This window comes from Pantoea septica (assembly GCF_002095575.1).
Taxonomy (GTDB): domain Bacteria; phylum Pseudomonadota; class Gammaproteobacteria; order Enterobacterales; family Enterobacteriaceae; genus Pantoea; species Pantoea septica.
In genome coordinates, this window is the sequence record NZ_MLJJ01000029.1 from 1 (window position 1) to 50,382 (window position 50,382).

Annotated in this window: 47 protein-coding genes and 1 pseudogene; 20 read left to right on the plus strand and 28 right to left on the minus strand. The window is 60.8% G+C overall.

Annotated features, from left to right (window positions below):
* A pseudogene (locus HA46_RS15115) lies at positions 1-285 on the plus strand (phosphoribulokinase); the annotation flags it as partial.
* A gap of 224 nt (positions 286-509) precedes the next feature.
* Here HA46_RS15115 and HA46_RS15120 read toward each other — a convergent pair.
* Positions 510-914: an OsmC family protein gene (locus HA46_RS15120; protein WP_033792571.1), complete on the minus strand. Its 405-nt coding sequence runs from the start codon at positions 912-914 to the stop codon at positions 510-512.
* Between the two features lie 300 nt (positions 915-1,214).
* Here HA46_RS15120 and crp point away from each other — a divergent pair, with 300 nt between their 5' ends.
* Positions 1,215-1,847, plus strand: coding sequence for a cAMP-activated global transcriptional regulator CRP (gene crp / locus HA46_RS15125; RefSeq protein ID WP_000242758.1), 633 nt, complete (start codon positions 1,215-1,217; stop codon positions 1,845-1,847).
* A gap of 58 nt (positions 1,848-1,905) precedes the next feature.
* Positions 1,906-3,981, plus strand: a complete 2,076-nt coding sequence (locus HA46_RS15130) for a YccS/YhfK family putative transporter (RefSeq protein WP_084885206.1) — start codon at positions 1,906-1,908, stop codon at positions 3,979-3,981.
* Here HA46_RS15130 and argD read toward each other — a convergent pair whose 3' ends face one another.
* From argD to ppiA, 5 genes are all read right to left on the minus strand, one after another.
* On the minus strand, positions 3,982-5,202 hold the full coding sequence (gene argD, locus HA46_RS15135) for a bifunctional acetylornithine/succinyldiaminopimelate transaminase (protein WP_033792573.1): 1,221 nt from the start codon (positions 5,200-5,202) through the stop codon (positions 3,982-3,984).
* Positions 5,203-5,290: 88 nt separating this feature from the next.
* On the minus strand, positions 5,291-5,866 hold the full coding sequence (locus HA46_RS15140) for an aminodeoxychorismate synthase component II (protein ID WP_033792574.1): 576 nt from the start codon (positions 5,864-5,866) through the stop codon (positions 5,291-5,293).
* A gap of 41 nt (positions 5,867-5,907) precedes the next feature.
* On the minus strand, positions 5,908-6,504 hold the full coding sequence (locus HA46_RS15145) for a putative adenosine monophosphate-protein transferase Fic (RefSeq protein WP_033792576.1): 597 nt from the start codon (positions 6,502-6,504) through the stop codon (positions 5,908-5,910).
* Positions 6,491-6,673 (minus strand): YhfG family protein, encoded by a 183-nt coding sequence (locus HA46_RS15150; protein WP_033753059.1) that lies wholly within the window; start codon positions 6,671-6,673, stop codon positions 6,491-6,493. Before HA46_RS15150 ends, HA46_RS15145 begins: the two co-directional genes overlap by 14 nt.
* Before the next feature lie 111 nt (positions 6,674-6,784).
* Positions 6,785-7,357 (minus strand): peptidylprolyl isomerase A, encoded by a 573-nt coding sequence (gene ppiA / locus HA46_RS15155; protein WP_033792577.1) that lies wholly within the window; start codon positions 7,355-7,357, stop codon positions 6,785-6,787.
* Positions 7,358-7,619: 262 nt separating this feature from the next.
* Between ppiA and tsgA the strand changes: the two genes are divergently transcribed.
* Positions 7,620-8,798: an MFS transporter TsgA gene (gene tsgA, locus HA46_RS15160; protein ID WP_033792579.1), complete on the plus strand. Its 1,179-nt coding sequence runs from the start codon at positions 7,620-7,622 to the stop codon at positions 8,796-8,798.
* A gap of 70 nt (positions 8,799-8,868) precedes the next feature.
* On the opposite strand, the gene phoC is transcribed toward tsgA, so the two are convergent.
* On the minus strand, positions 8,869-9,621 hold the full coding sequence (gene phoC / locus HA46_RS15165; protein ID WP_084885208.1) for an acid phosphatase PhoC: 753 nt from the start codon (positions 9,619-9,621) through the stop codon (positions 8,869-8,871).
* A gap of 240 nt (positions 9,622-9,861) precedes the next feature.
* Between phoC and nirB the strand changes: the two genes are divergently transcribed.
* The 3 genes from nirB (at position 9,862) to cysG (ending at position 14,176) form a co-directional block, all read left to right on the plus strand.
* Positions 9,862-12,402 carry a nitrite reductase large subunit NirB gene (gene nirB / locus HA46_RS15170; RefSeq protein WP_084885210.1) on the plus strand — a complete coding sequence of 847 codons (2,541 nt, stop codon included), beginning with the start codon at positions 9,862-9,864 and terminating at the stop codon, positions 12,400-12,402.
* Complete coding sequence (nirD, locus tag HA46_RS15175; RefSeq protein ID WP_033792581.1) at positions 12,399-12,725, plus strand: nitrite reductase small subunit NirD; 327 nt, start codon at positions 12,399-12,401, stop codon at positions 12,723-12,725. The genes nirB and nirD overlap by 4 nt, the downstream gene beginning before the upstream one ends.
* An 86-nt stretch (positions 12,726-12,811) precedes the next feature.
* Entirely contained in the window at positions 12,812-14,176 is a 1,365-nt protein-coding gene (gene cysG / locus HA46_RS15180) for a siroheme synthase CysG (RefSeq protein WP_084885212.1), read from the plus strand.
* A 173-nt stretch (positions 14,177-14,349) separates the two neighbouring features.
* Here the strand turns inward: cysG and trpS are convergent, their stop codons facing one another.
* From trpS to pilM, 12 genes are all read right to left on the minus strand, one after another.
* The gene (trpS, locus tag HA46_RS15185; protein WP_033792583.1) at positions 14,350-15,354 is read right to left on the minus strand and encodes a tryptophan--tRNA ligase; all 1,005 of its coding nucleotides are present in this window, start codon (positions 15,352-15,354) and stop codon (positions 14,350-14,352) included.
* A gap of 13 nt (positions 15,355-15,367) precedes the next feature.
* The gene (locus HA46_RS15190; RefSeq protein ID WP_084885214.1) at positions 15,368-16,048 is read right to left on the minus strand and encodes a phosphoglycolate phosphatase; all 681 of its coding nucleotides are present in this window, start codon (positions 16,046-16,048) and stop codon (positions 15,368-15,370) included.
* Positions 16,032-16,715 (minus strand): ribulose-phosphate 3-epimerase, encoded by a 684-nt coding sequence (rpe, locus tag HA46_RS15195; RefSeq protein WP_033792586.1) that lies wholly within the window; start codon positions 16,713-16,715, stop codon positions 16,032-16,034. Before rpe ends, HA46_RS15190 begins: the two co-directional genes overlap by 17 nt.
* Positions 16,716-16,781: 66 nt before the next feature.
* Complete coding sequence (gene dam / locus HA46_RS15200; RefSeq protein WP_033792616.1) at positions 16,782-17,594, minus strand: adenine-specific DNA-methyltransferase; 813 nt, start codon at positions 17,592-17,594, stop codon at positions 16,782-16,784.
* 94 nt (positions 17,595-17,688) lie between these two features.
* Positions 17,689-18,723 carry an SPOR domain-containing protein gene (locus HA46_RS15205; RefSeq protein ID WP_084885216.1) on the minus strand — a complete coding sequence of 345 codons (1,035 nt, stop codon included), beginning with the start codon at positions 18,721-18,723 and terminating at the stop codon, positions 17,689-17,691.
* Positions 18,724-18,795: 72 nt separating this feature from the next.
* On the minus strand, positions 18,796-19,884 hold the full coding sequence (gene aroB / locus HA46_RS15210; protein ID WP_033792588.1) for a 3-dehydroquinate synthase: 1,089 nt from the start codon (positions 19,882-19,884) through the stop codon (positions 18,796-18,798).
* Positions 19,885-19,922: 38 nt separating this feature from the next.
* Positions 19,923-20,444 (minus strand): shikimate kinase AroK, encoded by a 522-nt coding sequence (gene aroK, locus HA46_RS15215; protein ID WP_033792589.1) that lies wholly within the window; start codon positions 20,442-20,444, stop codon positions 19,923-19,925.
* A gap of 361 nt (positions 20,445-20,805) precedes the next feature.
* Positions 20,806-22,089, minus strand: coding sequence for a DNA uptake porin HofQ (hofQ, locus tag HA46_RS15220; protein WP_084885218.1), 1,284 nt, complete (start codon positions 22,087-22,089; stop codon positions 20,806-20,808).
* Complete coding sequence (locus HA46_RS15225; RefSeq protein WP_033792590.1) at positions 22,028-22,414, minus strand: HofP DNA utilization family protein; 387 nt, start codon at positions 22,412-22,414, stop codon at positions 22,028-22,030. The genes hofQ and HA46_RS15225 overlap by 62 nt, the downstream gene beginning before the upstream one ends.
* Positions 22,404-22,898: a HofO family protein gene (locus tag HA46_RS15230; protein WP_084885220.1), complete on the minus strand. Its 495-nt coding sequence runs from the start codon at positions 22,896-22,898 to the stop codon at positions 22,404-22,406. The genes HA46_RS15225 and HA46_RS15230 overlap by 11 nt, the downstream gene beginning before the upstream one ends.
* Positions 22,891-23,433 carry a PilN domain-containing protein gene (locus HA46_RS15235; RefSeq protein WP_084885222.1) on the minus strand — a complete coding sequence of 181 codons (543 nt, stop codon included), beginning with the start codon at positions 23,431-23,433 and terminating at the stop codon, positions 22,891-22,893. Before HA46_RS15235 ends, HA46_RS15230 begins: the two co-directional genes overlap by 8 nt.
* Positions 23,433-24,248 carry a pilus assembly protein PilM gene (gene pilM / locus HA46_RS15240; RefSeq protein ID WP_033792594.1) on the minus strand — a complete coding sequence of 272 codons (816 nt, stop codon included), beginning with the start codon at positions 24,246-24,248 and terminating at the stop codon, positions 23,433-23,435. The genes HA46_RS15235 and pilM overlap by 1 nt, the downstream gene beginning before the upstream one ends.
* 117 nt (positions 24,249-24,365) lie before the next feature.
* On the opposite strand from pilM, the gene mrcA reads away from it, so the two are divergent.
* Entirely contained in the window at positions 24,366-26,915 is a 2,550-nt protein-coding gene (gene mrcA / locus HA46_RS15245) for a peptidoglycan glycosyltransferase/peptidoglycan DD-transpeptidase MrcA (protein WP_084885224.1), read from the plus strand.
* A gap of 152 nt (positions 26,916-27,067) precedes the next feature.
* Here mrcA and nudE read toward each other — a convergent pair whose 3' ends face one another.
* A complete protein-coding gene (nudE, locus tag HA46_RS15250; RefSeq protein WP_084885226.1) occupies positions 27,068-27,634 on the minus strand; it encodes an ADP compounds hydrolase NudE in 567 nt (188 codons plus the stop codon).
* A gap of 392 nt (positions 27,635-28,026) precedes the next feature.
* Between nudE and HA46_RS15255 the strand changes: the two genes are divergently transcribed.
* From HA46_RS15255 to HA46_RS15275, 5 genes are all read left to right on the plus strand, one after another.
* A complete protein-coding gene (locus HA46_RS15255; RefSeq protein WP_084885227.1) occupies positions 28,027-30,162 on the plus strand; it encodes an intracellular growth attenuator family protein in 2,136 nt (711 codons plus the stop codon).
* 98 nt (positions 30,163-30,260) lie between these two features.
* The gene (gene yrfG / locus HA46_RS15260; RefSeq protein WP_033792598.1) at positions 30,261-30,923 is read left to right on the plus strand and encodes a GMP/IMP nucleotidase; all 663 of its coding nucleotides are present in this window, start codon (positions 30,261-30,263) and stop codon (positions 30,921-30,923) included.
* A gap of 12 nt (positions 30,924-30,935) precedes the next feature.
* The gene (hslR, locus tag HA46_RS15265; protein ID WP_033753111.1) at positions 30,936-31,343 is read left to right on the plus strand and encodes a ribosome-associated heat shock protein Hsp15; all 408 of its coding nucleotides are present in this window, start codon (positions 30,936-30,938) and stop codon (positions 31,341-31,343) included.
* A 19-nt stretch (positions 31,344-31,362) separates the two neighbouring features.
* Entirely contained in the window at positions 31,363-32,235 is an 873-nt protein-coding gene (hslO, locus tag HA46_RS15270; protein ID WP_033792600.1) for an Hsp33 family molecular chaperone HslO, read from the plus strand.
* A 279-nt stretch (positions 32,236-32,514) separates the two neighbouring features.
* Entirely contained in the window at positions 32,515-33,651 is a 1,137-nt protein-coding gene (locus HA46_RS15275; protein WP_084885239.1) for a phosphoenolpyruvate carboxykinase (ATP), read from the plus strand.
* Positions 33,652-33,687: 36 nt separating this feature from the next.
* Here HA46_RS15275 and envZ read toward each other — a convergent pair whose 3' ends face one another.
* Complete coding sequence (gene envZ, locus HA46_RS15280) at positions 33,688-35,046, minus strand: two-component system sensor histidine kinase EnvZ (protein WP_033792602.1); 1,359 nt, start codon at positions 35,044-35,046, stop codon at positions 33,688-33,690.
* Positions 35,043-35,762: an osmolarity response regulator transcription factor OmpR gene (gene ompR / locus HA46_RS15285; protein WP_001157751.1), complete on the minus strand. Its 720-nt coding sequence runs from the start codon at positions 35,760-35,762 to the stop codon at positions 35,043-35,045. Before ompR ends, envZ begins: the two co-directional genes overlap by 4 nt.
* 531 nt (positions 35,763-36,293) lie before the next feature.
* Here ompR and yjbE point away from each other — a divergent pair.
* From yjbE to HA46_RS15305, 4 genes are all read left to right on the plus strand, one after another.
* Positions 36,294-36,533 (plus strand): exopolysaccharide production protein YjbE, encoded by a 240-nt coding sequence (gene yjbE, locus HA46_RS15290; protein WP_033753126.1) that lies wholly within the window; start codon positions 36,294-36,296, stop codon positions 36,531-36,533.
* A 155-nt stretch (positions 36,534-36,688) separates the two neighbouring features.
* Complete coding sequence (greB, locus tag HA46_RS15295) at positions 36,689-37,165, plus strand: transcription elongation factor GreB (RefSeq protein WP_084885229.1); 477 nt, start codon at positions 36,689-36,691, stop codon at positions 37,163-37,165.
* A 100-nt stretch (positions 37,166-37,265) separates the two neighbouring features.
* Entirely contained in the window at positions 37,266-39,593 is a 2,328-nt protein-coding gene (locus tag HA46_RS15300) for a Tex family protein (protein ID WP_084885231.1), read from the plus strand.
* A gap of 134 nt (positions 39,594-39,727) precedes the next feature.
* Positions 39,728-41,419 (plus strand): alpha-amylase family glycosyl hydrolase, encoded by a 1,692-nt coding sequence (locus tag HA46_RS15305; RefSeq protein ID WP_084885233.1) that lies wholly within the window; start codon positions 39,728-39,730, stop codon positions 41,417-41,419.
* Here HA46_RS15305 and HA46_RS15310 read toward each other — a convergent pair whose 3' ends face one another.
* Both HA46_RS15310 and bioH read right to left on the minus strand, forming a co-directional pair.
* Entirely contained in the window at positions 41,420-41,689 is a 270-nt protein-coding gene (locus HA46_RS15310; protein ID WP_033753138.1) for a YdgH/BhsA/McbA-like domain containing protein, read from the minus strand.
* Positions 41,690-41,859: 170 nt separating this feature from the next.
* A complete protein-coding gene (gene bioH / locus HA46_RS15315) occupies positions 41,860-42,636 on the minus strand; it encodes a pimeloyl-ACP methyl ester esterase BioH (protein ID WP_033792607.1) in 777 nt (258 codons plus the stop codon).
* A 35-nt stretch (positions 42,637-42,671) separates the two neighbouring features.
* Here bioH and gntX point away from each other — a divergent pair, with 35 nt between their 5' ends.
* Complete coding sequence (gene gntX, locus HA46_RS15320; protein WP_084885235.1) at positions 42,672-43,352, plus strand: DNA utilization protein GntX; 681 nt, start codon at positions 42,672-42,674, stop codon at positions 43,350-43,352.
* A gap of 58 nt (positions 43,353-43,410) precedes the next feature.
* Positions 43,411-43,986, plus strand: coding sequence for a Fe-S biogenesis protein NfuA (gene nfuA / locus HA46_RS15325; RefSeq protein ID WP_033792610.1), 576 nt, complete (start codon positions 43,411-43,413; stop codon positions 43,984-43,986).
* Positions 43,987-44,029: 43 nt separating this feature from the next.
* On the opposite strand, the gene malQ is transcribed toward nfuA, so the two are convergent.
* From malQ to glpE, 4 genes are all read right to left on the minus strand, one after another.
* Complete coding sequence (gene malQ, locus HA46_RS15330) at positions 44,030-46,102, minus strand: 4-alpha-glucanotransferase (protein WP_084885237.1); 2,073 nt, start codon at positions 46,100-46,102, stop codon at positions 44,030-44,032.
* 210 nt (positions 46,103-46,312) lie between these two features.
* A complete protein-coding gene (locus HA46_RS15335) occupies positions 46,313-47,071 on the minus strand; it encodes a DeoR/GlpR family transcriptional regulator (RefSeq protein WP_033753150.1) in 759 nt (252 codons plus the stop codon).
* 32 nt (positions 47,072-47,103) lie between these two features.
* Positions 47,104-47,928 (minus strand): rhomboid family intramembrane serine protease GlpG, encoded by an 825-nt coding sequence (gene glpG, locus HA46_RS15340; protein ID WP_033792619.1) that lies wholly within the window; start codon positions 47,926-47,928, stop codon positions 47,104-47,106.
* Positions 47,929-47,961: 33 nt separating this feature from the next.
* Entirely contained in the window at positions 47,962-48,288 is a 327-nt protein-coding gene (glpE, locus tag HA46_RS15345) for a thiosulfate sulfurtransferase GlpE (RefSeq protein ID WP_033792614.1), read from the minus strand.
* A gap of 227 nt (positions 48,289-48,515) precedes the next feature.
* On the opposite strand from glpE, the gene glpD reads away from it, so the two are divergent.
* Positions 48,516-50,024, plus strand: coding sequence for a glycerol-3-phosphate dehydrogenase (gene glpD, locus HA46_RS15355; protein ID WP_033792615.1), 1,509 nt, complete (start codon positions 48,516-48,518; stop codon positions 50,022-50,024).
* Positions 50,025-50,382: the final 358 nt, after the last annotated feature.

Consider the following 50,382-nt stretch of genomic DNA (forward strand, 5'->3'; position numbering starts at 1 on the left):
CCGCAGTTTTCGCGCACGCACATTAACTTCCAGCGCGTCCCCACCGTTGATACTTCTAACCCGTTCGCCGCGCGCGAAATCCCGTCGCTGGACGAGAGCTTCGTGGTGATCCACTTTCGCGGGCTGGAGAATATCGACTTCCCCTATCTGCTGGCGATGCTGCAGGGCTCATTTATTTCGCATATCAATACGCTGGTGGTGCCGGGCGGCAAGATGGGGCTGGCGATGGAGCTGATTATGGCGCCGCTGGTGCAGCGGCTGATGGAAGGCAAACAGATCGCCTGACCCGGTCTGGCGCGGTCGCGGGTAGCAAGGCCCGATCGCAAAGACGCAAAAACGGCATCCCTGCCAGCTCGGCCCGCGCGATTACGCACCTCATCCCTGAGGTGCGCCCGTTGCCGGGCCAACGCGTTGCGCTGTTCAAAAACGCTCCCGGCGCTTTTGTCCATGGCGCGGGACGCTTTGCTCTTCGGGCATTGACACCCGCTCCTTACGTACAGTGCGCTTTTTTACAGCGCGACCACTTCATAGCTATGGGTAATCTCAACGCCCTTGCCCAGCATCAGCGCCACCGAACAGTACTTCTCCGCCGAGAGATCCACCGCGCGCGCTACGGCTTTGTCGCTCAGCGCCTTGCCGGTCACCACGAAATGCAGATTGATATGGGTAAACAGGCGCGGCGCCTCTTCGCGACGCTCCGAGGTCAGTTTCACCTCGCAGTCCACCACCTCGTTGCGGCCCTTCTGCAATATGGAAACCACATCGATGGCACTACAGCCGCCCGTCGCCATCAGCACCATCTCCATCGGACTGGGCGCTTTATCGCCGGAGTTGCCGTCCATCAGGATCTGATGTCCCGACGCCGACTCGCCGAGAAAGGTTAATCCTTCGACCCACTTCACTCTAGCCTGCATGTTTCCACCTCAAGAATAGCCCGTTTGCCGCCAGAGTACGCGTTCACCCGGCAAACAGCAATCCAGAGTAATCCCCCCTTTGCTGAAGCGAGACAACAGAAGACAGTCGGCAAAAGCTGTGCTACAAACAGTGCTGAAAATAGTTCGTTCTGTTAGGGACGAAGACGGGACACATCAAGCGCCTGGCGCAAAATAAGGCCCGAATAATCTCCTTTAGGGGAAACGCTTGAAGCTTTCATCGCCTGGCAGGGACTAATCCCCCCGCGTTTTGGGCACGATTACAACAGAGGATAATAGCGAATGGTTCTCGGCAAACCGCAAACAGACCCTACACTCGAATGGTTCCTGTCCCATTGCCATATTCACAAATATCCATCCAAAAGTACGCTGATTCATCAGGGTGAGAAGGCTGAAACCCTCTACTACATCGTGAAAGGTTCCGTTGCGGTGCTGATCAAAGATGAAGAGGGCAAAGAGATGATCCTCTCTTACCTGAATCAGGGTGATTTTATCGGCGAGCTTGGCCTGTTCGAAGAAGGTCAGGAGCGCAGCGCCTGGGTACGTGCGAAAACCGCGTGCGAAGTAGCGGAAATTTCCTACAAGAAATTCCGTCAGCTTATCCAGGTGAATCCGGATATTTTAATGCGTCTCTCTTCGCAGATGGCGCGCCGTCTGCAGGTTACATCGGAAAAAGTAGGCAATTTAGCTTTCCTCGACGTGACCGGACGTATTGCACAAACCCTGCTTAACCTGGCGAAGCAGCCAGACGCCATGACGCATCCCGACGGCATGCAAATCAAAATTACTCGTCAGGAAATTGGCCAAATCGTTGGTTGCTCGCGCGAAACCGTGGGCCGCATTTTGAAAATGTTGGAAGACCAGAATCTGATTTCCGCACACGGCAAAACCATTGTCGTTTACGGCACCCGCTGATTTCCTCTCACTCACGGCGTGATGTCACCGTCACGCCGTTACCGCTTTTAGTGAAGTGATGTGGCGCCGAATCATCTATCACCCCGAAGTTAACTATGCCCTGCGGCAGACGCTGGTGCTCTGCATTCCGGTGGCGCTCGGCTGGCTGTTCGGCGATCTGCAAAAAGGCCTGCTCTTCTCTCTGGTTCCCGCCTGCTGCAACGTCGCGGGTCTGGATACGCCCCATAAGCGCTTCTTCAAACGTCTGCTCGTCGGCGGCTCGCTGTTCGCGCTCGGCAGCTTTTTGATCCAGCTGTTAACCCTGAAAGGGGTGCCGCTGCCTGCCGTGCTCTTTGCCCTGCCGCTGCTGCTGGGCGTCACCGGCGAAATCAGCCCGCTGCACGGCCGCCTGCTCTCCGGCACGCTGGTGGCGGCGATCTTTACCCTGAGCCTGATCGGCCGCATGCCGATCTATGTGCCGCCGCTGCTCTATATCGGCGGCACGCTCTGGTATGGGTTCTTCAACTGGTTCTGGTTCTGGCTGTGGAAAGAGCAGCCGATGCGCGAAACCCTGAGCCTGATCTACCGCGAACTGGCGGACTACTGCGACGCGAAATATACCCTGCTGACCCAGCTTACCGACCCGGAAAAAGCGCTGCCGCCGCTGCTGGCGCGCCAGCAAAAAGCGGTCGATCTGATCAACACCTGCTATCAGCAGATGCATATGCTCTCCGCCAGCCGCGACAACAGCCACAAGCGGCTGACGCGCGCGTTTCAGGTGGCGCTCGACCTGCAGGAGCATATCTCCGTCAGCCTGCATCAGCCGGAAGAAGTGCAGAAGCTGGTGGAGCGCAGCCATGCGGAAGCGGTGATCCGCTGGAACGCCAAAATCATCTCGGCGCGGCTGCGCGCGCTGGCCGACGCCATCCTCTACCATCAGTTGCCGAGTCGTTTCGATATGGAGAAGCCGCTCGGCGCGCTGGAGAAGATCGCCCGTCAGCATCCCGATAATCCGGTGGGCCACTTCTGTTACTACCACTTCAGCCGCATCGCGCGCGTGCTGCGCACGCAAAAACCGCTCTACCAGCGCGACCTGATGACCGATCGCCAGCGCCGTCTGCCGCTGTTGCCCGCGCTGCGCAGCTACCTGTCGCTAAAATCCGCCGCGCTGCGCACCGCGGCGCGCTTCGCCGTGATGCTGATGTTCGGCAGCGCGCTGGCGATGCTGTTCGATATTCCCAAGCCTTACTGGATCCTGATGACCATTATGTTCGTCAGTCAGAACGGCTACAGCGCCACGCGAGTGCGCATCCAGCACCGGGCGCTGGGCACCTTTGCCGGCCTGGTGATCGCCGCCGCCTCGCTGCGTTTCGCGGTGCCGGAATCGCTGGTGCTGCTGTTTATGCTGGTAGTGACGCTGGTGAGCTATCTGGTGACGCGTAAATATTACGGCTGGTCGATGATCGGCTTTACCGTAACGGCGGTCTACTCGCTGCAGCTGCTGTCGCTGAACGGGGCGCAGTTTTTACTGCCGCGCCTGATGGACACGTTAATGGGCTGCCTGATCGCCTTCGGCGGCATGCTGTGGCTGTGGCCGCAGTGGCAGAGCGGGCTGCTGCGTCAAAACGCCCACGACGCGCTGGAAACCTATCAGGATGCGCTGCGGCTGCTGCTGGGGCCGGAGCAGGAGGCGAAGAAGCTGGCCTGGCAGCGCATGCAGGTCAATCAGGCGCACAACGCGCTCTTCAACTCGCTCAATCAGGCGATGCAGGAGCCGGGCTTCAACGCCCAGTACCTGAAGGATATGCGCCTGTGGGTGACGCACAGCCAGTTTATCGTCGAGCATATCAACGCCATGACCATCCTCGCCCGCGAGCACACCATGCTGACGCCCGACCTGGCGCAGCGCTATCTGCAGTCGTGCGAAGTTGCGCTGCAGCGCTGCCAGCAGCGGCTGGAGTATGACGGACCGGGATCGCAGACTAACGTGATGGCGGGCGTAGAGAACCTGGATGAAGGGCCGACGACGATTCTGGAGCAGCATGTGAAGCGTATTCTGGAGCATCTCAACGTGATGCATACCATCTCGTCGCTGGCGTGGACCCAGCGGCCGCACCATGGCCGCTGGCTAATCAGGCATTTGCGGAAAGGATAGTCAGGCGGTCAGCGCGCGTTCTACCGCACGGGCGAAACGCGCCATGCCCTCTTCGATATCGGTGGGCTCGATCACCAGCGACGGCGCAAAACGGATCACGTCCGTGCCGGCCACCAGCACCATCAGCCCTTCCGCCGCTGCGGCGTTAAGGATGTCGCGCGCCTTACCGGCGTACTGCGGCTTCAGCGCCGCGCCGATCAGCAGCCCTTTGCCGCGGATCTCCGAGAAGAGATCCCGCTTCGCATCGAGCGCCTTCAACGCCGCGACGAACTGCTCGCGACGCGCCTGAACGCCTTCCAGCACCTCCGGCGTATTAATCACGTCCAGCGCGGCTTCCGCGACCGCGCAGGCGAGCGGATTGCCGCCGTAGGTCGTGCCGTGTACGCCCGGCGACATGGCTGAGGCGATCTCGTGAGTCGTCAGCATGGCGCTGACCGGAAAGCCGCCGCCCAGCGCTTTGGCGGTGGTGAGAATATCCGGCGTCACGCCGTAATGCTCATAGGCGAACAGCTTGCCGCTGCGTCCCATGCCGCTCTGCACCTCGTCCAGCACCAGTAGCGCCTGATGCTTATCGCACAGCGCGCGCAGCCCCTGCATAAACTCTGGCGTAGCGGGCATCACGCCGCCCTCGCCCTGAATCGGCTCGACCACGATGGCGCAGGTATGGTCGTCGATAACCGCTTTTACCGCTTCGAGATCGTTAAAGGGAACGTGCACGATATCCGCCGGTTTCGGCCCGAAGCCGTCGGAATATTTCGGCTGGCCGCCGACGGAAACGGTAAAGAGCGTGCGGCCGTGAAACGCGTTGTGGAAGGCGATGATTTTGCTTTTGAACGGGCTGTGACGGTGGCAGGCGTAGTAGCGCGCCAGCTTGAAGGCGGCCTCGTTCGCTTCCGCGCCGGAGTTGGCGAAGAAGACGCGATCGGCGAAGGTGGCGTCGATAAGCTTGCTGGCAAGGCGCAGCGCTGGCTCGTTGGTAAAGACGTTGCTCAGATGCCACAGGGTTTCGCCCTGAGTTTTTAGCGCCTCGACCAGCGCCGGATGACAGTGGCCCAGCGCCGTGACGGCGATGCCGCCGGAAAAGTCGATATACTCTTTGCCCTGCTGATCCCAGACGCGGCTGCCCTTGCCTTTGACCGGCACGAACTGCGCGGGTGCATAAACAGGCAAAATAACGTTATCGAACGTTTCCCGCGTTACCGCAATTTTCTCCGCTGCCATCGACGACCACCTTTGATTATTTATTGAGCCAAATTGAAATAATAGTCACAAAATATGCATAATAAATCAACCGAAGGCAAACATAACTTCAGGATTCAAGAAAATTACGCAGCAGCTGATGCCCCTGCTCGCTCAGAATGCTCTCCGGATGAAACTGCACCCCTTCCAGCGCCATTTCCCGATGGCGAAAACCCATGATCTCATCCGGTTCGCCCTCTCTCAGGCTCCAGGCGGTGATCTCGAACGCGTCGGGCAGCGAGTCCCACGCGACGATCAGAGAGTGGTAGCGCGTAACGGTCAGGGGATGATTGAGGTTGCGGAACACGCCGCGCTGGTTGTGGACGATAGTGGAGGTTTTGCCGTGCATCGCCTGGCGGGCGCGCACTATTTTCGCGCCGTAAGCCTGGGCGATTGCCTGATGGCCCAGGCAGACGCCGAGCACCGGAATGCGCCCGGAAAAGTGGCGGATCGCCGCCATCGAAATGCCTGACTCGTCGGGCGTACAGGGCCCTGGCGAAATCACCAGATGCGACAGCGGCAGCGCCGCCATCTCTTCCAGCGTGATGGCGTCGTTGCGCACTACGCGTACCTGCGCGCCAAGCTCGCAGAAGTACTGATAAAGATTCCAGGTAAAGGAATCATAGTTGTCGATTAGCAGCAGCATAGTCGGTCCTGACTGAGAAAACCGCCGCTATTCTACGCGTTTTACAGGCTGGCGCGACTCACGACGCGGGCAAAAACCGCCTCCAGCGGCGCCAGGTCGCCGTCCGCGCCCGCCTGACTGGCCTCGTGCCACTGCGCGGGCTCGATCTTCTGCCAGTCGAGAAAATAGCCGGCGTGCAGCGCCAGCTGTTCGAAGAAGATGCGCTGGGCGCGCCCGTTGCCTTCGCGGAACGGATGCAGCATCGCTATTTCGCAGTAGTAGTGCGCGATGCGCGCCGCGAAATCCGCCTCTTCCAGATTGCGCAGTCCCTCTTCCTCTTCCAGCGCGTCCATCAGCGTATTGCCCTCTTTTTCGATGTATTCGAAGTGGCAAAACGGCGTGTCGTCGCGCCAGATATCGATGGTGCGCAGCTCGCCCGCCCAGGCGTAAACATCCTGGAACAGCGTGCGGTGAATATGGCGCAGAAAAGGCAGGCCAATGGTGGCCGGCCCCAGCTCCAGGGTGGCGAGTCGCGCGGCGCTAAACGCCAGCTCCGCCTTGCGCAGCTGAGCGGCGTCGTGGATATCCAGACGGTTTTTCAGCACATCGTCGTTCTGCCACAGATAGGGATCGCGGGCAACGCTGCTATTCGGCACCATACTGCCTCCTCAGCGAATCGAGTCGCGCTTCGGCCGCGTCAGCCTGTTCGTAAGCGCTGGCAGGCTCCGCCAGGGTTAAGCCGTCCAGCCGACAGCTGGCCTGATAGCTGGCGACGCGTCGCTGCTGCCAGAGCGTATTTTTCTGTTTCTCGGTGAGTTTGTTTGCCATGCCGCCTCCTGCTCAGGGTTGTCCACACTCTCGAAGCTGAGTATAGGAGCAAATTTTCCCTTTGCCGGAGACGGACAAGGCGAGGCCGCCAGAGGATAGCGGCGCTGAAAGTCAGGGCAGGACTTTGGCGGAAAGGATAACTACCGGTTTTACCGGCACATTTTGATAAGGGCCGACATCCTTGGTTGGGACCTGGGCAATTTTATCCGCCACGTCCATTCCTTTCACAATTTTACCAAATACCGCGTATCCGAAGTCGCGCTGGCCGTGGTCAAGGAAGGCGTTATCGGCGACATTCAGAAAGAACTGGCTGGTGGCGCTGTCTTTATCGGCGGTGCGCGCCATAGAAATGGTGCCGCGCAGGTTGCGCAGGCCATTGTCCGCTTCGTTCTTGATCGGCGCGTTGGTCTGTTTCTGCTGCATGTCAGCGGTAAAGCCGCCGCCCTGCACCATAAAGCCCGGGATCACGCGATGAAAAATCGTGTTGTTGTAAAAACCGCTGTTAACGTAGTCAACGAAGTTTTTCACCGAAACCGGCGCTTTTTGATTGTTCAGTTCGAGTTCGATATTACCGGCGGACGTGGTGAACAGGACGTGCGTATCGCCTTTGGCAGCCAGCGCCGAGGCGGAAACGGAGGAGAGCGCAAACAGGGCGATCGCCGCTGTAAGAGTACGTTTAAGCATGAATAAGTCCTTACCTTGGAGAGCAGCTTTTAACGACATTGATTGTAAAGAGCATAAAATACAAGAGCCAGCGTTTTACCGTTATTTACGCACGGGTTGCTCAAGCCAGAAGAACCGCCCGCGCAAACGTTTTCGTGACATAAATCACATTATCAATGAAATATGAAAACTGATTTTCAGTCTTTATTTATTAAGATCACAGTTCCGTTTACACTTTCTGACAGTTTTACGCCGCCCTCTCTGTTTTCCACAGGTTCAAAACATGACAAATCGTAATCGTATCGGGCTTACCTGGATAAGCTTTTTCTCGTACGCGTTGACCGGCGCGCTGGTGATCGTCACCGGCATGGTCATGGGCGACATCGCGAAGGATTTCCAGCTGCCGATTGAAAGCATGGGAAATACCTTTACCTTCCTGAACGCCGGCATTCTGGTCTCGGTGTTCCTGAACGCCTGGCTGATGGTTATCGTGCCGCTGAAGCGCCAGCTGATTTTCGGCTTTATTCTGATGGTACTGGCGGTGCTGGGCCTGATGACCAGCCGCGATCTCTCCGTTTTCTCGCTCTGCATGTTTGTGCTGGGCGTCGTCAGCGGCATCACCATGTCGATCGGCACCTTCCTGATCACCCATCTGTATGAAGGCCGTCAGCGCGGATCGCGCCTGCTGTTCACTGACTCCTTCTTCAGCATGGCCGGTACGCTGTTTCCTGTGCTGGCCGGTATCCTGCTGGCGCGCGCGCTGCCGTGGTACTGGGTCTATGTCTGCATCGGGATTATCTACGTCGCCATTTTCGTTCTGACGCTGTGCGTCGAGTTTCCGGTGCTGCGCAAGCCGGAAAACAGCCCGACGCTGGAGAAAGAGAAATGGGGCGTCGGCGTGCTGTTTCTCGCCGTGGCCGCGCTCTGCTACATCCTCGGCCAGCTCGGCTTTATCTCCTGGGTGCCGGAGTACGCCACCAAAACCATGGGCATGGATATCGCCAGCGCGGGCCAGCTGGTCGGCAACTTCTGGACCGCCTATATGGTCGGCATGTGGGTCTTTAGCTTCCTGCTGCGCTTCTTCGATCTGCAACGCATTCTGATGGTGCTGGCCGGTCTGGCGACGCTGCTGATGTACTGGTTCGTCAGCACCACAGACGCCAGCATGCTGCGCTGGGTGATCATGATTCTGGGCTTCAGCTCCAGCGCCATCTACACCACCATCATTACGCTCGGCTCGCTGCAGACCAAAGTCTCCTCGCCGAAGCTGGTGAACTTTATTCTCACCTGCGGCACGGTCGGCACCATGCTGACCTTCGTGGTGACCAGCCCAATCGTGAAGCAAGGCGGCGTCCATGCCGCGCTGCTGACGGCGAACGGCCTCTACGCCGTGGTGTTCGTGATGTGCGTGCTGCTGGGCTTTGTCACCCGACACCGCCAGCACGGCCACGTGATGCACTAACGGCAGCGCTGCGAAGCCAGGGGCCAGTGACTTCAGGGTAACTGGCCTTTTTTTGCTCGTCGGCCCTGCTCTACGCCGCTGGCGTCCTGGCGGCAAACTCCTGTTTGGCTTTCTCCAGCTGCGCCTGAAATGCCGGGCTGGCATGCAGCGTTGCCACCACGGCCGATCCCACGACGCGAGCAGCATCCACATCGCTCTGCCAGTGATAGCCGCAGATCACACGGCTCTGTCCAAGCTGGTAGCCGCGTTCCAGAATCGCATCCTGATCGGCGGGATTAATTTCTGCCAGCACGAGCGCCGTTGCCCAGCCGATGGCGGTATGGCCAGATGGATAGGAACCGTTAGTCGACAATTTTTTCTGATCTTTGGTATTACAAGTTTCCGTGCCGTAGAAAGCAAAAGGCCGGATACGCATGTAGTGCTGTTTGGCTGAGCGGGTAGCGAGATCGCCGGCATCTTCAATCATGTTGGTCAGCAGCTTATAGAGTTCCGGCGCTTCTTTGGCAGTAATCGGGGCGCCAAAGGCCTTTGAAAAAGCTGTGGCTACGCCGCCAGCCGCCAGATCCGCATCCAGCTGCGCCTGTTTACCTCGCGCGGTGTTGCGCTGCATGCGTCCTTTCTCATACATTGCCTGGTCATTTAAAAACAGGATAGAGCCTGTTTCCGGAGGAGGGGGGAGCAGCCTCAGACTATCAATCGCCTGCTCGTTTTTCAGGTAATACAAATCGGGTTTGGTTGTCGCATCATCGCCTGGGGGAACCGCCGCCGCAGCGTAGAAAGTAAACAGAGAAAACAGACATCCTGCTATGCACTTTTGCTTCATGTTATTTCCTTATCAGTCAAAACGTTCTGGTAGCAAATCCGTTTGTAGCTTACAAAAGTGCAGAGCCTGTTTCTGTTAAGTCGTTTGAATTTTCAGGCAATTCAGAAAAATTAACAAAAAATTGCTCAGAATCAGACACATAACTCAAAATAGGTATACAGAAAGGCGCTTGATATATATCAATATGAGCTAAAAACGGCGCGCTATTGTAGCCTCAATTCCCGCAATTTTGAGGCAAGCATGAGCAAGCACAATGTCGTCGTTATCGGTAACGGCATGGTTGGGCATCGCTTTATTGAGGAGCTGATCGACAAAGCCGAACCCGGCCAGTTTGCATTAACCGTCTTCTGTGAAGAGCCCCGCGTCGCCTATGACCGCGTTCACCTTTCCGCCTACTTCTCTCACCATACCGCCGAAGAACTCTCTCTGGTTCGCGAAGGCTACTATGAAAAACATCAGGTCAATCTGCTGCTGGGCGAGCGCGCCATTACCATCAACCGCGAAGAGAAGCTGATCCACTCTAATACCGGCCGCGCGGTGCGTTACGACACGCTGATTTTCGCCACGGGCTCTTACCCCTGGATCCCGCCGATCAAAGGCGCGGAAGGCGCCGACTGCTTCGTCTATCGCACCATCGAAGATCTCAACGCCATTGAAGCCTGCGCGCGCCGCAGCAAACGCGGCGCGGTAATCGGCGGCGGCCTGCTCGGCCTGGAAGCCGCTGGCGCGCTGAAAAACCTGGGCGTGGAAACCCACGTGATCGAGTTCGCGCCGGTGCTGATGGCGGAGCAGCTCGACGTCCAGGGCGGCGAGCAGCTGCGTCGTAAAATCGAAGAGATGGGCGTGCAGGTGCACACCAGCAAAAATACCCGTCAGATCGTGCACCACGCCGCAGGCGGCAAAACGCTGGAGTTCGCCGACGGCAGCGCGCTCGACGTGGACTTTATCGTCTTCTCCACCGGCATTCGTCCGCAGGACAAGCTGGCGAAGCAGTGCGGTCTGGCGCTCGGTCAGCGTGGCGGCATCGCCGTGGACGACCGCTGCCGCACCAGCGATCCGGCGATCTACGCCATCGGCGAGTGCGCCGCCTGGCAGGACCGCGTCTTCGGCCTGGTGGCGCCGGGCTATAAGATGGCGCAGGTGGCGAGCGACGCCCTAACCGGCCGCGACAGCGCCTTTCAGGGCGCCGACATGAGCGCCAAACTCAAGCTGCTCGGCGTGGACGTCGGCGGCATCGGCGACGCGCGCGGCCGTACGCCGGGCGCGCGCAGCTACGTCTGGCTCGATGAAAGCCGTTCGGTTTACAAACGCCTGATCGTCAGCGAAGATGGCAAAACCCTGCTCGGCGCGGTGCTGGTAGGCGATACCAGCGACTACGGCAATCTGCTGCAGCTGGTGCTCAACGCCATTCCGCTGCCTGAAAATCCAGAAGCGCTGATCCTGCCCGCCGGCAGCGGCGAAAAACCGGTAATGGGGGTCGATTCGCTGCCGGATAGCGCGCAGATCTGCTCCTGCTTCGACGTCAGTAAAGGCGACATCATCAAAGCGGTTCAGGGCGGCTGCCATACCGTCGCCGCGCTGAAGAGCGAAACCCGCGCCGGCACCGGCTGCGGCGGCTGCATTCCGCTGGTGACCCAGGTGCTCAACGCCGAGCTGAGCCGTCAGGGCATCGAGGTCAACAATCATCTCTGCGCTCACTTCCCCTACTCGCGCCAGGAGCTCTATCACCTGATCCGCGTCGAGGAGATTAAAACCTTCGACGCGCTGCTGGCGAAATACGGTACCGGCTACGGCTGCGAGGTCTGCAAACCCACGGTGGCGTCGCTGCTGGCGTCGTGCTGGAACGACTTTGTGCTGGCGCCGCAGCATACGCCGCTGCAGGACAGCAACGATCTCTTCCTCGGCAATATCCAGAAAGACGGCACCTACTCCGTAATCCCGCGCTCGCCCGGCGGCGAAATCACGCCGCAGGGTCTGAAGGTGATTGGCGAGGTCGCCGAACGCTACAATCTCTACACCAAAATCACCGGCTCCCAGCGCATCGGCCTGTTCGGCGCGCAGAAAGACGATCTGCCCGCTATCTGGTCGCAGCTGATCGCCGCGGGCTTTGAAACCGGCCAGGCTTACGCCAAAGCGCTGCGCATGGCGAAAACCTGCGTCGGCAGCGCCTGGTGTCGCTACGGCGTCGGCGACAGCCTCGGCTTCGGCATCGCGCTGGAGAATCGCTACAAAGGTATCCGCACGCCGCATAAAATGAAGTTCGGCGTCTCGGGCTGCACGCGCGAATGCGCCGAGGCGCAGGGCAAAGACGTCGGCATTATCGCCACGGAAAAAGGCTGGAACCTCTATGTCTGCGGCAACGGCGGCATGAAGCCGCGCCACGCCGATCTGCTGGCGGCCGACCTCGATAGCGATACGCTGATCGCCTACCTTGACCGCTTTATGATGTTCTATATCCGCACCGCCGATCGGCTGCAGCGCACCTCGCTGTGGCTGGAGAGTCTGGAAGGCGGCATCGACTACCTGCGCAGCGTGATCGTCGACGACAAGCTGGGCATCAACAGCAAGCTGGAGGCGGAGCTGAGCGAGCTGCGCGCCCGCGTGCGCTGCGAGTGGAAAGAGACGGTGGACGATCCCGCGCAGCATGCGCGCTTCGCCCACTTTATCAACGCGCCGCTGCGCGATCCCAACGTGCAGATGGTGGCCGAACGCGGTCAGCATCGCCCCGCCCGGCCGGAAGAGCGCATCGCCGTAACCCTGATCGAGGAGAGCGAAGTATGAGCCAGTGGACGCCCGTCTGCGATTTGCAGCAAATCCTGCCCGCTACCGGCGTATGCGCGCTGGTGAATGACCAGCAGATCGCCATTTTTCGGCCGCGCGACGATAGCGAGCTATTTGCCATTAGCAATATCGATCCTTTCGCCCAGGCCAGCGTGCTGTCGCGCGGCATTATCGCCGAGCATGAAGGCTGCCTCTGGGTGGCCAGTCCGCTCAAGAAACAGCGTTTTCGCCTCAGCGACGGCTGCTGTATGGAGGATGCGTCGCGCTCTGTCGCCGCTTATCCCGTTCGCGTCAACGCGGGCAAGGTCGAGGTTTGCGCCTGATATCCTCCTCGCCCTGATGCTATGCTACGCCGCCGACGCCCCGCGCGTCGGCGGCCTGCCCACTCTTCTCGCTTTCAGGATGCGCTATGGACTACTTTCCCCTTTTTTGTCGCCTGCAGGGCAAGCGCTGTTTGCTGGTGGGCGGCGGCGACGTCGCCGAGCGCAAAGCGCGGCTGCTGCTGGCCGCCGGCGCCGATCTGCATGTCGGCGCGCCGCACTTTTCCCCTGCGTTTCAGCAGTGGGCTGACTGCGGCAGGCTGGCGCTGATTTCGGGCGCGTTCGACGACGCCTGGCTGGACGCGTGCTGGCTGGTGGTCGCCGCTACCGATGACGACGCGGTAAATCAGCAGGTGGCGCAGGCCGCCGAAGCGCGCCGCATCTTCTGTAATCTGGTGGACGCGCCGGAGCAGGCCAGCGCCATTATGCCGTCGATTATCGATCGTTCGCCGCTGATGGTGGCAGTCTCTTCCGGCGGCCGCGCGCCGGTGCTGGCCCGTTTGCTGCGTGAAAAAATCGAGGCGATGCTGCCGCAGCATCTTGGCCAGCTGGCATCGCTGGCGGGCACCTTGCGCGCGCGCGTTAAACAGCGTTTCGCCTCAATGGCGCAGCGACGCTTTTTCTGGGAGCGTTTTTTCACCAGCGACAGGCTGGCGCAGACGCTGGCCAACGGCGACGGCACGCGCGCCGCGCATCTGGTCGACGGGCTGTTCAGCGAGGCGTTGCCCGCTCAGGGCGAGGTGACGCTGGTAGGTGCCGGGCCGGGTGACGCCGGCCTGCTGACGCTGAAAGGGCTGCAGCAGATCCAGCAGGCGGACGTCATCGTCTATGACCGGCTGGTCTCCGAGGAGATCCTTAACCTGGTGCGCCGTGACGCGGAGCGCATTTTCGTCGGCAAGCGCGCCGGACACCACTGCGTGCCGCAGGAGCAGATTAATCAACTGCTGCTGGAGCAGGCGCAGCGCGGCAGGCGCGTCGTGCGGCTAAAAGGCGGCGATCCCTTTATTTTCGGCCGCGGCGGCGAGGAGCTGGAGGCGCTGGCAGAGCATCATATTCCGTTCAGCGTGGTGCCCGGCGTTACGGCGGCGTCGGGCTGCTCGGCCTATAGCGGCATTCCGCTGACGCATCGCGATCATGCCCAGAGCGTGCGGCTGGTGACCGGCCATCTGCAGCAGAAGAATACATTGGAGTGGGAGAAGCTGGCCGCCGAACAGCAAACGCTGGTGTTCTATATGGGGCTGTCGCAGGCGCCGCATATCCAACAGCAGTTGATGCGTCACGGTATGCGCGGGGATATGCCGGTGGCGCTGATTGAGAACGGCACCAGCACGCAGCAGCGCGTGGTGACGGGCACGCTGGATCGGCTCAGCGAGCTGGCGCAGCAGGTAGAGAGCCCGTCGCTGATTATTATCGGCAGCGTGGTGTCGCTGCGCGAGCGGCTGCGCTGGTTTTAGGCCGGCCGCGAAAACGAGCTTAAAAACGTCTGCGTTGACTGAAATAAGGCGCCAGCTCGTCCTGCGCCATTGCTGGCGCAGGACGATTTGCTCTTCGACCTATCCCACCCGCTTGCCCGCTTTACTGCGGCGTGAAAAGCGGGATAGCGTCCGCGTTTTACTTTTTAATCGGATTATGGCGCGGCAACAAAGCCGATCGCTTCATAGACCTTCTTCAGCGTCTCCTGCGCGCGCTCACGCGCTTTCTGCGCGCCGTCGCGCATCACCTGCTCGAGGAAAGCTTCGTCGTTGCGGTAGCGGTTGTAGCGCTCCTGCAGCTCGCTGAGCATGCCGGATACCGCATCCGCCACCGCGCCTTTCAGGTGGCCATACATCTTGCCTTCGAATTCCGCTTCCAGCTCGGCGATGGTTTTGCCGGTAACGCCGGAAAGAATGTCCAGCAGGTTCGAGACGCCCGCTTTCTCTTTGACGTCGTAGCGCACTACCGGCGGCTCTTCGGAGTCGGTCACGGCGCGTTTGATCTTCTTCACCACCGACTTCGGATCTTCCAGCAGGCCGATAACGTTATTGCGGTTATCGTCCGATTTGGACATCTTGCGCGTCGGCTCCAGCAGCGACATTACGCGCGCGCCAGATTTCGGGATAAACGGCTCAGGCACGCGGAAAATATCGCCGTAGAGCGCGTTAAAGCGCTGCGCGATATCGCGGCTCAGCTCAAGGTGCTGCTTCTGATCTTCGCCTACCGGCACCTGATTGGTCTGGTAGAGCAGAATATCTGCCGCCATCAGCACCGGATAATCGAACAGGCCCGCGTTGATGTTCTCTTCATAGCGCGCCGACTTATCTTTGAACTGCGTCATGCGGCTCAGTTCGCCGAAGTAGGCATAACAGTTCAGCACCCAGCTCAGCTGCGCGTGTTCCGGCACGTGCGACTGCACGAAGATGGTGCTCTTGCTGGGATCGATGCCGCAGGCGAGATAGAGCGCCAGCGTATCCAGCGTCGCCTTGCGCAGCGCCGCCGGATCCTGACGAACGGTGATAGCGTGCAGATCGACGATGCAGTAAATGCAGTGGAAATCGTCCTGCATCTGCACCCACTGACGCAGCGCACCCATATAGTTGCCAATGGTAAGTTCGCCGGACGGCTGTGCGCCGCTGAAAACAATGGGTTTGCTCATACTTGTGTCCTGATTAGTGCAGCCCGAGAAGGGGCAAAAGTTCATCAAAAGAGTCGAGGGTCAGGTCAGGCTTGCTGTCAGCGATCGGCTCGCCGTAGTTGTAGCCATAGGTCATGGCGACGTTCGGCACGCCAGCGGCCTGCGCCGCCTGAATATCGTTGCGTGAATCGCCGACGAACAGCAGCTGATTCGGCAGCACGCCGAAGCGGCCCAGCACCAGAAAAATCGCGGCCGGATGCGGTTTTTTTACGATAACGTCATCGCCGCCGATGATCAGCGTAAACGCCTCGGCAATGCCAAGGGAGTCCAGCAGCGGCGCGACGAACGGCGTCGGCTTATTGGTGACGATCGCCAGCGGCAGCCCTGTGGCATGCAGCGCCAGCAGCGTCTCTTTTACCCGCGGAAAAAGCGTGCTGCCCGCGTCTACCGTCGCGGCGTAATGTTTGTCGAACAGGGCGCGCGCGTCGCGCTGTTCGTCGGGCTGCGGCTCCCGGCCCAGCGCCCAGGTCAGCGCGCGCGACATCATCACGTCCGCGCCGTTGCCGATCCAGGTCGAGGCGCGCTCAACGCCCGCCGGCGGAAGCTGCAGATCCGCCAGCGCCAGGTCGATCGCCTGCGACAGACCGGGTGCGCTGTGCACCAGCGTTCCGTCGAGGTCGAACGCCAGCGCGCGAATATCAGTGAAATGAGCCATTAACCTTCTCCAGTTCGTGACGCATTTCATCAATCACTTTCTTGTAGTCGGGATGGCCGAAAATCGCCGAACCGGCGACGAACATATCGGCACCGGCGGCGGCGATCTGCGCGATATTGTCGATTTTGACGCCGCCATCCACTTCCAGGCGAATGTTGTAGCCGCCCTGATCGATGCGCCTGCGCGCTTCGCGCAGCTTATCCAGCGTGCCGGGAATAAAGGACTGGCCGCCGAAGCCCGGATTGACCGACATGATCAGGATCACGTCGAGCTTATCCATCACATAATCGAGATAGCTCAGCGGCGTCGCGGGGTTGAATACCAGGCCCGCTTTGCAGCCGTGCTCTTTGATCAGCTGCAGCGTACGGTCGACGTGCTCGCTCGCTTCGGGATGAAAAGTGATATAGCTGGCGCCTGCTTTGGCGAAGTCCGGGATCAGCGCATCGACCGGCTTAACCATCAGATGCACGTCAATCGGCGCGGTAATGCCGTAGTCGCGCAGCGCTTTTAGCACCATCGGCCCCATTGTCAGGTTGGGAACGTAGTGATTGTCCATCACGTCGAAATGCACCACGTCGCCGCCGGCGGCTAACGCTTTTGCGGTATCTTCACCCAGGCGGGCAAAGTCCGCCGACAGGATTGAAGGGGCCAGCAAATATTGTTTCATCCGATTCTCCCAATGTTGTGCGCCAGCCTTGCGGCTGACGTAATGCCTGGTCGCGGACGAAACAGACTAGCAATAAAGTGCCAGCAGTTCGTCAACCTGTGTGCGACCCGTTATGCTTCGGCTGATAGAACGCCGCGCTTTCACCACATGTAATACTGCATCCTGATACCAGAGACGCGTCAGAGCGGTATCGTGATTAGAGATCAGAACCGGTATGCGGCTCTCGAGCGCCAGCCGCGACGCCAGCTCCGCCAGATGCTGCTGCTCGCGCATGCTAAAGCTGTTGGTGTGGTAGGCCGTAAAATTGGCCGTCGCCGACAGCGGCGCGTAGGGCGGATCGCAATAGACCACTGAACCCGCCTGCGCATTGGTCAGGGTAACATCGTACGATTCGCAGACAAAGGTCGCCTTTTGCGCGCGCTCGGCGAACCACAGGAGTTCCGCTTCGGGAAAGTAGGGTTTGCGATAGCGGCCGAAGGGCACGTTGAACTCGCCGCGCAGATTATAGCGGCACAAGCCGTTGTAGCCGTGGCGGTTAAGATAGAGAAACAGCAGCGCGCGCTCGTAGGCGTCGCGGCTGGCGTTAAAGGCGGTGCGGCGCTGGTAGTAGCACTCCGACGTATTGCCTTCCGGCGAGAAAAGTCGCCGCGCATCCTCGATAAATGCCGCGCTGCGGTGCTTAACGATATTGTAGAGATTGATCAGGTCGCTGTTGATATCCGCCAGATGGTAGCGCTCATAGTCGGTGTTGAGAAACACCGAACCCGCGCCGACAAAAGGCTCAATCAGGCAGTCGCCTTGCGGCAGATGGCGACGGATATCCTCCATCAGGGGATATTTGCCTCCTGCCCATTTCAGGAAAGCGCGATTTTTCTTCATGCTGTCGTGGTTATACATCTTATTGTGGAGCTGTGGCGGACCGACAGCAGAACGGCGCTTATCAACGGGGCCGGCTTAACCGGCCCCACATAGTTTACTGGCTGGCTTCTTTCTTAACCTGACTTACGGGCTTCACCCAGGGATTCTGCGCGCGAACTTCCGCAGGCAGCGAGGCGACGGCGCGCCGGGCATCCGCCGAGGTGGCGTAAGAGCCGCTCACCAGCACGTACCACGGCTGGCCGTTGCGGGTGGTTTTATAGACATGATAGCCGCTGAGATTCTGTTTTTTCGCCCAGGCGTTCAGGCTCTCGGCGCGCGAAGCGCCGCTCAGCTGCAGCGTGTAGTTGCCGCCGGGCACCGATTTCGCTGCCGCGCCGTTGCTGGCCGCGCTGCTGGCTGCCGTGCTGCCGCCTGCCGCGCCGTTAAGAGCAGGACGCGCCGGCGTGGTATGGGTGCGGCTTTCGCTGGCCGCCGGACGGCTGGCGGTCGAAGATTTATGTGCCGGTTCGCGTGACGCATGCGTCTGCGTAGCGGGACGCTGCGTGGTCGGACGCGTCGCCGCAGGCGCGCTAATGGTGCCGTTGCCGGCGCTACCGCTGACGGTTGCCGGCGCGGTCGGCAGCGAACTGCTGCCCAGTGCGGCGCTATCGACCTGCTGCTGATTGCTCAGCGCGCTATTGAGATCGCCTGGCAGGGTAACGCGCTGCTGGCTGGCTGGCGCTTCTACCGGCGCCGCCTGGGTCGGCGTAGAGGAGACCGGCGGCATAGAGACGTCGCGCGACGTCGTGCCGTCAGCCGGCGTGCTATTCGCGGCCGCGCCTTCCGTCGGCGATGTCTGGCCGCCGCTCATCGGCGTCGAGCCGGAAAGATCGATGCTCTTTTCGCCGCCGCTGCCGGATGCCGGCGCGTTAGCCGCGTCTTTGCCTGCCGCCGGTTTGCTCTCGTCCGGGCCTTTCAGCGCCGATCCAATGCCGAGCACCAACAGCAGCAGCACCAGAATGCCGATACCCATCATCATATGCTGGCGCGAAACCGGCACTTTAGGGGCGGAAGCCGTCTTACGCGGGCGCGAGGGACGGCGGTCGCTGGCGTCAGGTTTTAACTCGTCTTCCGGTTTAAACTCATCCATTTTGCCTCCTCCGTAAAGCGGCATTCGGCCATGCGCACCCCGCGCGCCGCGTCACCACTTAACTGCTTATGTTCAGGGTTTCTGACAGTCGTTAATCGCAGCCAGCACCATATCATGCGCTACGCCACCACGCACTTCGGAGCGGCCTAACGCCAGCGGCAGCACCAGCCGCAGCTCGCCCGCCAGCACCTTTTTGTCGCGCAGCATATGCGGCAGATACTCTTCTGCTTTCATGCTTTCCGGGCCGTGCACGGGCAGACCCGCGCGCTGCAGCAGCGCGATAATCCGCTGCGTGTCGGCCTCGCTGAACTGGCCCAGACGCTGCGCCGTGCGCGCCGCCATGACCATGCCCGCCGCGACAGCTTCGCCGTGCAGCCAGTTGCCGTAGCCCATATGCGCTTCGATAGCGTGACCGAAGGTGTGGCCCAGATTCAGCAGCGCGCGCTGGCCGTGCTCATGTTCATCGGCCGCCACCACGTCCGCTTTAAGCTCGCAGCAGCGGCGAATGCACCAGGCGGTCGCCTGTTCATCCAGCGCCAGCAGCGCATCGAGATTTTGCTCAAGCCAGCTAAAGAACTCGCCGTCCAGAATAATGCCGTATTTGATTACTTCCGCCAGGCCTGAAGCGAGCTCGCGCGGCGGCAGCGTGCGCAGACAGTCGGTATCGATCACCACCGAGGCAGGCTGGTAGAAGGCGCCGATCATGTTTTTGCCTAACGGATGGTTAACGGCCGTTTTGCCGCCGACCGAAGAATCGACCTGCGACAGCAGCGTGGTGGGCACCTGAATAAAGCGCACCCCGCGCTGATAGCTGGCGGCCGCAAAGCCGGTAAGATCGCCGATCACGCCGCCGCCCAGCGCAATAAGCGTGGTGTCGCGGCCGTGCGGCTTTTGTAGCAACGCGGTAAAGACGTCATCCATCACGGCCAGCGTTTTGTACTGCTCGCCGTCGGGTAGAATCACCTGGTCCACTTTAACGCCTGCGGCCGTCAGCAACGCCGAGAGCGTATCAAGATAGAGCGGCTCCAGCGTCTGGTTGGTGACCAGCATTGCATTATCGCCCGCTTTCAGCGGCCAAAAAGAAGCCGGATCCTTGAACAGTCCGGCGGCAATGGTGATGGGATAGCTACGCTCTCCCAGTGAGACGGTGATCTTCTCCATGATGCTCGATACCTGTTACTGAGCCTTTCGGCGTTAGATCAGTTTTTTTCCAACATGTGGATAATCTGGTTGGCCACCACTTTCGCACTTTGATCGTCAGTACGAATGGTGACATCCGCGATCTCTTCATAGAGCGGGTTGCGCTCGTCCGCCAGCGCTTCAAGCACTTCACGCGGCGGCGAATCAACCTGCAGCAGCGGACGCTTTTTATCGCGTTGCGTGCGTGCCAGCTGTTTCTCAATGGTGGTTTCAAGATACACCACGACACCACGGGCGGAGAGACGATTGCGTGTTTCCCGAGATTTGACGGAACCGCCGCCGGTCGCCAGGACAATGCCCTGCTTTTCGGTCAGCTCGTTAATGATTTTTTCTTCGCGGTCACGAAATCCAGCTTCGCCCTCGACGTCAAATACCCAGCCCACATCCGCTCCGGTACGTCGCTCAATTTCCTGATCGGAATCGAAAAATTCCATATTGAGTTGCTGAGCTAACTGACGACCAATAGTGCTTTTGCCGGCACCCATCGGCCCAACCAGAAAGATATTGCGTTTCTCTGCCATTTTGTCGGTATTACTAAGAATTCGTTGATGATACCCCGCGTTCAGCGATATCGCTGGCGGGACAGGAACTGAGACCTCATGAGCGTTAGCAAGAGTCAGACGAAAAATTATCTCAACACTCAAGGGCGTTTGGCAACCGAATAAATCGCCCTCCGGCATTCCCCTTGCGGGGCCGGTATGCGATATGCGAAACGATGCGCATTAGCGCTGCGCTTTTTACGCGCCGCCTACAGAAGAGATATCTGACCCTGACGGATACGCGCCGTCGGGACGGTTACAGCGTTCTAAAAATCGCTAAACCTTGTAAGCTAATTCCTGTCCTGCGTCAACGCAGTTGGCACTGGGGAGCGCATTTTCCGGTTTATCCGGCGGTAAGCGCTGCTTCCCTGACCAATCGCGGCGTAATAAAGATAACCAGCTCGCGTTTTTTATTTTCCGCTGTCTGATGGCGAAACAGCGATCCCAGCAGCGGAATATGGCCCAGCACCGGCACGCGGCTTTCGCCCTGGCTGCGCTGCTGCTGAAAAATGCCGCCCAGCGCCAGCGTTTCACCATCTTTTAGCGTGACCTGAGTTTCTATCTCCTGCTTATCAATTGAGAGGACGTCGCCGCCGCCGCTCTGCACCGCGCGGCCCGGCACGTTCTGGCTGATGCGAATTTTCAGCTGGATGCGCCCGTTGCCCAGCACGTTGGGCGTGACCTCCATGCCGAGCACCGCCTCTTTAAATTCGATGGTGGTCGCGCCGCTGTTGCCCGCCGACACCTCATAGGGGATCTCGCTGCCCTGTTTGATCATCGCCTTCTGCTGATGCGAGGTGAAGAGACGCGGGCTGGCGATAATCTCGACCTGGTTTTCCTGCTCCAGCGCGCTGAGCTCCAGATCGAGCAGCCGACCGCCGACCCGCGCCAGCGTCACGCCTGCGGCGATCCCTGGCGAACTCGCCGCCAGCGGGATCGCCAGCCGGGGATTGCGCAGCGCGCCGGCCACCGCCTCCGCGCCGGCCGGCAGGTTCCAGCTCACGCCGAGCTCCCGCAGCCTCTCCTCGCTGATGGTGACGATATGCGCCGCCAGCTCCACCTGTTCGAGCGGCACATCAAGCGCCCGCAGCCAGCGTTCGGCATCGCTGAGCGCCGCTGGCGTATCGCGCAGCAGCAGCGCGTTAGCGCGCGCGTCGAGGGTTACGCTGCCGCGCGGCGTCATCAGCGCCTGCCGTTCGCCCTGAAAGCTGCGGTAGACCTCTGTCGCGCTGGCGTGGCGCAGCGTGACGGCGCGCAGCGCCAGCGGCTCCTGCTGCGCGCTGACAGCCTGCGCCTGCTGCTCTTTTAGCTGGCGCCAGCTGTCGGGGTAAACCAGCAGCACATTCTCCTCTTCCACCAGGGTAAGCTCCGCCAGCCGCGTCACCAGCGACAGCGCCTGCCGCCAGGGCACGTCGTCGAGACGCAGCGACAGCCGGCCCTCCACGCCTGGAGCGATTAACAGATTAACGTGCTGATAATCCGCCAGCGCCTGCAAAATGCGCTCGACCGGGGCGTCGTCGAAGTTGAGGCTGAGCCGCTGGCCGCGTTCACCGTCGCTGGGATCGTCAGTGGCCTGGACGGGCGCGAGCCAAAGGCTTGTCAGCAGTAAGAGTGTCATCCTGAACATGAGCGCTTCCTTTGAGAGAAAGAGTGACGAATTGCGGCGCACAGCCGCTGCCTGCGATGAGCGTCAGGCTGCGAGGCGCCATAGCGCTCAGTCGCCAGCCCGGCAGCGGAAGGCGATCCGCCGCCGCGATTTTAACGACGCCCCCCTGTGGCGACGTCAGCCAGGCGCGCAGGCGCGGCGCACGTCCCAGCACGCCCTGCAGCCGCCAGCCGGTTAGTGCGGCTGGCGGCTCGCACCGGCTCTCCGGCGGCGGCTGAAACGGATCGCGCGGCGCGGCATAAAGCGCGGCCGCCGCCAGCCAGAGAAGCAGCCATTTAGCGCGCATCGCCGCTCTCCAGCCAGAGTTTCGCCTGCACCTTTCCCTGTCGCGCCTCGAGCAGAAAACGCGTCGGAAAGGGAGCCGTGGTGCGCGCCAGCTCGGCGAACAGCGGCAGAAACTGCTCCCACGGCAGCAGCAGCGTCAGGGCGCGCGGCTCCGTTTCGGGCTGCCACGCCTGCAGCTGGCTGCCGCGCGCCGCCAGAACGGCGTCGATCGGCGCGACGCGGGACGACGCCTCGGATCGGCGTGCGCCCTCGGCCAGCTGCGCGCGCAGTGCCGCCTCATCAGGCAGCGCATTGAGCTGCGCCAGCTGCTGCTGGTACTTCTGCTCAAGCCGGGCGATATCGGCGCGCAGCGCCTGTTGCGCTAACTGTTGCGGCTGCAAAAACAGCAGCCAGAGCGCCAGCGTCGCCGCGGCGAAGCACGCCGCTAATATGCCGATTTGTCGGCGCAGCGGCAGATGCAGCCAGCGCTCCAGCGCGCTATTCATCCGCGATCTCCTCAAGATGCGCGCGCAGCGTAAAGCGATAGATGCCGTCCGGCTGACGCTCGATGTTGCCCTGCCGCACCGCGGCGAAGAGCGCCGCTTCGTCGAGATGGTGCCGCAGTTCGCCTATCGCCCGCATCTCCTGCGCGCGTCCCTCAATACGCAGCTGCGTCGGCATCTTCTCTACGCGCTCCAGCCAGACCCGCTGCGGCAACAGCGCCGGCAGCGCCTGCCAGAATCGGTGCCAGCGCATCAGGTCGTCGGCGTGACGCCGCGCGCGCCGCCACGCTGCCTGCTGCGCCGCCAGCTGCTGCTGCAGTTCGCGCCGCTGGCCAATCCGTTGAGCGATCGCCGTCAGCGCGTGGTGCGCCTCGCTCTGGACGCTGAGCAGATGCTGGCTGACGCGGTCGAGACGCCATAGCGCTAAGGCCGCCGTCAGCGTCAGCGCCAGCAGCAGCGTCGCCGTCAGCCCCAGCACGGCGCGCCGCTGGCGGCGCAGACGCGCATGTCGCCACGGCAGCATATTCACCGCGATCATCAGCTATCCTCAGGGCGCAGCGCCAGTCCGGCGGCAATGCAAAACGCCGCTTCCTGCTGGGGCAGCGGCGGCTGGCGGTAAGCGAACAGGCTGAACGGCGAAAAAGAGAAGAAGGCGTCGGGCAGCAGATCGGGCGACGGCGCGCAGCCGAACAGCGCGCTGGCCTGCGGGAAACAGCGCTGCCTCACTTCCTCGGGCGCGGTCTCTATGCTGGCGCTGCCGACCACGCTCTCGCTGGCGCGGCTATACCAGAGCCACTGCGCGTCGTGACCGATCAGCAGCGCGGCGTCGTCATTCAGGCCTGCGGCGCGCGCCGTCAGCGCCAGCGCATGGGTCGTGAGCTCAAAAACGGCCGGCCGCAGCGCGCTCTGCCGCAGCGGCGTCAGCCACTGGGCGATGACCTCTTGCCGGGCGGCGGTAACGTAAAGCTGGCGGGTTGCTTCGCTGGCGCGGTAGTCGAGCACCAGCGCTTCCGGCTCGACCGGAAAGAGCCGCTGCGCCGCCGCCGTCACGTAACGCCCCAGCGCAGGCTCCTGCAGACGCTGGTTCGGCAGGGCCAGCGGCCGCTGCAGCACCAGCTGCGCAGGCAGTCCGACGCGCAGCGAATAGCGCTGCGGTAGCTGTTGTCGCAGCATGCGCAGCGCCGCCTGTAATTCAGGCGAAGATTGCAGCACGCCGTTTCTTAACGTATCTTGCGGCAGCCCTTGCTGCCACCAGCGGCACAGCTGCCAGCCGCCGCGCCGGCGCTGTATAGCGAGAGCGCAGAGCTGCGTATTCTGAATATCCAGTCCGACCTGCCATGTCTGAAAAGCCATGCGCGCGATCTCCTTATCTACAGGGGTAAAAGGACATATCAAAGCGTCTGGCTTGCCTTTATACTACCGCGCGGTTGTTTATAAACTGCTCAAACGACAACAGATGGGAAACTCCAGGTGAAGTTCGTAAAGTATTTATTAATCCTTGCAGTGTGTTGCATCTTGCTGGGAGCTGGCTCGATTTATGGTTTGTACAAATATATAGAGCCGCAGCTGCCCGACGTTAACACGCTGAAAGATGTGCGCCTGCAGACGCCCATGCAGGTGTACAGCGCGGATGGCGAACTGATCGCCCAGTACGGCGAGAAGCGCCGTATTCCGCTGACGCTGCAGCAGATGCCGCCAGAGCTGATCAAAGCCTTTATCGCCACGGAAGACAGCCGCTTCTACGAGCATCACGGCGTCGATCCGGTGGGCATTTTCCGCGCCGCCAGCATCGCGCTGATGTCCGGCCATGCTTCGCAGGGCGCGAGCACCATTACGCAGCAGCTGGCGCGTAACTTCTTTCTGAGCCCTGAGCGCACGCTGATGCGCAAGATCAAGGAGGCGTTTCTCGCCATTCGCATTGAGCAGCTGCTGAATAAAGATGAGATCCTTGAGCTCTATCTGAACAAGATCTATCTCGGCTATCGCGCCTATGGCGTCGGCGCCGCCGCGCAGGTGTACTTCGGCAAGCCGGTCGACCAGCTTTCGCTGAGCGAAATGGCGATGATCGCCGGTCTGCCCAAAGCGCCCTCTACCTTTAACCCGCTCTACTCCCACAGCCGCGCGCTGGCGCGTCGCAATGTGGTGCTGTCGCGCATGCTGGATCAGGGCTACATCACTCAGCAGCAGTACGATGAAGCGCGCAGCGCGCCGCTGGAAGCGAGCTATCACGGTCCGGAAATCGCCTTCTCGTCGCCCTATCTGAGCGAAATGGCGCGCCAGGAGATGGTGAAGCGCTACGGCGACGGCGCCTATAACGACGGCTACAAGGTCTATACCACCGTGACGCGTCGTCTACAGCAGGCGGCGCAGGAGGCGGTGCGTAACAACGTGCTGGCCTACGATATGCGTCACGGCTACCGCGGGCCGACCAGCGTGCTGTGGAAAGTGGGCGAACCCGCCTGGAGCCAGGAGCAGATCCTGAAAGCGCTCAAGCCGCTGCCGGTTTACGGACCCTTGTTGCCTGCCGTTGTAACGCAGGCCAGCAGCGACGAGGCGACCGCGATGCTGAAAGATGGCACCAGCGTCTCGCTAGGCCTCGCCGGCGTGCGCTGGGCGCGCGCGTTCAAGTCGGATACCGTGCAGGGCCCAACGCCGAGAAGCGTGACGCAGGTGGTGCAGACGGGTCAGCAGATTTGGGTGCGTAAGGTCAATAATGACTGGTGGCTGGCGCAGGTGCCGGACGTTAACTCCGCGCTGGTGTCGCTCGATCCGCAAACCGGCGCGGTGCGCGCGCTGGTCGGTGGCTTCGACTTTAATCAAAGCATGTTCAACCGCGCCACCCAGGCGCTGCGTCAGGTCGGCTCCAACATTAAGCCGTTCCTCTATACCGCGGCGATGGATCGCGGTCTGACGCTGGCCTCGATCCTGAACGACGTGCCGATTTCGCGCTGGGATGCGGGCGCGGGCGCCGACTGGCGGCCGAAAAACTCGCCGCCTACCTATGACGGTCCGATTCGTCTGCGTCAGGGGTTAGGTCAGTCGAAAAACGTCGTGATGGTGCGTGCCATGCGTGCCATGGGCGTCGATTACGCGGCGGAATATCTGCAGCGCTTCGGCTTCCCGGCGCAGAATATCGTGCATACCGAATCGCTGGCGCTCGGCGCAGCGTCGTTTACGCCGATGCAGGTAGCCCGCGGCTACTCCGTGATGGCGAACGGCGGTTTCCTGGTCGACCCGTACTTCATCAGCAAGATCGAGAACGAGCAAGGCGGCGTGATTTTCGAAGCGAAACCGCGCATCGCCTGCCCGCAGTGCAATCTGCCGGTGATCTATGGCGAAACCCGCAAGGCGCTGGCGCTGAACGAGGAGAGCGTAGAAAACGTCGCGACTTCCGATCAGAACCAGAACCAGCCGGCGCCGCAGCCAGCGCTGGGGCAGGTTCCCCCTCAGCCGCAGCCGGACGGGCAGCAGTATGCGCCGCATGTCATCAACACGCCGCTGTCGTTTCTGATCAAAAGCGCGCTCAACTCCAATATCTTTGGCGAACCGGGCTGGATGGGTACCGGCTGGCGCGCGTCGCGCGATTTGAAGCGCAACGATATCGGCGGTAAAACCGGCACCACCAACAGTTCGAAAGACGCCTGGTTCTCCGGCTACGGTCCCGGCGTAGTGACCTCGGTGTGGATCGGCTTTGACGACGCGCGCCGCGCTTTAGGCCGCAGCACGCTGTCGGGCGCGATTCCAGACCAGATTTCCGGTTATGAAGGCGGCGCGAAAAGCGCACAGCCGGCGTGGGACGACTATATGAAGAGTGCGCTGGACGGCGTGCCGGAGCAGCCGCTGACGCCGCCGGAGGGCATCGTCACGGTGACTATTGACCGCAGCACCGGCAAGCTGGCCAACGGCGGCGGCAATACGCGCCAGGAGTACTTCATCAACGGTACGCAGCCGACGGAATACTCAGTACATGACGTCGGCACCACCATTATGGATAACGGCGAGAGCCACGAGCTCTTCTAAGCCCTATAGGCAGTAGTAAAACAAAAAGCCGACAGCAATGTCGGCTTTTTTATATATGCAATGTGCCAGCGCGGGTGAGATGGCACGATCGCAAGCTTTTCAGCTGCCTTTAAGACGATAACCCATGCTTCTTTCAGGCCGTGCCATACCCGTTAGTAACTCAGTCGCCCCTGCCGCACCAGCCACTCGCGCACGAGGAAAAGCGCGCTCACGTTGCGCGCCTCGCGGAAATCGGGCTCCTGCAGCAGCGCCAGCAGATCCTCCAGCGGCCAGCGATGCTCGATTAGCGGCTCCGGCTCGTCGCCCTCCAGCCGTTCAGGATAAAGCCCTTCCGCCACCACGATATTCATCTTGCTGGAGAAGTAGGAGGGCGCCATGGTCAGCTTGCTGAGAAACGTTAGCTTCTCGGCGCCGAAGCCGACCTCTTCTTTCAGTTCGCGGTTCGCCGCCTCGAAGACGGTTTCGCCGGGATCGATCAATCCCTTAGGAAAGCCCAGCTCATAGCTCTCCAGCCCCACTGCGTACTCCTGAATCAGCACGACCTGATTATCGATAATCGGGACAATCATCACCGCTTCGCGCTCGGAGGGCTTCATGCGCTCGTAAACGCGGCGCGCGCCGTTGCTAAAAGCGAGATCGACGGATTCAACGGTGAACAGCCGCGAGCGCGCCACGGTTTCCACTTTGAGGATGTCGGGTTTCTTTAACGGGTTCTTCATATCAGCCTCAGACGTTCAACGCCGCGCGGTGCGGTAAAAAAATTAGCTTACCTGACCACAGGCGTTTGTGCGACAGCGAGTTTAGCGCCGGCCCCAGAGGCCGCGCCTGGCCTGGCGTGTTCGAATGCGGCTGCGCCAGTTAACGCTTTTGCAATAAGTCAACGTCGCGCGGTAAAATTCAGAAAAGACCGATGTTTAATTCAGATTCTGCCGGTTAACATTCGGACAAGGCATGCTGCATTAACTTCTAATTAAATGATTTTGCGCGTTATTTCCTCTGGCATTTAGCTTGTCAGAATAGTTTATTCCCGCCAAAATTGTCTTAAATAACAGTTCTATCTGGGAGCATTAGTCCAAAGTGAAGGCAGGATTTTGGCTGCATTGAACAACGCATGAGCACAATCCTTATTGTATTGGTCATAGTGCTGGTCTGCTCAGGTCTGGCAGGTATCGGCTTTTGGTACGCTATGCGGCATCGTCCGCCATTGGCGAAACCGCTGCCCTTTATTAGCCCGCCCTGCCGCAAACTCACCGACGACGAACGTCGCGCGGTGGAAAAATACGTCGCCTCGCTTGCGAAGCAGTCGCGTCCCGCCGTACCCGGTGAAAAGCATCCCATTTTCGACAATCTGACGCTCACCGCGCAGAGCAACAACGTCTACCCCGTCACGCGCGCCATTACCCGCTATGGCCTGTCGACCGACGATGCCCACAAGTGGCGCTACTACCTTGACGAAGTGGAAGTGCATCTGCCGCCGCACTGGGAACAGTATATAACCGATGAGAACTATGTTGAGCTGATCCGCACCCAGACGATTCCGCTGGTGATCTCGCTTAACGGCCACTCGCTGGTCAACTACGGCACCGATCAGCCGTCGCTGCCGGCGCTGGTGCGTCCCGGCTCGACCAACGCCTCGATACGCCAGGAAGAGAGCGAAAACGTCGAGCTGCTGCAGGTGCGCAAAGAGACGCTGGAAGAGTATCAACTGACGCGGCCGGACGGCACGCGTGAGGCGGTGACCATCACCTTCGCCTTTCTGCTCTTTTTTATCAGCCTGCTGGTGCCCGCCGCGCTGATGGGCTGGCTGGCGTTGCTGGGCTGCGCCATGATCGGCGCCAGCGTCTGGTCGCTGTTTCACATTCCCGCGCAAAAGCGCATGCGCGACATACACTGCCTGCGCGGCGCCCCCAAACGCTGGGGCCTGTTCGGCGAGTCGAACCAGGAGCAGAGCAATATCACGCTGGGCATTATCGATCTCGCCTACCCGCCGCACTGGCTGCCCTATGTGGCGCACGACCTCGGCCAGACCACCGATGTTGAGATCTACCTGAACCGTCAGGTCGTGCGCCAGGGCCGCTTTTTGTCGCTGCAGGACGAGGTGCGCAACTTCCCTATCCAGCGCTGGCGCAAAAACGTCGTACTGGCCTGCGGCTCGCTGCTGGTGATGGCGCTGCTAATTAGCTGGATCCCGCTCAGCATGCCGATCAAGCTCAGCCTGGCCTGGATCAAGGGCACCGAGAGTCTTGAGGTGAACGAGGTAGACAAGCTGGCGGCGCAGTCGCTGCACGTCGGCGACATTTTAAAAGTTAACGGCACCGGCATGTGCTCCGTTCCCGATAACTATCAGAGCAACCGCAGCTACGCCTATATGCCGTTTGACTGTTCGGCCGTCTACTGGAACAACGCCTCGCCGCTGCCCCAGCCGCAGTCCGACATCATCGATAAAGCCTCGGCGCTGCTGGAGGCGACCACGCGCCAGCTGCATCCGGAAACCAATACCGATCCCAAGCTCAACCCGCAGCTCGCCTCGGCGATACAGAAATCGGGCATGATACTGCTGGACGATTTCGCCGACCTGGTGCTGAAAACGCAGGATCTCTGTAGCCAGCAGCAGGACTGCGTGCGGCTGAAGAACGCGCTGGTGAATCTCGGCAACGCCAAAGACTGGGATACGCTAGTGCGCCGCGCCGACTCTGGGCAGCTGAACGGCATGAACGTGCTGCTGCGGCCGGTCAGCGCCGAAGCGCTGGAAAACCTGGTCAATACCGCGACCTCCAGCTTCTTCTTCCGCGAGACGCGCCGCGCCGCTGAAAACCTTAACAGCCCCCCGCCGGGCGGATTCCTTATCGTCAGCGACGAAGGCCGCCAGCTGGTGAATCAGCCGCAGCCGACGATCTCGCTGTTCGATCTCGATGCGCCGTCGCAGTGGCGCGAGCTGCAGCGCCTCTCCGGCCTGCTGCTGCATACGCCGTTCAGCGCCAGCGGCATTATCACCAGCCTGTCGATAGACGCCAACGGCACGCGCCATATCGCGCTGCACAACGAGCCGGACGCAATGGCCATGTGGCGCTATCTCGGCACGACGCTGCTGCTGGCGGTTCTGCTGGCGTGCGCGCTGGTCAACGCTCTGCTGGCGCTGCGCCGCATCCATAGAAACCGTCAGCGCATGGCGAATATCCAGCAGTACTACGACAAGTGCTTCAATCATAATCTCAGCACCATGCAGAGCGTGCGCTCGATGTTCTGACGCCGCGGCGCCGCCCGGCCGGTTCCGCCGGCGCCCTGCCCTCTCCCGCTTCTTTCTGTGCTACCCTGTCGCCCGCTTTTTATCGGAGAACCTGCCTGATGACGCTGAACTGGGCGCAAATCGATACCGTGCTGCTGGATATGGACGGCACGCTGCTGGACCTGGCGTTCGACCGCCATTTTTGGCTGGAGCATGTGCCGCTAACGCTGAGCGAGACCCGCGGCATTACACTGGCAGAAGCCGAGGCGTTGATCGCCGGAAAGTACCAGGCGGTGGCGCATACGCTAAACTGGTATTGTCTGGACTACTGGGCGGCGGAGCTGGCGCTGGATATTCGCGCCATGACCTATGCGAAGCGTAGTCTGGCGGCGATGCGCGAAGATACGGTGCCCTTTTTGCAGGCGCTGCGTCGGGCGGGAAAACGCACCATTCTGCTGACCAACGCGCATCCCTATAACCTGGATATCAAACTGGCGCAGACCGGCCTTGCGCCGCACCTTGATTTATTACTTTCCACCCATACCTTTGGGTATCCGAAAGAGGACCCGCGCTTGTGGCAGGCGGTGGAGCAGCATACCGGATTTGATCGTCCGCGAACGCTGTTTATTGATGACAACGAGACCATTCTCGACGCGGCGAAAAGCTGGGGCATCGGCTGGTGTTTAGGCGTCAGCAACCCCGACTCCGGGCGTCCCGATCAGGTCTTCCAGCGTCACGCGGCGGTCCGCGACTATCGCACCCTGTGCAGCGCGCTGGCGTAAACGGGAGCAGCAATGAAAGAGAAAAGCAGCGAAGGCGTGCGCCTCGACAAATGGCTCTGGGCGGCCCGCTTCTACAAAACGCGCTCGCTGGCGCGCGACATGATTGAAGGCGGCAAAGTGCACTACAACGGCCAGCGCAGCAAGCCGAGCAAGCTGGTCGAGCTGGAGGCGGAGCTGACGCTGCGCCAGGGCAACGACGAGCGCACCGTAATCGTCACCGCGCTGAGCGATAAGCGCGGTCCGGCCGACGTGGCGCAGCAGCTCTACAGCGAAACCGCCGCCAGTATCGAAAAACGGGAAAAGGTGGCGCTGGCGCGTAAAATGAACGCCCTCACCATGCCGCATCCCGATCGCCGCCCCGATAAAAAAGAGCGCCGCGATTTGATGAAATTTAAATTAACGGGCGACGACCAGGCCTAGCCCCAACGAGAGAAAATTTATGTCTGTACAAGATCAACTGCATCGTTACCTGTTTGAGAATGTGGCCGTGCGCGGCGAGCTGGTGAATGTCAGCCACACCTGGCAGGAAATCATCAAAAACCATGACTATCCGGCCCCGGTGCAGACGCTGCTCGGCGAGCTGCTGGTCGCGACCAGCCTGCTGACCGCCACGCTGAAATTCGACGGCGATATCACGGTGCAGCTGCAGGGCGACGGCCCGCTCTCGCTGGCGGTCATCAACGGCAATAACCGCCAGGAGCTGCGCGGCGTAGCACGCGTGAAAGGCGATATTCCAGCGGACGCCACCCTGAAAAGCATGGTCGGCACCGGCTATCTGGCGATCACCATTTCGCCGGAGAAAGGCGAGCGCTATCAGGGCGTGGTAGGCCTGGAAGGCGAGACGCTGGCTGCCTGCCTGGAAGACTATTTTATGCGCTCCGAGCAGCTTCCGACCCGCCTGTTTATTCGCACCAATGAAAAAGGCGCCGCAGGCATTCTGCTGCAGGTGCTCCCGGCGCAGGATACCCAGACCGAAGATTTCAACCACCTGGCGACGCTGACCGAAACAGTGAAGAGCGAAGAGCTGATCGACCTGCCGGCGACCGACGTCCTGTGGCGCCTCTATCATCAGGAAGAGGCGACGGTATTCGATCCGCAGCCGGTGAGCTTTAAGTGCACCTGCTCGCGCGAACGCTGCGGCGAAGTGCTGAAAACCCTGCCTCAGCACGAGGTCGACGAGATCATCGAAGAGGATGGCCAGGTCGATATGCACTGCGACTACTGCGGTACGCACTACGTCTATGACGCGGTCGACATTGCGGCGATCCGCAAAGGCGGCGCAGAAGGCGAAAACAGCGACAGCATCCACTGATTTATTCCCGGGCGGCCTCGCCGCCCTTTTCCCTCTCCGCGATATCCCCTTAATTTACAAAACAAAATAACCTGCCATCGCTAACTTTAGTTTCAAAAGCGGCTCTTTTTGCTGCTTAACGCGCCCTGGTTCGCATTTCTGACGGACAACGCTTTTCCCATCGGCTCAGAAGAGTACACTGCGCGCGATCGTGCATCCGCCCAGCAGCACGCGGACGGCTTGCGCGGCACCTATAACTATTCGCCTGTGCAGTACCAAAACGATTTAAGGAGCAGTCACATGCGCGTTACCGGCCTGACCTCGCAAGATCTTGCCGCTTTGGGCATCGAGGGCACCACCGAAGTGGTCCACAACCCCGATTTCGATACGCTGTTTACCGAAGAACTCCGTCCCGAGCTGGAAGGTTATGCGCGCGGCACCCTGACGCAAAGCGGCGCAGTGGCGGTCGATACCGGCATTTTTACCGGTCGCTCGCCCAAGGATATGCACTGCTCGGCCAACGTCGGCAAAGCGGGCGACGTGGCGGTGTTCTTCGGTCTGTCCGGCACCGGCAAAACCACGCTCTCCACCGATCCGGAACGCCAGCTGATTGGCGACGACGAGCACGGCTGGGACGACGACGGCGTTTTCAACTTCGAAGGCGGCTGCTACGCCAAGACCATCAAACTCTCTGAGCAGGCCGAGCCTGAAATCTACCGCGCTATCCGCCGCAATGCGCTGCTGGAGAACGTAGTGGTGCGCGAAGACGGCAGTGTCGATTATGACGACGACAGCAAGACCGAGAACACCCGCGTCTCCTACCCGATCGATCATATCGACAATATCGTACGTCCGGTGTCGAAAGCGGGCCACGCGAAGAAGGTGATTTTCCTGACCGCCGACGCCTTCGGCGTGCTGCCGCCGGTGTCGCGCCTGACGCCTGAGCAGACGCAGTATCACTTCCTCTCCGGCTTTACCGCCAAGCTGGCGGGCACCGAGCGCGGCGTGACCGCGCCGACGCCGACCTTCTCCGCCTGCTTCGGCGCCGCGTTCCTGACGCTGCATCCGACGCAGTATGCCGAGGTGCTGGTGAAGCGCATGCAGGCCGCCGGCGCGCAGGCGTACCTGGTCAATACCGGCTGGAACGGCAGCGGCAAACGCATTTCGCTGAAGGATACGCGCGCCATTATCAACGCGATTCTGGCTGGCGAACTGGACGACGCTGAAACCGAGACGCTGCCGGTGTTCAACCTGCAGGTGCCGAAAGCGCTGGGCCAGCTCGACGCCGCCACGCTCGATCCGCGCAGCAGCTGGGAAAGCGACGAGAAGTGGCTGGAAGCGGCGCGCGATCTGGCGCAGCGCTTCATCACCAACTTCGAGAAGTATACCGACAACGCGGCGGGCGCCGCGCTGGTTAAAGCAGGTCCGGTGCTGTAAGCCTTCGGGCGCGGCGCTCGCCGCGCCCCTTGCTGCTCAGCTCTGCGCCGCGCCGTTGCTGCTCGGCGCAGTCTGTTCCGTTAGCGGCAGCCAGGCGCGAATGCGCAGCCCGCCGCGCTCGCTCTCACCAATTTCCAGCGATCCCTGATGCGCATCGATAATGCGCTGTACAATCGCCAGCCCAAGGCCGGTGCCGCTGGTGCTGCGCGCGCTGTCGCCGCGTACAAAGGGCTGTAGCAGGTGCGTCAGCTGCTCCGGCTTGATGCCCGGACCGTCATCCTCGACCTGGAACCATGCGCGATGCAATTCGCGCCCGCTGCTCACTTTGATCCAGCCGTTGCCGTAGCGCGCCGCATTCACCACCAGGTTCGCCACCGCGCGCTTGATCGACAGCGGGTTGATATCCAGCATCAGCTCTTCCGGCATGACGGCGTTCTCAATCTCGCGCTCGTAGCCGCTTTCGGCCGCCACCACTTCGCCCAGCACGCTGTTGAGATCGGCGCGCTCGGTCTGGATCTCCTGGCCGGTGCGCAAATAGTCGATGAACTGCTCGATAATGGCGTTGCACTCTTCGATATCTTTATTGATCGACTCGGCGAGATAGCCATCCTCCTCGCCCATCATCTCGGTAGCGAGACGAATACGCGTCAGCGGCGTGCGCAGATCGTGGCTAACGCCCGCCATCAACAGCGTGCGGTCGTCCGCCAGCTGCTTAACGCCAGAGGCCATCTGGTTGAAGGCGCGCGTCACCGAACGCACCTCCGAGGCGCCGTACTCGCGCAGCGGCGGCGGAATAATGCCCTTGCCCACCTGCAGCGCCGCGTGCTCCAGATCCACCAGCGGCCGGTTCTGAATGCGGATAAACAGCCAGGCGCCGCCAATCGCCAGCAGCATAATCGCCAGCGTGTAGCGGAACAGCGGCGAGAAGTCGCCCTGATGAATTTCGGTCAGCGGCACGCGTACCCAGATATCAGGCGACAGCCAGGTTTTCAGCCAGACCACCGGCGAGTTTTTATTGACCTCGACGCGCACGTCGGTCGGCCCGCCAAGCTGCTGGCCCATCTGCTCGCTCAGGAATTCATAGTGCTGCGCCCAGCGCAACCCGCTCTCTTCGGCTGCCGCGTTGGTATACAGCGAAATCCCCAGCTCGCGGTAGATCTCGCGGCGAAACGCGGGCGGCACTTCCAGCTGCGTGCCGTCTTCCAGCTGCAGCCGGTCGGTCATCAACATGCGCACTTCATACGCCAGCACCTTATTGAACTGCTGCAGGCTGGGAAGAATGGCGAAGTTGAGCACCACCAGATAGGTCGTTACCAGGCTGACGAACAGCAGGGTCACGATCAACAGCAGGGTGCGGGCAAACGAGCTGCGAGGCGAGAAGCGCAGTCGCCTCATGCTTTAGAACCGTCCGGCACGAATACGTAGCCCAGGCCCCAGACCGTCTGGATATAACGCGGATGCGCCGGATCTTCTTCCACCATGCGGCGCAGGCGCGAAATCTGCACATCAATGGAGCGTTCCATCGCGCTGTATTCGCGTCCGCGCGCCAGGTTCATCAGCTTGTCGCGCGACAGCGGTTCGCGCGGGTGGCTCACCAGCGCCTTTAACACCGCGAACTCGCCGCTGGTGAGCGGCATCGGCTCATCTTCGCGGAACATTTCGCGCGTGCCGAGGTTCAGCTTGAACTTGCCGAATGCGATGACCGCCTCTTCCTGCGAAGGGGCGCCCGGCAGCTCGTTGGCCTGACGACGCAGCACGGCGCGAATGCGCGCCAGCAGCTCGCGCGGGTTGAACGGCTTAGGAATATAGTCGTCGGCGCCGATCTCCAGCCCAACGATACGATCGACCTCTTCGCCTTTCGCCGTCACCATAATGATCGGCATCGGATTGCTCTGGCTGCGCAGACGACGGCAAATCGACAGGCCGTCTTCGCCCGGCAGCATCAGATCCAGCACCATCAGGTGAAAGGATTCACGGGTCAGCAGACGATCCATCTGCTCGGCGTTGGCGACGCTGCGCACCTGAAAGCCCTGCTCGGTGAGATAGCGTTCCAGCAGCGCACGCAAACGCATATCATCATCAACGACCAGAATTTTGTAGTTCTCTTGCATTTTCTACTCCCAAAGGCGCCATTGCCTGAGCCGATATTGTTAAAAAAAGTTGTCTGTCTGTGACAGTCATTAATGGTTTATATTCTAGCCGAAATTGTTACAAAGCATATTAAACAGGAGCTTATCTTTAATTTTATCGTTGCCTTCAGTGCAAAATCACCTTCTTGAGCGGCGTTTGTCCCCGTTACGGCAATTCTGAAAGTCGGGCGTTTTTTCTCGCCATCGGCGGCCGCAAAATCGCGCCCTGGATTAATCAAACTTTCAGATCAACCAGTTAACGCGCAATTTGACTTTAGCGCCATTCCTCACCTGACGTAGCGGCCGCAATTCCAGTCAACCTGGCTGGCCGACAGCATAAAATATCAGCCTTTGCGTGCCGTGCCGCAGGCTTCTCTCGGATTTGCGCCATTTTTGCCGCGATTCAGACCAGCCAAAAATAAAGCCCGCTAAATCAATCAGTAAAGCTATCTTTCCGCCTTGTGCGAATTGCACCACACTGCTTTCACTCGCTTCACTACAGGGAAAGCAATAATGAAAAAAACGTTGTTAGTGCTGGGTGCGCTGGCCACCCTCGTTCTGAATCCGGCTTTAGCGGCGACCGCAACCGGCGAGGCCGCCGGCGCGCAGGCTTCGACCACCGCGCAGGGCAACTCCAACGCTATCGGCGTCGGCGCCGTGGCTGCGCTGCTCGGCGTGGCGCTGGCGACCGCTGGCGGCGGCGACAAAGGCACCTCCTCTTCAACCACCACTTCAACCGTGGCTGGAAAATAACGATTCAGGCCGTTTTCTCTTTTTTGTACCTGCCCCTTTCGCCACCGGGGAACGACACAAAGGGTTTTCACCGTTGAAAACCTGTTCCCCGACTCTTTTTTGCCGCGCCTGCTTTGCTTTACACTGCCTGCTTTTCCGCTTCCGAGTCGCTACGCATGAAAACCCGACTGATCACCCGTGAAGGCTTTAATAAGCTCAAGGCCGAGCTCGACTACCTCTGGCGCGAAGAGCGTCCCGAAGTGACGAAAAAAGTGACCTGGGCCGCCAGCCTCGGCGATCGCAGCGAAAACGCCGACTATCAGTACAACAAAAAACGCCTGCGCGAAATCGATCGCCGCGTACGTTATCTGACAAAAAGCCTTGAGTCGCTGCGCATCGTCGACTATTCGCCGCAGCAGGACGGCAAAGTCTTTTTCGGCGCCTGGGTAGAGGTGGAGAATGACGACGGAGAGGTCAAACGCTTCCGTATCGTCGGCTACGATGAGATCTTCGGCCGCAAAGACTATATCTCTATCGACTCGCCGATGGCGCGCGCGCTGCTGAAAAAAGAGCCGGGCGATGCCGTGACGGTAGAGACGCCGCTGGGTCCCGCGCTCTGGTACGTCAACGAGATTTCCTATCCGGATGCCTGATTCAGAATATCGCTGAAAGCCGGCCCCATCGCTGGCAATTTCACTTTTCAGCCCGTATAACTGTCCCCTGTTTTTTAACCCTGTAAGCAAGACAGAATCGATGATGAAAGATCTCAGCCACATTATTGCCAGTGAGCTGCAGGCGCGTGCGGAGCAAGTTGAAGCCGCCGTGCGTCTGCTGGACGAAGGGAACACCGTGCCGTTTATCGCACGTTATCGTAAAGAGGTGACCGGCGGTCTGGACGACACCCAACTGCGCCAGCTGGAGACGCGCCTCGGCTACCTGCGTGAACTGGAAGACCGCCGTCAGTCGATTCTGAAGTCCATTGACGATCAGGGCAAACTCACCGACGAACTCGCCAGCGCCATTAACGCCACGCTGAACAAAACCGAACTCGAAGATCTCTACCTGCCCTATAAGCTCAAGCGCCGCACCCGCGGCCAGATCGCCATTGAAGCCGGCCTGCAGCCGCTGGCAGAGAGCCTGTGGCAGGACGCGTCGCAGGATCCCGAACAGCTGGCCGCGCAGTATGTCGATGCCGATAAAGGCGTCGCCGACGTGCGCGCCGCGCTGGACGGCGCGCGCTATATCCTGATGGAGCGCTTCGCCGAAGACGCCGCACTGCTGGCGAAGGTGCGCGACTACCTGTGGAAAAACGCGCATCTGGTGTCGCGCGTGGTGGAGGGCAAAGAGCAGGAAGGGGCTAAATTCCGCGACTACTTCGATCATCACGAAGCGCTGCACAGCGTGCCGTCGCACCGCGCGCTGGCGATGCTGCGCGGCCGTAACGAGGGCGTGCTGCAGCTCTCCCTGAACGCCGATCCGCAATTCGACGAGCCGCCGCGCGAAAGCTTCGGCGAAACGCTGATCGCTGAGCATCTCAACCTGCGCCTCAACGGCGCGCCGGCTGACGCCTGGCGCAAGGCGGTGGTGAGCTGGACCTGGCGCATCAAGGTGATGCTGCATCTGGAGACGGAGCTGATGGGCACGGTGCGCGAGCGCGCCGAAGACGAAGCGATCAACGTATTCGCCCGCAATCTGCACGATCTGCTGATGGCGGCGCCGGCGGGCATGCGCGCCACCATGGGTCTCGATCCCGGCCTGCGCACCGGCGTGAAGGTCGCGGTGGTGGACGCCACCGGCAAGCTGGTCGCGACCGATACCATCTATCCGCATACCGGCCAGGCGGCCAAAGCCGCTACCGTGGTCGCCGCGCTCTGCGCGAAACATCAGGTCGAGCTGGTGGCGATCGGCAACGGCACCGCCTCGCGCGAGACAGAGCGCTTCTTCCTCGACGTGCAGAAACAGTATCCGCACGTTACCGCGCAGAAAGTCATCGTCAGCGAAGCGGGCGCCTCGGTCTATTCCGCCTCGGAGCTGGCGGCGCTGGAGTTTCCGAACCTCGACGTCTCGCTGCGCGGCGCGGTCTCTATCGCACGGCGCCTGCAGGATCCGCTGGCGGAGCTGGTGAAAATCGATCCGAAATCGATCGGCGTCGGCCAGTATCAGCACGACGTCAGCCAGAGCCAGCTGGCGAAGAAGCTGGACGCGGTAGTAGAAGACTGCGTGAACGCCGTCGGCGTCGATCTCAATACCGCCTCCGTGCCGCTGCTGACGCGCGTCGCCGGTCTGACGCGCATGATGGCGCAGAATATCGTGAGCTGGCGCGACGAAAACGGCCGCTTTCAGAATCGCCAGCAGCTGCTCAAGGTGAGCCGTCTCGGCCCCAAAGCCTTTGAACAGTGCGCGGGCTTCCTGCGCATTAACCACGGCGACAACCCGCTTGACGCCTCGACGGTGCACCCGGAAGCCTACCCGGTAGTGGAGCGCATCCTGGCGGCGACCGAGCAGGCGTTACAGGATCTGATGGGCAACCCCACCAGCCTGCGCAACGTTAAGGCGGTCGACTTTACCGACGAGCGTTTCGGCCTGCCGACCGTCACCGACATTATCAAAGAGCTGGAAAAACCGGGCCGCGACCCGCGCCCAGAGTTCAAAACCGCGCAGTTCGCCGAAGGGGTCGAAACCCTTAACGATCTGCTGCCGGGCATGGTGCTGGAAGGCGCGGTGACCAACGTCACCAACTTCGGCGCCTTTGTCGACATCGGCGTGCATCAGGATGGTCTGGTGCATATCTCCTCGCTGTCGGACAAATTTGTCGAGGATCCGCATCAGGTGGTGAAAGCGGGCGATATCGTGAAGGTGAAAGTGCTGGAGGTCGATCTGCCGCGCAAACGTATTGCGCTCACCATGCGTCTGGATGAGCAGCCGGGCGACAGCAACGCCCGCAGCAGCGCCCGCAGCGCGCCACGCGACGGTGCGCGTCCGGCCGGCGGCGCGAAGCCGCGCGCGCGTCAGAACAGCCAGCCCGCAGGCAACAGCGCGATGGGCGATGCGCTGGCGGCGGCGTTCGGCAAAAAACGCTAAACCCTGCGCGCGCCCGACTGATTCTGGCTCGGGCGCGCGTAACCGCCTCTGTAAAGTTGAAAATCCCTCTCTTAACGCTACGCTGAAAGCACGCCTGCATAAAAAACAACCCGGGACGTGGCACCCAATTCGCGATGGAAACGATCACAGCGCTGCTCGATAAAATCTATGCCGATACCTTTCCTCAGGCGGCGCGTGAGCGTCTGCTGAGCCATATCGCCGCCGCGCGCGACGCGACTAAGCTGCCGCGCAAGGCGCACTGGGACGAACAGGACGTGGTGCTGATCACCTATGCCGATCAGTTCCGCGAAGCAGAGGTGCCGACGCTGCAAAGCTTCTCTCGCTTTTACCAGCAGCATCTGCAGTCCACCTTTCCGCTGGTGCATCTGCTGCCCTTTTTCCCCTACTCGTCCGACGACGGCTTTTCGGTCATCGATTACCATCAGGTCAACCCGCTATGCGGCGACTGGCCGGATGTCGCCAGGCTGCATCAGGAAACGCGCCTGATGTTCGACTTCGTCTGCAATCACATGTCGGCGCACAGCGCATGGTTTAAACACTATCTGGCGCTCGATCCCGGCTGGGACGACTTCTTTATCAGCATGCCCCCCGCCACCGATCTCAGCGGCGTGACGCGGCCGCGCACCTCGCCGCTGCTGACGCCGTTCGAGATGGCGAACGGCGAAATGCGCTTTATCTGGACCACCTTCAGCGCCGATCAGATCGATCTTAACTTCGGCAACCCCGAGGTGCTGATACGCATGGTAGAGGTGCTGCTCGACTACCTGCAAAAAGGGGCGGACTATGTGCGCCTCGACGCCGTCGGCTATATGTGGAAAACGCCCGGCACGCGCTGCATTCATCTGGAAAAAACCCATTTGCTGGTGAAGCTGTTTCGCGCAATTGCTGACCTGGTCGCGCCCGGCACGGTGATCATCACGGAAACCAACGTGCCGCATAAAGACAACGTCAGCTACTTCGGCGACGGGCATGACGAAGCGCAGATGGTCTATCAGTTTTCCCTGCCGCCGCTGGTGCTGCACGCTATTCATTCCGGCTCCGGACGCGCGCTGCGACAGTGGGCGGGCGCGCTGGAGCCCGGCAAAGGCGGCACCACCTTCTTTAATTTTCTCGCGTCGCACGACGGCATCGGGCTTAATCCGGCGCGCGGCATTCTCTCCGAGGTGGAGATTGTGGCGCTGGTGCGCGATCTGGCGCTGGAAGGGGCGCTGGTCTCCTATAAAAACAATCCCGACGGCACCACCAGTCCCTATGAGATCAACGTCACCTATCTTGACGCCCTCAATCATCAGAACGACGACGACGACACGCGCCTGCGTCGCTTTCTGCTGGCGCACGCGATTCTGCTGGCCTTCCCTGGCGTGCCCGCTATCTATATTCAGAGCATCCTCGGCTCGCGCAACGATTATGAGGGCGTCAAAGCCGCAGGCCATAACCGCGCCATCAACCGGCAAAAGTACGATTTAAAGATGATTGAAGCGGCGCTGGCGGACGGCGGCAGCCTGCGCCACGCCATCTATACCCGCCTTAGTCGGCTCATTCAGCTGCGCACGCGCCAGCCCGCCTTTCACCCCGATAATCCGATGATCCTCTATGACAGCGACAACGCGCTGCTGGTACTGAGGCGTCACGCCCCGCAGCAGGAGGATGGCGGCCTGCTGTGCGTATTTAATTTGAGTGCGAAAACCGTAGAGGCGACGCTGCCGGAAGCGCGTCTTTTTCAGGATGTGATTACAGAGAGGAAAATTGATGGCACCCAGCCGCTTACGCTGGATGCCTGGCAATTTGTCTGGCTACGTAGCTGATTACTTATAGACTTCTGCGGTGGCGCTGAATTTGCCGTGTTCACGGCCCGCGATCACCAGGAAGTATTTGCCTCCTTTTTCATCAGCCTGTTTAGAAAGTTCGCGTTTGGCGTCCATCGGCGAGGTGGTTTCCGCCGTGGTGTTCACCGTACCGATCTTCTGAAGATTCATTTTTTTCACTTCTTCTTTGGTCACTTCCTTGGCCGCAACCGCCGAAAACGACACTGCGCCCATTACCATTGAAGCTACAACCCATTTCATCACCTTCATTACAGTACCCCTCATTCATTTCCGTTATGTGAGATGTAAGCAGACGCCGGATGCGTCAGGCGAGATGGAACGGCATCATCCTCTCCCTGGATAATTCACATCATTAAGCGGCCATGCCTACCCGAAAAGTATTGTCGCTGATGAGAAAATTGCCAGCTTCGCGTCGGGGTTTAACCGCAAAACTCCTGTCTGAAATCAAGAATATGCTGGCAGAAGGCGTCTGGATGCGAAACAAAGGGGGCGTGCGCGGCTTTTTCCATCACCACGGAAGGCGAAGCGGGCAGCGCGGCGTCGAGCAATGCGGCGACGCGACGCGGCACCAGACCGTCGAGCGCGCCATACAGTCGAAGAAACGGCATGGCGAGGTGCGGCAGCCTGTCGCGCAAGTCGACCTCGCGCAGAATCGCCAGCCCGCCGTCCAGCACCGCCACCGGCGGCATCGGCTGCGCCAGCACCACTTCTTTTAAGCGGCGCGCGTCCTGCCGCGCGCTGTCGGTGCCCAGCGTCTGCAGCGCCAGGAAGCGCTCGACGGTGCGCTGGAAATCGCTGTTAAGCTGCGCGCGAAAGGTCGCCAGGGTCTCCGGCTTAATGCCCGGCCACGTCTCGCCGGCGGTAAAACAGGGCGAAGAGGCGACGCTGATCAGTCCCGCGACCTGCTGCGGCGCGCGCAGCGCCAGCTCCGTCGCCACCAGCCCGCCCAGCGACCAGCCCAGCAGCAGCGCGCGCGGCGGCAAATGGGGCAGCAGCCGCTGCGCCATCTCCGCCAGCGAAAGCGCGCCGAGCGCCTGGCTGCGGCCGTAGCCAGGCAGATCGACCAGGTGCAGCCGGAAATGAGGGCTGAGTCGCGGCACGATGCTTTGCCACACCTCCGCGTTCAGTCCCCAGCCGTGCAGCAGCACAAGATCCACATTCCCTTCTCCGCAGGTGCGCCAGTAAAGCGAGGTCATCAGTTACTATCCCGTAAAAGGTTAAGGAGGCCGCTATGCTACCAATGCCCGCCCTCTGTTGGCTATGCCGACTGCCGCTGCGCGTCGCGTCGCATGGGCTATGCAGCGTTTGCCTGCGCGCCTTGCCGCCGCTGCCGATCCTCTGTCCGCGCTGCGGCCTGCCCGCCGCATCATCCCGCGTCGCCTGCGGCCGCTGTCTGCAGTCGCCGCCCGTCTGGCAGGCGCTGATCTGCGTCAGCGGCTATCAGCCGCCGCTGCGCCGCTGGGTGCACCAGCTGAAGTTTTCCCGCATAACCGCACTCAGGGTGATGCTGGCGCGTCTGCTTTTGCTAAGCTGGCTACACGCTCACCGCACGCGCGGACTGAGGCGGCCCGATTTGCTGCTCTGCGTACCGCTGCATAAAAGCCGCGCCTGTCGACGCGGCTACAACCAGGCGGCGCTGCTGGCCCAGCCGCTGGCGCGCTGGTTGGGCTGTGAATTTTGCGACGGCGTGCGCCGCAGGCGCCGCGCCGCCCCGCAGCACCGACTGCCCGCCTCGCAGCGTCGCCAAAACGTGCGCGGCGCGTTCCGCCTTGAAATCGACGTGCGCGGCCGCCATATCGCGCTAATAGACGATGTGGTGACAACGGGTCATACCGTAGGAGAGATCGGCCGCATTTTGCTGGCGCAAGGCGCAGCCAGCGTACAAATCTGGTGCCTGTGCCGTACCTTGTAGAGCGTCGGTGATGGGCGTATTATAACCAACTAAATTAGTCAACTATTGAGCAATTGCCATGATCCGAATTACAGACTCTGCCCAGGAGCACTTCTCTAAACTGCTGTCAAAACAGGAAGATGGCACCCAGATTCGCGTATTCGTTATTAACCCGGGTACGCCAACGGCCGAGTGCGGCGTCTCTTACTGCCCGCCGGACGCGGTAGAAGCGACCGATACGGAGCTGAAGTTCGAGAAGCTTTCGGCCTACGTTGACGAACTGAGCGCGCCTTACCTTGAAGACGCCGAAATCGACTTCGTTACCGACAACCTCGGCTCGCAGCTGACGCTGAAAGCGCCGAACGCCAAAATGCGCAAAGTCTCCGACGACGCGCCGCTGGCGGAGCGCGTCGAGTACCTGCTGCAGGCGCAGATTAACCCGCAGCTCGCCGGTCACGGCGGTCGCGTCTCGCTGATGGAGATTACCGACGACGGTTTCGCTATCCTGCAGTTCGGCGGCGGCTGCAACGGCTGCTCGATGATTGACGTCACTCTGAAAGACGGCATCGAGAAAGAGCTGCAGGCTGCTTTCCCGGAACTGAAAGGCGTACGCGATATCACCGAGCACCAGCGCGGCGAGCACTCCTACTACTAATCGCCTCCACGCGCGACAGTCAGCGACTGTCGCGCGCCGTTCGCTACTCCCCTTTGCGCGTCTGGCTCACCGCCTTCAACAGCTTCGTCACCGCTTTATCCGTAAAGATCGCCTCCAGCGGCTGCGTCAGCTTGCGTCGCCAGTTGGGATATTGATCGACGGTGCCAGGCACGTTTACCGGCGTGGTCATTCCTATCCAGTCTTCGGGCTGCAGCCCCAGCAACGCGCTGCCGGTCGCCGCGAGAAACTTATGCATCGCCAGATTAAGCGCGGGCGTCATCGCCAGCTTGTTCGCCTGACGCGCGCTGCGCGCCGGCATCGCGCCCGCCTGATGCAGCGCATCCAGCAGCGCCTGTTTCTGTTTCGCCCGCTGTTCATGCAGCGACTGCAGCACCTCTTTGCCGGGATAGAGCTTGAGCTTTTCTCCCAGTTCGAAGTCGCCCGCGTTCCAGAAGCCGGTCAGCGTCGGCAGATCGTGCGTGCTGGCGCTGGCGATCGACTGACGCGGATAGTCGCCGGGCAGGCGATAGCTGCCGTCGCGCTGCTGCTCGAACCACATAACCTTCCAGGAGAAAACGCCGCTGGCGCGCAGCAGGCCGACGATTTCCGGCGGCACCGTGCCGAGATCTTCGCCGATAACCATGCAGCGATGCCGCTGGCTCTCCAGCGCCAGGATGCCCAGCAGGTCATGCACCGGATAGCTGACGTAGGCGCCTTTATCGGCGGTTTCCCCTTTCGGCACCCACCATAGCCGCAGCAGCGCCATCACGTGATCGATGCGCAGCGCGCCGCAGTCGCGCATATTGGCGCGCAGCATCTCGATAAAAGGCTGATAGCCGCGCGCGCGCATCACGTGCGGATCCATCGGCGGCAGGCCCCAGTTTTGTCCCAGCGGTCCAAGGCGATCCGGCGGCGCGCCGACCGACGCTTCGAGGCGATAGAGCTCAGGATCGTGCCAGGTCTCCGCGCTGCCCTCCGCCACGCCTACCGCCAGATCGCGATAGAGCCCCACCGTCATCTTCAGCGCCTGGCTGCGCGCCCAGCACTGAGCGAACTGGTTTTGCGCCAGCCACTGCAGCCACTGCCAGAAAGCGATCTCCTCTTCGTGCCTTTCGCACCAGCGCTGCACTTCAGGCGACTGGCTGTTGCGCCAGCTTTCCGGCCAGGCCGGCCACCCCCAGGCGTCCGCATCTTCGGCGCGGCGCTCCGCCTGCAGGCCATCGTAGGCCGCCTGATAGCGCAGGCTGTCGCCGCCGTCGCGCACAAACGCGACGAACGCCTGCCGCTGCGCGTCATCTTCCGCGCGCAGGCTGAACTGCGCCCAGGCATGGCGCAGCGCGGCGAGCTTCAGCGCCATCACCGTCGCGTAATCGACAAATTCGCTCTCGCGCGCTTTTGCCAGCGCGCGCTGAGTTTTCGCCGCTTTCCACCACTTTTGCGCCGCCGCGCTCTGCTGGAAATCCTCCAGCTGCGCCACGCTGATGTAGATAATGTTCAGCCAGCGGCGCGACGAGGGACTATAAGGGCTGGCGAAATCGGGCGTCGCGGGATAGAGCGCGTGCAGCGGATTGAGCCCGACGAAGTCGCCTCCCTGCTGCGCCACCTGCTCCAGAAGCTGCTGCAGATCGCCGAAATCGCCGATGCCCCAGTTATCGGCGGAGCGCACGGTATAGAGCTGCACCAGCGCACCCCAGCGCTTTTCGCCGTTGCGCAGCGGCGTCGGCAGCCAGCAGCGGCGCGGCGTCAGAATAATGCGCGTCTGCCACTCTTTTTTGCCCTTGCTCAGCGTCAGCTGGTGATAGCCGTGCCCGAGCGGCGACGGCAGCATAAAAGGCTGGCCTGCCTCAAGTTCGCCGCTAAACTCGCGGCCCTTTTCGCTGCGCAGCCGCCACTGATAGCGGCCGCGCCCTTCCGGGTTGAGCTGGCGCGCCGCGCCGCCGCTAAAAACCTGCACCGGCGGCAGCGGCGCGCCCTTCTCTTTCTGAGCATCGCCCATTACCGCGAGCAGCGCCGTTTTGGTTTCGTCGCCGATCGCTTCCGGTTCGCCTTTGGCGTTGGTATAGGTCAGGGAGATTCCGGCGGCGACTGCCGCGCGATCCAGTGCGCTCTCTTTCATGCTGTCCCCTTAGCGTCTTGATCCAAAGCCGTTGCGTTGCGTTGTGATGAACGTCTGCGCACAGGCAAACTGAGCATTAAGTAAAGACGGCAGTGCGGAAAAAATCGACAGGAAACAAAGAAAAAGGCTGGCCAGGAAGGAAAAGAGCGAGCGATATAGCCCAGGGTAAGGCGATATCGCTCGCGACAGCTCAGAGACGAAAGAGCTTAATCAGCAGAGTTCGAGTTGCACCTCATGCTGCTCGATCACCTTCATAATGCTGGCGGGCGGCTGCTTGTCGGTATAAAGCTGGTCGATCAGCCCCATATTGCCGAGATTCACCATCGCGTTGCGGCCGAACTTCGAATGGTCGACCACCAGCATCACGCAGCGTGAGTTTTCGATAATGGCGCGCTTGGTGCGCACCTCGTGGTAATCGAACTCCAGCAGCGACCCGTCCATATCGATGCCGCTGATGCCGAGAATGCCGTAATCAAGGCGGAACTGAGAGATAAAGTCGAGCGTCGCTTCGCCCATAATGCCGCCGTCGCGCGTGCGCACTTCGCCGCCCGCGATAATCAGCCGAAAATCGGGCTTGCACATCAGCAGCGTCGCCACGTTGATATTGTTGGTCACCACGCGCAGATTTTTATGGTTCAGCAGCGCATAGGCCACCGCTTCTGGCGTGGTGCCGATATCGATAAATAAGGTCGCGCCGTCTGGAATTTCGCTGGCAACGCGTTCGGCGATGCGCGCTTTCTCCGCCGACCACATCATCTTACGTTCCTGCCAGGCGGTATTTTCAGAGCTGGAAGGCAGCGCCGCGCCGCCGTGATGACGCTGAATTTTATTCTGATCGGCGAGGTCGTTAAGATCGCGGCGGATGGTTTGCGGGCTTACCTCAAAATGTTCTACCAGCTCTTCGGTACTGACATATCCCTGACGCCGGACCAGATCGATAATGGCGTCATGACGTTGCGTCTGCTTCACATTACTCTCCTGTTTTCTTTTCTTATCCGGCGCTAACGGCGCCGCACTGCACGGGTATCGACAAACGCCATCGCCAGCCCGACCAGCAGACCGGCGACGTGAGCGCCGTTGGCGATAGCGAGCCCGAACGCGCCATACCAGCCGATCACCAGCCACACGATAGCAAAACCAATTAGTCCCCGTTCCAGATAGACGCCGCTTTCTGGATCGCGCTCGCCGCGCAGCCAGCAATAGCCCATCAGCGCATAGACCACGCCCGACAAACCGCCGAACCAGATGCCGCTAAATTTCGCCTGTACGAAGCCGCTGAGCAGCGCCGAGATCAGCATAATCACAAACAGCTTGCCACTGCCGAGCCGCTTCTCCACCGCGCCGCCGAGATACCACCACCACATCAGGTTAAACAGGATATGCAGAAGCGAAAAGTGCAGCAGCGCATGGCTGAACCAGCGCCATACCTGGAGATACTGGCCTGGGCCGTCCGGCCAGCTCAGCCACAGCAGCACCGTTTGATCGCCAAAAATCTGCATCAGGATAAACACCGCGATACAGGCAAAAAGCACGGTCATGGTGAGCGGACCGGCACGATCGCGAATGTTGCCCCACAGGTTGCTGCGCTCGTAGCGTAGGCCGCTTTTGGTGTCGCCGGTATGCCAGCTGGCGGCCTGATAGCGCGGATGGTCCGGCTGGCGCACGAACTGCTGAAGTTCGTTTTCGACCATTTCAAGCCGGCTCTCGTCATCGAGCAGAATAACGTAATGGCCATCCTGTTCGATGCGCAGCGCGACGCCGCGCGTCGCCATATAGTCGACGAACGCCTGCGCCATGCGCGGGTTATTAAACTGGGTAATGCGCACCATTAATCACTCTCCTTGTTCATCGCGCGCGGCTCACTCGCCGCCGGCGACAACCTGGGTCGGAAACGCGGCGCGCCAGGCATCGAAGCCGCCGTCGATGCTGTAGGCGGCGCTGAAGCCCTGGCTCAGCAGATATTGTGCGGCGCCCTTGCTGCTGTTGCCGTGGTAGCACATCACCAGCACCGGCAGTTCGCGGCTGGCGGTGGCCAGAAAGTCGTTAAGGTTGCCGTTGCTCAGGTGCAGCGCGTTTTCCGCATGGCCGAGCGCGAAGCTCTGCGGATCGCGGATATCGACCAGCTGCGCGCCTTGCGCCAGATGCTCGCTGGCCTGCTGAACGTTAATGCATTCGAAGGTTTCCATGATTCTCTCGTTAAGACGACACAATTACCGCCTAGTGTAACCCGATAAGCAGCCCCAATAACCTGACAAAGCGTCCGGGTTTGTATTTATTTCTCAACAAGAATGTTAGCTATATCACGCAAAAATGTTTTTACCGCGTTAAACACTGGCATCAATGTTGGTTTGCGATTATGATTATGCTCGAAAACGAACATTAATGAACTATTCCGAACATCGGAGGAGATGACGTGGAAACCAAAGACCTGATCGTGATCGGCGGCGGCATCAACGGTGCCGGCATTGCAGCAGACGCTGCAGGACGCGGCCTGTCAGTGCTGATGCTGGAGGCGCGGGACCTGGCTTGCGCGACCTCTTCCGCCAGTTCAAAGCTGATTCACGGCGGCCTGCGCTACCTCGAACACTATGAGTTCCGCCTGGTCAGCGAAGCGCTGGCCGAGCGCGAAGTGCTGCTGAAGATGGCGCCGCATATCGCTTTCCCGATGCGCTTCCGTCTGCCGCACCGTCCGCATCTGCGTCCGGCATGGATGATTCGCGCTGGCCTGTTTTTATACGATCACCTGGGCAAGCGCACCAGCCTGCCGGGGAGCAAAAGTCTGCGTTTTGGCGCGGATTCGGCCCTCAAGCCGGAAATCACGCGCGGATTCGAATATTCTGACTGCTGGGTAGACGATGCCCGCCTGGTGGTGCTGAACGCGCAGGAAGTGGTAAAGCGCGGCGGCGACGTCCGTACCCGCACTCGCGTGACGCGCGCCTGGCGCGAAAGCGGCCTGTGGATGGTGGAAGCGGAAGACGTTGACAGCGGCAAAACGTATACCTGGCGCGCCAAAGCGCTGGTGAACGCGGCGGGTCCGTGGGTGAAACAGCTGTTTGACGACGGTCTGAAGCTGAAATCTCCGTACGGCATCCGTCTGATTAAAGGCAGCCATATCGTGGTGCCGCGCGTGCACAACGAGAAGCAGTCCTACATCCTGCAGAACGAAGACAACCGTATTGTGTTCGTTATTCCGTGGATGGATGACTTCTCGATTATCGGCACCACCGACGTCGAGTACAAAGGCGATCCGAAGAACGTCAAAATCGACGACAGCGAGATCGATTATCTGCTCAAAATTTACAATAGCCATTTTAAAAAGCAGCTGGTGCGTGACGATGTGGTCTGGAGCTACTCCGGCGTGCGTCCGCTGTGCGATGACGAGTCCGATTCGCCGCAGGCGATTACCCGCGACTATACGCTGGACGTGCGCGACGACAACGGCCAGGCGCCGCTGCTGTCGGTGTTTGGCGGCAAGCTGACCACCTATCGCAAGCTTGCGGAGCATGCGCTGGAGAAGCTGGTGAAGTATTTCCCCAATGCCGGACCGGCATGGACGAAAAACTGCGTGCTGCCGGGCGGCGATTTCGCCGGCACGCGTGAAGATTACGCTGCCAGCCTGCGTCGTCGTTATCCGTTTATTACCGAAGGGATGGCGCGTCACTTCGCCCGCACCTACGGCAGCAGCACCGAGACGCTGCTCGACGGCGCGACGCGCCTTGAGGATCTGGGCGAGAACTTCGGTCACGACTTTTATGAAGCCGAGCTGCGCTATCTGGTGCAGAACGAGTGGGTGCGCGAGCTGGATGACGCTATCTGGCGCCGCACTAAACAAGGGATGTGGCTGAACGAAGCGCAGCAGGCGCGCGTGGCGGAGTGGCTGGCGACGCACAGTCAGAAGCCCAGCCTGTCGCTGGCGAGCTAAATAAGATCAACGGGGCTTCGGCCCCGTTTTTTTTGCCTGCCGCGCAGGGTTCCGTCCGCTGGGGACTTAGGTTCGCTGCGCGAACGGGCGCTGAGCGGGTTCCGCCCGCCGGGCGATTTATCTGCTGCGCAGATGGACTCTGAGCGGGTTCCGCCCGCCAGGCGTCGGGGAGTTTCAGCCGCTCCGCTGCTGGCGTGCGTGTTAAGGGGCTCGCCAGCCCCTTAACAATCCCGGCTTCCGGCAGCCTCCACGCCGCGCTCCGCGCGGTGCCTTCGTTGCTTACGTCGGCCGCACGGACCGCGCGGATTCGACATCCTGTCTCATGCCGCGCTCTCGCCGACGTCCTGTCGGCTCGTCC

What these genes read in the sequence shown, in the direction of transcription:
- HA46_RS15120 (WP_033792571.1), bottom strand. Translation starts at nt 914, where the DNA reads ATGCAGGCTAGAGTGAAGTGGGTCGAAGGATTAACCTTTCTCGGCGAG.
- crp (WP_000242758.1), top strand. Translation starts at nt 1,215, where the DNA reads ATGGTTCTCGGCAAACCGCAAACAGACCCTACACTCGAATGGTTCCTG.
- HA46_RS15130 (WP_084885206.1), top strand. Translation starts at nt 1,906, where the DNA reads ATGTGGCGCCGAATCATCTATCACCCCGAAGTTAACTATGCCCTGCGG.
- argD (WP_033792573.1), bottom strand. Translation starts at nt 5,202, where the DNA reads ATGGCAGCGGAGAAAATTGCGGTAACGCGGGAAACGTTCGATAACGTT.
- HA46_RS15140 (WP_033792574.1), bottom strand. Translation starts at nt 5,866, where the DNA reads ATGCTGCTGCTAATCGACAACTATGATTCCTTTACCTGGAATCTTTAT.
- HA46_RS15145 (WP_033792576.1), bottom strand. Translation starts at nt 6,504, where the DNA reads ATGGTGCCGAATAGCAGCGTTGCCCGCGATCCCTATCTGTGGCAGAAC.
- HA46_RS15150 (WP_033753059.1), bottom strand. Translation starts at nt 6,673, where the DNA reads ATGGCAAACAAACTCACCGAGAAACAGAAAAATACGCTCTGGCAGCAG.
- ppiA (WP_033792577.1), bottom strand. Translation starts at nt 7,357, where the DNA reads ATGCTTAAACGTACTCTTACAGCGGCGATCGCCCTGTTTGCGCTCTCC.
- tsgA (WP_033792579.1), top strand. Translation starts at nt 7,620, where the DNA reads ATGACAAATCGTAATCGTATCGGGCTTACCTGGATAAGCTTTTTCTCG.
- phoC (WP_084885208.1), bottom strand. Translation starts at nt 9,621, where the DNA reads ATGAAGCAAAAGTGCATAGCAGGATGTCTGTTTTCTCTGTTTACTTTC.
- nirB (WP_084885210.1), top strand. Translation starts at nt 9,862, where the DNA reads ATGAGCAAGCACAATGTCGTCGTTATCGGTAACGGCATGGTTGGGCAT.
- nirD (WP_033792581.1), top strand. Translation starts at nt 12,399, where the DNA reads ATGAGCCAGTGGACGCCCGTCTGCGATTTGCAGCAAATCCTGCCCGCT.
- cysG (WP_084885212.1), top strand. Translation starts at nt 12,812, where the DNA reads ATGGACTACTTTCCCCTTTTTTGTCGCCTGCAGGGCAAGCGCTGTTTG.
- trpS (WP_033792583.1), bottom strand. Translation starts at nt 15,354, where the DNA reads ATGAGCAAACCCATTGTTTTCAGCGGCGCACAGCCGTCCGGCGAACTT.
- HA46_RS15190 (WP_084885214.1), bottom strand. Translation starts at nt 16,048, where the DNA reads ATGGCTCATTTCACTGATATTCGCGCGCTGGCGTTCGACCTCGACGGA.
- rpe (WP_033792586.1), bottom strand. Translation starts at nt 16,715, where the DNA reads ATGAAACAATATTTGCTGGCCCCTTCAATCCTGTCGGCGGACTTTGCC.
- dam (WP_033792616.1), bottom strand. Translation starts at nt 17,594, where the DNA reads ATGAAGAAAAATCGCGCTTTCCTGAAATGGGCAGGAGGCAAATATCCC.
- HA46_RS15205 (WP_084885216.1), bottom strand. Translation starts at nt 18,723, where the DNA reads ATGGATGAGTTTAAACCGGAAGACGAGTTAAAACCTGACGCCAGCGAC.
- aroB (WP_033792588.1), bottom strand. Translation starts at nt 19,884, where the DNA reads ATGGAGAAGATCACCGTCTCACTGGGAGAGCGTAGCTATCCCATCACC.
- aroK (WP_033792589.1), bottom strand. Translation starts at nt 20,444, where the DNA reads ATGGCAGAGAAACGCAATATCTTTCTGGTTGGGCCGATGGGTGCCGGC.
- hofQ (WP_084885218.1), bottom strand. Translation starts at nt 22,089, where the DNA reads ATGTTCAGGATGACACTCTTACTGCTGACAAGCCTTTGGCTCGCGCCC.
- HA46_RS15225 (WP_033792590.1), bottom strand. Translation starts at nt 22,414, where the DNA reads ATGCGCGCTAAATGGCTGCTTCTCTGGCTGGCGGCGGCCGCGCTTTAT.
- HA46_RS15230 (WP_084885220.1), bottom strand. Translation starts at nt 22,898, where the DNA reads ATGAATAGCGCGCTGGAGCGCTGGCTGCATCTGCCGCTGCGCCGACAA.
- HA46_RS15235 (WP_084885222.1), bottom strand. Translation starts at nt 23,433, where the DNA reads ATGATCGCGGTGAATATGCTGCCGTGGCGACATGCGCGTCTGCGCCGC.
- pilM (WP_033792594.1), bottom strand. Translation starts at nt 24,248, where the DNA reads ATGGCTTTTCAGACATGGCAGGTCGGACTGGATATTCAGAATACGCAG.
- nudE (WP_084885226.1), bottom strand. Translation starts at nt 27,634, where the DNA reads ATGAAGAACCCGTTAAAGAAACCCGACATCCTCAAAGTGGAAACCGTG.
- HA46_RS15255 (WP_084885227.1), top strand. Translation starts at nt 28,027, where the DNA reads ATGAGCACAATCCTTATTGTATTGGTCATAGTGCTGGTCTGCTCAGGT.
- yrfG (WP_033792598.1), top strand. Translation starts at nt 30,261, where the DNA reads ATGACGCTGAACTGGGCGCAAATCGATACCGTGCTGCTGGATATGGAC.
- hslR (WP_033753111.1), top strand. Translation starts at nt 30,936, where the DNA reads ATGAAAGAGAAAAGCAGCGAAGGCGTGCGCCTCGACAAATGGCTCTGG.
- hslO (WP_033792600.1), top strand. Translation starts at nt 31,363, where the DNA reads ATGTCTGTACAAGATCAACTGCATCGTTACCTGTTTGAGAATGTGGCC.
- HA46_RS15275 (WP_084885239.1), top strand. Translation starts at nt 32,515, where the DNA reads ATGCGCGTTACCGGCCTGACCTCGCAAGATCTTGCCGCTTTGGGCATC.
- envZ (WP_033792602.1), bottom strand. Translation starts at nt 35,046, where the DNA reads ATGAGGCGACTGCGCTTCTCGCCTCGCAGCTCGTTTGCCCGCACCCTG.
- ompR (WP_001157751.1), bottom strand. Translation starts at nt 35,762, where the DNA reads ATGCAAGAGAACTACAAAATTCTGGTCGTTGATGATGATATGCGTTTG.
- yjbE (WP_033753126.1), top strand. Translation starts at nt 36,294, where the DNA reads ATGAAAAAAACGTTGTTAGTGCTGGGTGCGCTGGCCACCCTCGTTCTG.
- greB (WP_084885229.1), top strand. Translation starts at nt 36,689, where the DNA reads ATGAAAACCCGACTGATCACCCGTGAAGGCTTTAATAAGCTCAAGGCC.
- HA46_RS15300 (WP_084885231.1), top strand. Translation starts at nt 37,266, where the DNA reads ATGATGAAAGATCTCAGCCACATTATTGCCAGTGAGCTGCAGGCGCGT.
- HA46_RS15305 (WP_084885233.1), top strand. Translation starts at nt 39,728, where the DNA reads ATGGAAACGATCACAGCGCTGCTCGATAAAATCTATGCCGATACCTTT.
- HA46_RS15310 (WP_033753138.1), bottom strand. Translation starts at nt 41,689, where the DNA reads ATGAAGGTGATGAAATGGGTTGTAGCTTCAATGGTAATGGGCGCAGTG.
- bioH (WP_033792607.1), bottom strand. Translation starts at nt 42,636, where the DNA reads ATGACCTCGCTTTACTGGCGCACCTGCGGAGAAGGGAATGTGGATCTT.
- gntX (WP_084885235.1), top strand. Translation starts at nt 42,672, where the DNA reads ATGCTACCAATGCCCGCCCTCTGTTGGCTATGCCGACTGCCGCTGCGC.
- nfuA (WP_033792610.1), top strand. Translation starts at nt 43,411, where the DNA reads ATGATCCGAATTACAGACTCTGCCCAGGAGCACTTCTCTAAACTGCTG.
- malQ (WP_084885237.1), bottom strand. Translation starts at nt 46,102, where the DNA reads ATGAAAGAGAGCGCACTGGATCGCGCGGCAGTCGCCGCCGGAATCTCC.
- glpE (WP_033792614.1), bottom strand. Translation starts at nt 48,288, where the DNA reads ATGGAAACCTTCGAATGCATTAACGTTCAGCAGGCCAGCGAGCATCTG.